General features: G+C 42.0%; 59 protein-coding genes, 1 rRNA gene and 1 riboswitch (1 of these 61 running past the window's edge). Of the genes, 57 read left to right on the forward strand and 3 right to left on the reverse strand.

Annotated elements, in window-relative coordinates; translation table 11 throughout:
- Both rrf and H9647_RS22680 read left to right on the forward strand, forming a co-directional pair.
- Positions 1-75: ribosomal RNA gene (gene rrf, locus H9647_RS26375) — 5S ribosomal RNA — on the forward strand; the annotation flags it as partial.
- A 227-nt stretch (positions 76-302) separates the two neighbouring features.
- Positions 303-677 carry a hypothetical protein gene (locus tag H9647_RS22680; RefSeq protein ID WP_191804353.1) on the forward strand — a complete coding sequence of 125 codons (375 nt, stop codon included), beginning with the start codon at positions 303-305 and terminating at the stop codon, positions 675-677.
- A 104-nt stretch (positions 678-781) separates the two neighbouring features.
- On the opposite strand, the gene H9647_RS22685 is transcribed toward H9647_RS22680, so the two are convergent.
- Complete coding sequence (locus H9647_RS22685; protein ID WP_191804355.1) at positions 782-1,303, reverse strand: hypothetical protein; 522 nt, start codon at positions 1,301-1,303, stop codon at positions 782-784.
- Between the two features lie 257 nt (positions 1,304-1,560).
- On the opposite strand from H9647_RS22685, the gene H9647_RS22690 reads away from it, so the two are divergent.
- The 10 genes from H9647_RS22690 to rsmI all read left to right on the forward strand — a co-directional run bounded on the left by H9647_RS22690 (position 1,561) and on the right by rsmI (position 9,502).
- Positions 1,561-1,758: a sigma factor G inhibitor Gin gene (locus H9647_RS22690; protein ID WP_191804357.1), complete on the forward strand. Its 198-nt coding sequence runs from the start codon at positions 1,561-1,563 to the stop codon at positions 1,756-1,758.
- A gap of 187 nt (positions 1,759-1,945) precedes the next feature.
- The gene (locus H9647_RS22695; RefSeq protein WP_191804359.1) at positions 1,946-3,460 is read left to right on the forward strand and encodes an aminotransferase class I/II-fold pyridoxal phosphate-dependent enzyme; all 1,515 of its coding nucleotides are present in this window, start codon (positions 1,946-1,948) and stop codon (positions 3,458-3,460) included.
- Positions 3,461-3,615: 155 nt separating this feature from the next.
- Positions 3,616-4,251, forward strand: coding sequence for a dTMP kinase (tmk, locus tag H9647_RS22700; protein ID WP_191804361.1), 636 nt, complete (start codon positions 3,616-3,618; stop codon positions 4,249-4,251).
- A gap of 147 nt (positions 4,252-4,398) precedes the next feature.
- Entirely contained in the window at positions 4,399-4,728 is a 330-nt protein-coding gene (locus tag H9647_RS22705) for a cyclic-di-AMP receptor (RefSeq protein WP_191804363.1), read from the forward strand.
- Positions 4,729-4,779: 51 nt separating this feature from the next.
- Positions 4,780-5,223 carry a YaaR family protein gene (locus H9647_RS22710; RefSeq protein ID WP_191804365.1) on the forward strand — a complete coding sequence of 148 codons (444 nt, stop codon included), beginning with the start codon at positions 4,780-4,782 and terminating at the stop codon, positions 5,221-5,223.
- 229 nt (positions 5,224-5,452) lie between these two features.
- Positions 5,453-6,427 (forward strand): DNA polymerase III subunit delta', encoded by a 975-nt coding sequence (holB, locus tag H9647_RS22715; RefSeq protein ID WP_191804367.1) that lies wholly within the window; start codon positions 5,453-5,455, stop codon positions 6,425-6,427.
- 144 nt (positions 6,428-6,571) lie between these two features.
- The gene (locus H9647_RS22720) at positions 6,572-7,372 is read left to right on the forward strand and encodes a PSP1 domain-containing protein (RefSeq protein WP_160036692.1); all 801 of its coding nucleotides are present in this window, start codon (positions 6,572-6,574) and stop codon (positions 7,370-7,372) included.
- 29 nt (positions 7,373-7,401) lie between these two features.
- The gene (gene yabA / locus H9647_RS22725; RefSeq protein WP_191804369.1) at positions 7,402-7,770 is read left to right on the forward strand and encodes a DNA replication initiation control protein YabA; all 369 of its coding nucleotides are present in this window, start codon (positions 7,402-7,404) and stop codon (positions 7,768-7,770) included.
- A 77-nt stretch (positions 7,771-7,847) separates the two neighbouring features.
- Entirely contained in the window at positions 7,848-8,618 is a 771-nt protein-coding gene (locus tag H9647_RS22730) for a tRNA1(Val) (adenine(37)-N6)-methyltransferase (protein ID WP_191804371.1), read from the forward strand.
- A complete protein-coding gene (rsmI, locus tag H9647_RS22735; protein ID WP_191804372.1) occupies positions 8,615-9,502 on the forward strand; it encodes a 16S rRNA (cytidine(1402)-2'-O)-methyltransferase in 888 nt (295 codons plus the stop codon). The genes H9647_RS22730 and rsmI overlap by 4 nt, the downstream gene beginning before the upstream one ends.
- A 199-nt stretch (positions 9,503-9,701) precedes the next feature.
- Here rsmI and H9647_RS22740 read toward each other — a convergent pair whose 3' ends face one another.
- On the reverse strand, positions 9,702-9,956 hold the full coding sequence (locus H9647_RS22740; protein WP_047914173.1) for an AbrB/MazE/SpoVT family DNA-binding domain-containing protein: 255 nt from the start codon (positions 9,954-9,956) through the stop codon (positions 9,702-9,704).
- A 349-nt stretch (positions 9,957-10,305) separates the two neighbouring features.
- On the opposite strand from H9647_RS22740, the gene H9647_RS22745 reads away from it, so the two are divergent.
- The 13 genes from H9647_RS22745 to H9647_RS22805 all read left to right on the forward strand — a co-directional run bounded on the left by H9647_RS22745 (position 10,306) and on the right by H9647_RS22805 (position 22,977).
- Positions 10,306-11,586 carry an HD domain-containing protein gene (locus H9647_RS22745; protein WP_191804374.1) on the forward strand — a complete coding sequence of 427 codons (1,281 nt, stop codon included), beginning with the start codon at positions 10,306-10,308 and terminating at the stop codon, positions 11,584-11,586.
- Between the two features lie 59 nt (positions 11,587-11,645).
- Positions 11,646-12,410, forward strand: a complete 765-nt coding sequence (locus tag H9647_RS22750; protein WP_191804376.1) for a TatD family hydrolase — start codon at positions 11,646-11,648, stop codon at positions 12,408-12,410.
- 189 nt (positions 12,411-12,599) lie between these two features.
- A riboswitch (cyclic di-AMP (ydaO/yuaA leader) is annotated at positions 12,600-12,816 on the forward strand.
- A 270-nt stretch (positions 12,817-13,086) separates the two neighbouring features.
- Positions 13,087-14,289: a ubiquitin-like domain-containing protein gene (locus H9647_RS22755; protein ID WP_191804378.1), complete on the forward strand. Its 1,203-nt coding sequence runs from the start codon at positions 13,087-13,089 to the stop codon at positions 14,287-14,289.
- A 166-nt stretch (positions 14,290-14,455) separates the two neighbouring features.
- Positions 14,456-15,001, forward strand: a complete 546-nt coding sequence (rnmV, locus tag H9647_RS22760; protein WP_191804380.1) for a ribonuclease M5 — start codon at positions 14,456-14,458, stop codon at positions 14,999-15,001.
- A 13-nt stretch (positions 15,002-15,014) separates the two neighbouring features.
- On the forward strand, positions 15,015-15,896 hold the full coding sequence (gene rsmA, locus H9647_RS22765; protein WP_191804383.1) for a 16S rRNA (adenine(1518)-N(6)/adenine(1519)-N(6))-dimethyltransferase RsmA: 882 nt from the start codon (positions 15,015-15,017) through the stop codon (positions 15,894-15,896).
- Between the two features lie 101 nt (positions 15,897-15,997).
- Positions 15,998-16,906: a sporulation peptidase YabG gene (gene yabG, locus H9647_RS22770; protein ID WP_191804452.1), complete on the forward strand. Its 909-nt coding sequence runs from the start codon at positions 15,998-16,000 to the stop codon at positions 16,904-16,906.
- Positions 16,907-17,157: 251 nt separating this feature from the next.
- Positions 17,158-17,436: a biofilm formation stimulator Veg gene (gene veg, locus H9647_RS22775; protein ID WP_160036682.1), complete on the forward strand. Its 279-nt coding sequence runs from the start codon at positions 17,158-17,160 to the stop codon at positions 17,434-17,436.
- A 259-nt stretch (positions 17,437-17,695) separates the two neighbouring features.
- Positions 17,696-17,872, forward strand: coding sequence for a small, acid-soluble spore protein, alpha/beta type (locus H9647_RS22780; RefSeq protein ID WP_105406382.1), 177 nt, complete (start codon positions 17,696-17,698; stop codon positions 17,870-17,872).
- A 174-nt stretch (positions 17,873-18,046) separates the two neighbouring features.
- Complete coding sequence (gene ispE, locus H9647_RS22785; protein ID WP_191804385.1) at positions 18,047-18,901, forward strand: 4-(cytidine 5'-diphospho)-2-C-methyl-D-erythritol kinase; 855 nt, start codon at positions 18,047-18,049, stop codon at positions 18,899-18,901.
- A 115-nt stretch (positions 18,902-19,016) separates the two neighbouring features.
- Entirely contained in the window at positions 19,017-19,850 is an 834-nt protein-coding gene (purR, locus tag H9647_RS22790; protein ID WP_191804454.1) for a pur operon repressor, read from the forward strand.
- Positions 19,851-20,021: 171 nt separating this feature from the next.
- Positions 20,022-20,306, forward strand: coding sequence for a septation regulator SpoVG (gene spoVG, locus H9647_RS22795; RefSeq protein ID WP_047914164.1), 285 nt, complete (start codon positions 20,022-20,024; stop codon positions 20,304-20,306).
- A gap of 231 nt (positions 20,307-20,537) precedes the next feature.
- The gene (gene glmU, locus H9647_RS22800) at positions 20,538-21,935 is read left to right on the forward strand and encodes a bifunctional UDP-N-acetylglucosamine diphosphorylase/glucosamine-1-phosphate N-acetyltransferase GlmU (RefSeq protein ID WP_318245361.1); all 1,398 of its coding nucleotides are present in this window, start codon (positions 20,538-20,540) and stop codon (positions 21,933-21,935) included.
- Positions 21,936-22,023: 88 nt separating this feature from the next.
- Positions 22,024-22,977 (forward strand): ribose-phosphate diphosphokinase, encoded by a 954-nt coding sequence (locus H9647_RS22805; protein WP_160036678.1) that lies wholly within the window; start codon positions 22,024-22,026, stop codon positions 22,975-22,977.
- 87 nt (positions 22,978-23,064) lie between these two features.
- Here the strand turns inward: H9647_RS22805 and H9647_RS22810 are convergent, their stop codons facing one another.
- A complete protein-coding gene (locus tag H9647_RS22810) occupies positions 23,065-23,265 on the reverse strand; it encodes a hypothetical protein (RefSeq protein ID WP_191804389.1) in 201 nt (66 codons plus the stop codon).
- Positions 23,266-23,428: 163 nt separating this feature from the next.
- On the opposite strand from H9647_RS22810, the gene pth reads away from it, so the two are divergent.
- The 32 genes from pth to folK form a co-directional block, all read left to right on the forward strand.
- A complete protein-coding gene (pth, locus tag H9647_RS22815) occupies positions 23,429-23,989 on the forward strand; it encodes an aminoacyl-tRNA hydrolase (protein WP_191804391.1) in 561 nt (186 codons plus the stop codon).
- A gap of 85 nt (positions 23,990-24,074) precedes the next feature.
- A complete protein-coding gene (locus tag H9647_RS22820) occupies positions 24,075-24,305 on the forward strand; it encodes an anti-sigma-F factor Fin (protein WP_191804393.1) in 231 nt (76 codons plus the stop codon).
- A gap of 258 nt (positions 24,306-24,563) precedes the next feature.
- Entirely contained in the window at positions 24,564-28,088 is a 3,525-nt protein-coding gene (mfd, locus tag H9647_RS22825; RefSeq protein ID WP_191804395.1) for a transcription-repair coupling factor, read from the forward strand.
- Entirely contained in the window at positions 28,075-29,214 is a 1,140-nt protein-coding gene (locus tag H9647_RS22830; protein WP_191804396.1) for a peptidylprolyl isomerase, read from the forward strand. Before mfd ends, H9647_RS22830 begins: the two co-directional genes overlap by 14 nt.
- 278 nt (positions 29,215-29,492) lie before the next feature.
- Entirely contained in the window at positions 29,493-30,035 is a 543-nt protein-coding gene (gene spoVT, locus H9647_RS22835; protein WP_191804398.1) for a stage V sporulation protein T, read from the forward strand.
- 124 nt (positions 30,036-30,159) lie between these two features.
- Positions 30,160-31,824, forward strand: coding sequence for a putative polysaccharide biosynthesis protein (locus H9647_RS22840; protein WP_191804400.1), 1,665 nt, complete (start codon positions 30,160-30,162; stop codon positions 31,822-31,824).
- 101 nt (positions 31,825-31,925) lie between these two features.
- Positions 31,926-33,425 (forward strand): bifunctional methyltransferase/pyrophosphohydrolase YabN, encoded by a 1,500-nt coding sequence (locus tag H9647_RS22845; protein ID WP_191804402.1) that lies wholly within the window; start codon positions 31,926-31,928, stop codon positions 33,423-33,425.
- Between the two features lie 280 nt (positions 33,426-33,705).
- Positions 33,706-33,978 carry an HU family DNA-binding protein gene (locus H9647_RS22850; RefSeq protein ID WP_160036669.1) on the forward strand — a complete coding sequence of 91 codons (273 nt, stop codon included), beginning with the start codon at positions 33,706-33,708 and terminating at the stop codon, positions 33,976-33,978.
- The gene (locus H9647_RS22855; RefSeq protein WP_160036668.1) at positions 33,978-34,262 is read left to right on the forward strand and encodes an RNA-binding S4 domain-containing protein; all 285 of its coding nucleotides are present in this window, start codon (positions 33,978-33,980) and stop codon (positions 34,260-34,262) included. The genes H9647_RS22850 and H9647_RS22855 overlap by 1 nt, the downstream gene beginning before the upstream one ends.
- 134 nt (positions 34,263-34,396) lie before the next feature.
- On the forward strand, positions 34,397-34,681 hold the full coding sequence (gene yabP / locus H9647_RS22860; protein WP_191804404.1) for a sporulation protein YabP: 285 nt from the start codon (positions 34,397-34,399) through the stop codon (positions 34,679-34,681).
- Positions 34,678-35,247, forward strand: coding sequence for a spore cortex biosynthesis protein YabQ (yabQ, locus tag H9647_RS22865; protein ID WP_191804406.1), 570 nt, complete (start codon positions 34,678-34,680; stop codon positions 35,245-35,247). Before yabP ends, yabQ begins: the two co-directional genes overlap by 4 nt.
- A gap of 61 nt (positions 35,248-35,308) precedes the next feature.
- Positions 35,309-35,653: an FtsB family cell division protein gene (locus tag H9647_RS22870; protein WP_191804408.1), complete on the forward strand. Its 345-nt coding sequence runs from the start codon at positions 35,309-35,311 to the stop codon at positions 35,651-35,653.
- 181 nt (positions 35,654-35,834) lie between these two features.
- A complete protein-coding gene (locus H9647_RS22875) occupies positions 35,835-36,365 on the forward strand; it encodes a S1 domain-containing RNA-binding protein (protein ID WP_191804410.1) in 531 nt (176 codons plus the stop codon).
- A gap of 363 nt (positions 36,366-36,728) precedes the next feature.
- The gene (gene spoIIE / locus H9647_RS22880; RefSeq protein ID WP_191804456.1) at positions 36,729-39,236 is read left to right on the forward strand and encodes a stage II sporulation protein E; all 2,508 of its coding nucleotides are present in this window, start codon (positions 36,729-36,731) and stop codon (positions 39,234-39,236) included.
- A gap of 95 nt (positions 39,237-39,331) precedes the next feature.
- The gene (locus tag H9647_RS22885; protein WP_191804413.1) at positions 39,332-40,084 is read left to right on the forward strand and encodes a vWA domain-containing protein; all 753 of its coding nucleotides are present in this window, start codon (positions 39,332-39,334) and stop codon (positions 40,082-40,084) included.
- Positions 40,062-41,009: a serine/threonine protein kinase gene (locus H9647_RS22890; RefSeq protein WP_191804458.1), complete on the forward strand. Its 948-nt coding sequence runs from the start codon at positions 40,062-40,064 to the stop codon at positions 41,007-41,009. Before H9647_RS22885 ends, H9647_RS22890 begins: the two co-directional genes overlap by 23 nt.
- A gap of 49 nt (positions 41,010-41,058) precedes the next feature.
- Positions 41,059-42,471, forward strand: a complete 1,413-nt coding sequence (gene tilS / locus H9647_RS22895) for a tRNA lysidine(34) synthetase TilS (protein WP_191804415.1) — start codon at positions 41,059-41,061, stop codon at positions 42,469-42,471.
- A gap of 76 nt (positions 42,472-42,547) precedes the next feature.
- Positions 42,548-43,087 (forward strand): hypoxanthine phosphoribosyltransferase, encoded by a 540-nt coding sequence (gene hpt, locus H9647_RS22900; RefSeq protein ID WP_191804417.1) that lies wholly within the window; start codon positions 42,548-42,550, stop codon positions 43,085-43,087.
- Positions 43,088-43,187: 100 nt separating this feature from the next.
- The gene (gene ftsH, locus H9647_RS22905; RefSeq protein WP_191804419.1) at positions 43,188-45,224 is read left to right on the forward strand and encodes an ATP-dependent zinc metalloprotease FtsH; all 2,037 of its coding nucleotides are present in this window, start codon (positions 43,188-43,190) and stop codon (positions 45,222-45,224) included.
- 238 nt (positions 45,225-45,462) lie between these two features.
- Positions 45,463-46,401: a quinolinate synthase NadA gene (gene nadA / locus H9647_RS22910; protein ID WP_191804421.1), complete on the forward strand. Its 939-nt coding sequence runs from the start codon at positions 45,463-45,465 to the stop codon at positions 46,399-46,401.
- Positions 46,402-46,498: 97 nt separating this feature from the next.
- Positions 46,499-48,118, forward strand: a complete 1,620-nt coding sequence (nadB, locus tag H9647_RS22915) for an L-aspartate oxidase (protein ID WP_191804423.1) — start codon at positions 46,499-46,501, stop codon at positions 48,116-48,118.
- On the forward strand, positions 48,108-48,974 hold the full coding sequence (gene nadC, locus H9647_RS22920) for a carboxylating nicotinate-nucleotide diphosphorylase (protein WP_191804425.1): 867 nt from the start codon (positions 48,108-48,110) through the stop codon (positions 48,972-48,974). Before nadB ends, nadC begins: the two co-directional genes overlap by 11 nt.
- Positions 48,975-48,980: 6 nt before the next feature.
- On the forward strand, positions 48,981-49,748 hold the full coding sequence (locus tag H9647_RS22925; protein ID WP_191804427.1) for a type III pantothenate kinase: 768 nt from the start codon (positions 48,981-48,983) through the stop codon (positions 49,746-49,748).
- A gap of 183 nt (positions 49,749-49,931) precedes the next feature.
- Positions 49,932-50,816 (forward strand): Hsp33 family molecular chaperone HslO, encoded by an 885-nt coding sequence (gene hslO, locus H9647_RS22930; protein WP_318245362.1) that lies wholly within the window; start codon positions 49,932-49,934, stop codon positions 50,814-50,816.
- A 26-nt stretch (positions 50,817-50,842) separates the two neighbouring features.
- A complete protein-coding gene (locus H9647_RS22935) occupies positions 50,843-51,787 on the forward strand; it encodes a peptidyl-prolyl cis-trans isomerase (RefSeq protein WP_191804429.1) in 945 nt (314 codons plus the stop codon).
- A gap of 192 nt (positions 51,788-51,979) precedes the next feature.
- Complete coding sequence (cysK, locus tag H9647_RS22940; protein WP_191804431.1) at positions 51,980-52,918, forward strand: cysteine synthase A; 939 nt, start codon at positions 51,980-51,982, stop codon at positions 52,916-52,918.
- Positions 52,919-53,097: 179 nt separating this feature from the next.
- Positions 53,098-54,696 carry an anthranilate synthase component I family protein gene (locus H9647_RS22945; RefSeq protein ID WP_191804433.1) on the forward strand — a complete coding sequence of 533 codons (1,599 nt, stop codon included), beginning with the start codon at positions 53,098-53,100 and terminating at the stop codon, positions 54,694-54,696.
- Positions 54,697-54,710: 14 nt separating this feature from the next.
- The gene (pabA, locus tag H9647_RS22950; protein WP_191804435.1) at positions 54,711-55,286 is read left to right on the forward strand and encodes an aminodeoxychorismate/anthranilate synthase component II; all 576 of its coding nucleotides are present in this window, start codon (positions 54,711-54,713) and stop codon (positions 55,284-55,286) included.
- Between the two features lies 1 nt (position 55,287).
- Positions 55,288-56,187 carry an aminotransferase class IV gene (locus H9647_RS22955; protein ID WP_191804461.1) on the forward strand — a complete coding sequence of 300 codons (900 nt, stop codon included), beginning with the start codon at positions 55,288-55,290 and terminating at the stop codon, positions 56,185-56,187.
- A complete protein-coding gene (gene folP, locus H9647_RS22960) occupies positions 56,174-57,028 on the forward strand; it encodes a dihydropteroate synthase (protein WP_191804437.1) in 855 nt (284 codons plus the stop codon). The genes H9647_RS22955 and folP overlap by 14 nt, the downstream gene beginning before the upstream one ends.
- A gap of 2 nt (positions 57,029-57,030) precedes the next feature.
- Positions 57,031-57,399 carry a dihydroneopterin aldolase gene (gene folB / locus H9647_RS22965; RefSeq protein WP_191804439.1) on the forward strand — a complete coding sequence of 123 codons (369 nt, stop codon included), beginning with the start codon at positions 57,031-57,033 and terminating at the stop codon, positions 57,397-57,399.
- 6 nt (positions 57,400-57,405) lie between these two features.
- Positions 57,406-57,671, forward strand: partial view of a 2-amino-4-hydroxy-6-hydroxymethyldihydropteridine diphosphokinase gene (gene folK, locus H9647_RS22970; RefSeq protein ID WP_191804441.1) — the 5' end (the start) only. 280 nt of this gene lie beyond the right edge of the window; only the first 266 of its 546 coding nucleotides appear in the window; it begins with the start codon at positions 57,406-57,408; its stop codon lies off the right edge, out of view.

The raw sequence follows: 57,671 nt of genomic DNA on the forward strand, positions 1-57,671 counted from the left end.
AACACGACCGTTAAGCCCTCCAGCGCCGATGGTACTTGGACCGCAGGGTCCTGGGAGAGTAGGACGTCGCCAAGCAAAGAACCACTGTCGATCAATCGATGGTGGTTTTTATTTTTTTAAAAGACTGTATTGAAAGAAGGTAGTAACATTTTTGTTACGGAATTACCCTTTTAAAAAGTTATAATAACTACGGGTTATAAAATAAAAGGGGTGGTATCATTTTCGCAACAAAGGGAGAATATCGGCTGCGATACAAAAAACTTTGTCTCTATTGTCTGCTGTGCCTGAGTTTGTTGATGACAATGGGATGCAGCCAGAAAACTTCTTGGGAGTCATATGAGGAAGCAGCTAATGTTAAAAGTTTTCCTGTCCCAGAAGAAGCTAATCGAATGGATCGTGCAACAACTAATCCGGAAATGGATTACATACAATATTCGCTGCCAGGCGTGAGTAAGAACGATCAATTACCGGATAAATATATAAATGAAATTATAGAGTGGGGTTGGACTGAGGACGTAGCTAGTGAACAATCTAATACTTCTGAGCCAGCACCGCGCATCTTTGTAAAAGATACAACCAGAGTACATTTATCTTTGCATAATGGTTATTTAACAGTTCTTGTGCCAACACAAGATGCATCACTAATTAAACCCAAAATCGTAGATACCAATAATTAAGACCTTTCGCTTAGGAAAGGTCTTTTTTTTATTCATTATATTTATTATGTAACTATCATGTAGTGATTGTTATTTAGGGTATATTTTATGTTACCGCGATGTTCTTACTGTATGTAGTATGAGATATCTTGATTTGTTATTTTAATAAGGCCGTCTTTTCTTTCACGGATTAACCAGGTTATGCAGTAGAGCCTAGGTAGCAGCAACCAGAAGTGCCAAAATAATAAGTTAATGGAGAAAGCAATTGGGGCAGCTATGATAAAGATGAAGATGAGGATCAGGCTGATCCAAGTAATATGCAGGTGTATTTTTGAAAAGAATCGATAACTGACATATTGTTCTGGGATCATTCCCATCCACGGCAGCTGCCATGCGAACTTCCACTTCTGTAAGTATCTTTTACTGAGGAGAAGGACAGAGCGGGATATAACGTAATGAGACCAAACAATCGTAATAAATGATAATACATAGCAAAGTACTCCGAACCATGTGAAGAAGAGAAGACTAATGAACAGCATAATGATGGCCAAGCTTACATAACTCCAGATGACTGGGCGTGATATGTAGCTTTTGCGTAGAAGACGATAATGATAGTATGTAGCTTCTTCTCCGATGACTTCGGACATTCTATTAAATCCTCCCTTACCTATGAACTTATTGACTAACTATATTCTAGAGAATTGTTGGAACCTCTTTCATATATTTTATATCGGATAATGATATGGATAAATTTAAATGTTGTAAAGAAATAGGTACAGACACCCATTCTATATAGGATGAATAGCATAACCTATGATAAAGAAATGGTGTTTGACTATGAAAAGGTTTAAAATAGTAGAAACTGTACCATACTAATAGGAAAAGAAACAAAGGTGGGATAGTTATGGATGCACAGCAAATTCAGCCTAAGCACAAATGTATTGTCTGTGAGCAGTCTAAAGAAGAAGGTATTTTTATTGTTTCTGAATTTATTTGTACAGATTGTGAGACCGAAATCGTGCACACGGACGCTCAAGATGCAAAATATCCTTTTTTTATTCATCAATTAAAGCAAATATGGTTACAACAAAATAATGCATAATATATAATGCTCTTCTCCATTAACTTTTAGTAAAGGCCTGAGAAGGCCTTTTTTATTTATCTTTCTGGTTATGCATTATCTATTTCTTATTTCATTTATTAACTTTTTCATCTAGAGTCGATGCTATTTTAATTTGAATACAATACAATATAGTTGTATCTATGAAAAGATCGGAAGGATTAATGAAATGGACAATCATCAATTAAATAAAGATAAAGCTCCCTTATATGAGGCTTTAATTCAGTATAGAAATTCAAAAAAACATACATATCATGTACCTGGTCATAAAAATGGACAGGTCTATTCATATCTTGAACAGGACACATTGCTTAAAGAAGTAATGAAAATAGACGCTACAGAGATTACAGGTCTAGATGATCTTCATCAACCGGAATCGGTTATCGAGGAAGCACAGCAGTTAGCAGCGGATTGTTTTGGTGCAGAGGAAAGCTTCTTTCTTGTAGGAGGAAGCACCTCAGGTAATATTGCGCTGCTTATTACGGTATGCACTGAACCAGGGGATCTTATACTCGTGCAGCGTAATGTTCATAAATCAGTAATTCATGGTCTGATGCTCGCTGGTGCGCATGCAGTGTTTCTAGCTCCTGAGATAGATCCATCAAGTGGCCTTGCTACAGCTCCAGTACAATCAACGATTGAGGAAGCATTGCAGGCTTATCCGAATGCAAAAGGCGTATTTATTACCATGCCTAATTATTATGGGATGGGGTTCGATTTATCTAATATTGCAGCAACTTGCCATAAGGCCGGTGTACCGCTTCTCGTGGATGAAGCACACGGTGCACATTATGGACAGCATCCTGTGTTGCCTGGGTCTGCCTTAACCGCAGGAGCCGATGGAGTGGTGCAATCCACTCATAAGATGCTATCAGCCATGACAATGGGTGCTATGCTTCATGTACAGGGAAACCTGCTGGACCGTGAGCTGCTGAAGCAACGTTTATCTATGATTCAGAGTTCGAGTCCATCCTATCCCATTATGGCCTCTCTTGATCTTGCACGTTTACATCTGCACAAGCATGGTGAGAAGGCCTTCTCTACTGGTCTAGCAGCTGTACACATGGTAAGAAGAGGTATTGAAGACTTACCGCGTTTTGGTTTATTGGATCCTTCGGGAGTGGTGGAAGCATATACGGTTCAGGACCCGTTTAAACTCGTCATATATGATAAAGAGAAGCTGTTAAAAGGATATGAATTGCAGGATAAGCTGGAAGAGCAAGGCTGTGTGCCTGAAATGAGTGACGAGACTTACGTTGTACTTCTCTTTAGTCTAGGTTCCTCGGAGGAGGACGCTAGGCACCTTTTGAAGGCCTTAGTGCATATATCATTAGAAGAGGGCCTTGAAGAAATAAAACAACATCATAAGTCCGAGAATACAGCTCCACATCATGTTTCCACGTGGAACATTTTGCATTCTTCTGTCTATTCTTGTCCTGTTCCTTTTCATTTAGGTAAAATAAAGAAAGAACAGAAAGAGAAAATTAGTATTACAAAAGCATCTAACCGAATTAGTGCCGAGATGGTTATTCCCTATCCTCCAGGTATTCCTATATTGTATCCTGGAGAAGAAATTAGTGAGAATATGAAAAATCATCTGATACAGCTACGGGATTCGGGAGCAAAAATTCAAGGTACTGCAGATTCCAGCTTAGAAACCATCTGGGTTATGGTAGAAGAGTGATTTTTCTTACGGTATACAGGTCCAAATCGCCATTTGTAAAAATGATCGTATGGACATAAGCTTTTCCTATTGTTATTATGAATGGTTCTCAACCATCTATGAACTAATAAATTACGTACTTATTGATAAAAAATAAAGTCTAGGGGAGAGAAACATTGTCTAAAGGAATATTTATAACGCTTGAGGGTGGCGAAGGATCAGGTAAAACTACAATGATTGCACGTCTATCTAATTATTTAGAAGAAAGAAACATTTCTTATCTAGTAACTCGGGAGCCCGGAGGTATTGAAATAGCCGAAAAAATCAGGTCTATTATTTTAGATCCTGAACATACAGCTATGGATGCGAGAACAGAAGCTCTTCTATATGCAGCGGCACGCAGACAGCATCTTGTCGAAAAAGTAATTCCAGCGCTTGAAGAAGGGCTTATTGTATTATGTGATCGATTTGTTGATAGTAGTCTGGCATACCAGGGGTACGCAAGAGGGATTGGGGTAGAGGAGATCCGTTCCATTAATCTTTTTGCGACGGAAGATATTACTCCGAATGTTACAATTTATTTTGATGTTGACCCAGAGATTGGATTTGCACGAATAGCAGCCAACCAAGAAAGAGAAGTTAATCGTTTGGATTTGGAAAACCGTTTATTTCACGATAAGGTGAGAGCAGGTTACCTCAAATTAGTAGAGAATGAGCCGGAGAGAATAAAGATGATAGATGCTTCGTTGTCACCTGATGAAGTATTTTGTAGTCTAATTGCAAACCTTGAATGTGTATTAAAGGATATTTAGGGGTATATGTCTAATAAAGACTTAAACAGAGCAAGTTTGTTCTCTGCTAATAAGGAAAGTTGTTCAAGCATTGGTGTAATAGATTAGATATGAAATGACGAATTACATTTTGGGTGTTATTTATTTCTACTTAGGAGGCGTTTTTCGATGAAACTTATCGTAGCCATTATTCAAGATAAAGATAGTAACCGTCTTTCCAGCGCACTAGTGAAGGCTAACTTTCGCGCAACGAAGCTTGCCAGTACAGGTGGTTTTCTAAAAGCGGGAAATACAACATTTATGATCGGGGTAGACGATGGTCAGGTAGAAGCCGTGATGAATGTTATTCGTAGCAGTTGTAAAGTGAGAGAACAACTTGTGACCCCTGTGACACCTATGAGCGGAACAACGGATTCCTATTTGCCTCTTCCTGTGGAAGTGCAAGTGGGCGGAGCTACCGTGTTTGTGTTACCAGTCGATCGTTTCGAACATTTCTAATAGAAGAAATAAATACCCTAAGTTTGTTTTAAGAAGAAAGCAGGGATACGTGTGAAAATCAACCCAGGATTTCGGCCGCTGCAGAATGGAATAAGCCCATCTGATTCAGGTGCCAAACCTGTACAGAATAAGGAATTTACCGGCATGATGCAGCAACAGGGAGAGAGAGCATCGAATGAGGAGCTAACTCGCCGATTGAACGAAATTCAACTTCAGGGGGACCGGCTTGCACGTTCCATGACGATTCGTGAGTTAAAAGCATATAAGCAACTCGTTAAACGATTTTTAGAGGATACGGTAAGACAAGGCGTAAGCATGAAAGAATCTAGAGGTTGGGATCGTAGAGGACGCGGGAAACGTTATCTGCTTCTAGATGAGGTAGATGAGGTTTTGCTCAAAATGGCTGAAGAGATGCTTCAAACAGAGCAAGGGAAGATGGAACTCCTTCAAAAAATTGGTGAGATTCGCGGAATGCTTATTAATCTCAGCTTTTAGATAAATGCAGTGAAAGACAAGTGCACTCTAGCTTGTCTTTTTTTATATATACGGCCCCTTGTTAACTGGTAATTAATTTTATTATCATCCTGAAATTTATATTACCAGTTAACATGATATAATAGATATAGATGATGATTTGTAATTCTTTTTTATGAAGAATTGATTTATATAGGATTGTCATACAAACATAATTCATGCGGCAATACAGCATGGGGAGGATCATCTCATGTCTTTTCGTGATATTATGGGCCAGGAAACAGCAAAACAAATGCTGCAAAGCGGACTCCGGCAACAATCAACCAGTCATGCCTACTTATTCAGTGGTCCTTCGGGCAGCGGGCAGCGCCAAATGGCTACTGCATTAGCCCAAGCGATCTATTGTACTCGGCAGCAGGATGATGCGTGTGGAGAATGTCTGGAATGTCGTAAGGTGGAACACGGGAACCATCCGGATCTACATTATATAGAGCCTGAAGGGGCCAGCCTTAAGATTGATCAGATTCGTGAGTTGCAGAAAATTTTCAATTACCGGTCCGAGAACAACAATCGTAAAATTTACATTATAGATCAGGCAGATAAGATGACGACACAGGCTGCAAACAGCTTGCTAAAGTTTCTTGAAGAACCACAGGTACCCGCTGTAGGGATCTTAATAACAAGTAACAAAGGTGCTATGCTTCCAACGATTCTATCCAGGACACAAGAGGTTCCCTTTAAGGCACTTAGTCCGGAGCGAATCGAAGAGGTGTTTGTAAAAGAAGGATATTCACCTGCGCTTGTAAGAACTGCCGCATTTTTAACCTCAGGGTTAGAGTCATGCAAGAGTCTGCTTGACCAGAATTGGTTTGCAGAAATTAGAAATGTAATGTTACAATTAGGAGGAGAGTCACTGACGAGAGGCAGTATGTCGCTAGTTTCTGCACAACAGAAACTTTTCAAGACAGGACTTTCTGAACATCTTGAACTGATGTTTGATATGTTCCATTTGTGGTTCAAGGACATGCTTTATGTAACTTACGGCAAGCAAGAGAACGTTATTTTTATAGATCAACTTAGCGCCATTTCTACGATAGCAAGAAGTCGTTCGACAGAGCAGTGGGTGTCTTATATGGATTTAGCTGCAGAATGTAGAAAAAAATTGCGTTCGAATATGAATGGACAGCTATGTGTGGAGCAATTTTTGATTGGACTTGCATCATAACTTTTAAGAGGGTCTAGTCAGCAATAAATATATTGTTTTTTTATTCTTTACCCTAGCAATGTCTTAACATATTACGCTTTGATTGCGGTCTTTCATTTAAAGGCTTCAATAGAGGTTTTATTGGTATACAAGGGGGTTAATTTTTTGTATAGTGTAGTCGGTGTCCGTTTCAAAAAAGCGGGCAAAATTTATTACTTTGATCCCCTCGATCTTCCTATTGAAAAGGATTCTAGCGTTATTGTAGAGACCGCTCGCGGGATTGAGTACGGCAAAGTAGTTATAGGTAAGAAGGAAGTCGGGGAATCTGACGTCGTATTGCCTCTCAAAAAGGTTATTCGTATTGCAGGTGAAGCGGATGCCAAAGTGGTGGAAGAGAATAAGCTCGCAGCAAAGGACGCGTTTGGAACCTGTTTAAATAAAATCAGAGACCATGGCCTCAAAATGAAGCTGGTTGATGTCGAATTTACTTTTGATCGTAATAAGATCATATTTTACTTTACGGCAGAAGGCCGTGTAGATTTTAGAGAACTGGTAAAAGATTTGGCAAGTATTTTCCGTACTCGAATTGAATTGCGCCAGATTGGTGTGCGTGACGAGGCGAAAATGCTTGGAGGAATAGGTCCTTGTGGACGAGTACTATGCTGTTCCTCATGGCTCGGGGATTTTGAACCCGTATCCATCAAAATGGCGAAGGATCAGAGCCTCTCGCTCAATCCAACCAAAATATCAGGTCTTTGCGGAAGACTTATGTGTTGCTTGAAATTTGAGCATGATAACTATGAGAGTGTTAAAGAAGAGATGCCAGCAGTAGGAAAACTTGTGGTTACCTCACTTGGTGAAGGTAAGGTCGTTGGAATACATGCAGGTAATCGAACCATTCATGTTCAGTTGTTTGAGATAAATAAAGTGAAAGAACTTTCAATGGATGACGTTGTCATCAAGTAAACCATTATGTTTGCTTTCGGGGTGGGATTTTGGAGAAGAAAACAGTTTTTGCACACATTCTTGAAATGGAAACACAAATGGGACAAATGAGCAGTGATCTGGGAGAGCTGAAAATGATCGTTAAGGAATTGCTCGAAGAAAACCAGCGTATCACACTAGAGAACGAGCAACTTCGTAAGGTGTTAAAGCGTGGGGCTTCTGCCGAGAAGGCGACTCCTACACCTAAGACTCCTGTAACTCAGACTCATGTCCTTGAGCCAGAAGAAGATGTTGTTGGTGAAGGTCATGACAACTTGGCTCGACTGTATTATGAAGGTTTTCATATTTGTAATGTCTATTATGGTCATTTACGAACGGAAGGCGATTGTCTGTTCTGTCTGTCATTTTTGAATAAGTAATGAGCCGTAGGGGTTCCCTACGGTTTTTTTTTAGGGATCAGAAACGATATTAAGGGTAAGGCAGGGAAGAGATAAAAATGAAAAGTAACGAAATTTTTCTACACCCTTCTGAAAGATTAGATGATCTTCTTACGCATGATCTACAGATCATTCAGAGCGATGAGGTTTTTAGTTTTTCCATGGATGCAGTCCTCTTAGCAAGGTTTGCAGGGATGCCGAAAAGAGGGAAGATTCTAGATATATGCACAGGTAACGGAGTTATTCCTATTCTGTTAACCACTCGAACAAAAGCTTCTATTGATGCAGTCGAGATTCAGCCCAGATTAGCAGAAATGGCAAGACGAAGTGTGCAATTAAATGAGCTGGATGAGCAGATCAAAATTTACGAGGGGGATGTGCGGAATTTTGCTGAACAGATTGGTTATGGGAAGTATGATGCAATCACAGTGAATCCACCTTATATGCCTCTAAATGGAAGTGACATCAAGCTGAGTATACATCAAGCTACAGCGAGACATGAATTAAACGGAACGCTGGAAGATATTATAAAGGCTTGCATGCACCTTGTGCGTACAGGCGGCAAAGTCTCTATGGTTCATAAACCACAGCGTATCGGAGAGATCATTACGCTTATGCGGAAATACCGATTAGAACCTAAACGTATTCGTATGGTTCACCCTAGGATTGATAAAGAGGCAAACATGGTGCTAATTGAAGCTTTACGTGATGGAAAACCGGATGTAAGAATGCTCCCGCCTCTAATTGTCTATAACGAAGAGGGACAATACTGTGAGGAGATTATGAACATCTATTATGGTGAGCACAATCTAGAGGAGGAGAATAAATGAAATTTCAGGTACAAAAAAGTTTTGATAGTCAGATACAGACAGGAACACTCTATTTAGTTGCTACACCCATAGGTAATTTAAATGATATGACTTATCGTGCGGTTCAAACATTGAAAGATTGCGACATTATTGCTGCAGAGGACACAAGGATGACAAGAAAATTACTTAGTCATTTTGAGATTAGTCCCGAGCTTTTATTTAGTTATCATGAACATAATAAGGCTGCAAGTGGTCCTGAGCTGATACGTTATATAATAGAAGGAAAAAATTTGGCCCTCGTTAGTGATGCAGGAATGCCCGCTATTTCAGACCCTGGTTCTGACCTAGTTGCGCTGGCAATTGAAGCAGATATTCCGGTCGTTACTGTACCGGGTGCTAATGCAGCTTTATCTGCTCTCATTGCATCAGGTTTACCTACAGAAAGATTTACGTTCATTGGCTTCTTACCGCGAGATAAAAAGGATATGCAAAAGGTTCTAGAAGCGGTAGGTTACTCCCAAGGAACGTTAATCTTCTATGAATCTCCGCACCGTGTACTGAAAACATTAACAATAATACTTGAGAGTTATGGCAATCGAAATGTGGTTCTAGCTAGAGAGTTGACAAAACGACATGAGGAATATGTAAGAGGAAGCGTACAGGATTGTATCGATTGGCTTGAGGAGAATCCACCGATTGGAGAGTACTGTGTCATTGTGGAAGGAATGAGTGCCGAGGAAGAACATACGCTACAGAATGAATGGTGGCAAAACCTAGAGTTAGGTCAGCATGTAGAGCATTATGAAAACGAAGGATTATCCCGAAAGGATGCAATGAAAAAAACAGCGTCTGATCGTGGATTATCAAAAAGAGATATCTACAATGCCTTATTAAAAGAAGAATAAATGGACTGCCAGAGATCAAAAAATGCCTTCACCGGTTACATAGTAACCGAGGAAGGCATTAAGGATTATAAAAAGGTTAGAGATAACCGTAGTTAAGACTAAAATCAAAAAAAGAAAAGCACTATATATAAAATAGAGAAATCTATAATTTAATTTAAAATGATAGCTTTTCTATAGCATCTTTTATAACCAATATTCCTTAATTTGTCACAGGTGCAGGGATTTCAGAAATACATTCGTGACATACAATTTTTCCTTTGAAGTAGGTTACGTTCTCTGCATTACCACAGAAGATACAAGCAGGCTCATATTTTTTGAGCATGATGCGCTCTCCGTCAACATAAATTTCCAGAGCATCTTTTTCTCCGATGCCTAGTGTACGACGCAGCTCGATAGGGATAACCACCCGTCCTAGTTCATCAACTTTTCTTACAATACCTGTAGATTTCATCATAAATTTGTTGCTCCTCTCGCCATCACTTATAATTGCATTATTCGACATTATTTTATCTTTTATGCTAATCATCATACCAACCATTCCCAAATCAGTCAACATTAAAAATGACTTATTAGATTAATATTTAATGAGCTTCTATTAAAAGGACTGGTTTATCTATGATTTTCACTGTCGCTTTTATTATTATAACGCTTGTCGATTTGGAAATCAAAACTATAGCCTGATTCGACACAAAATGTCGTAAAATGTCGAAAAAAATAATAAATAGTTGACTAAAAGTCGAAATTGTTGTAAGGATTGCGCGCAATTGAATTTTAATTCATTATCTTGAGGAGGATTGAGACATATGCAACTAAAACTAACTGAAGAAAAGGTTTTTAAAGATCCAGTTCATAATTATGTGCATGTTAAAGATCCGATTATCTGGCAGCTAATCAATACCCCAGAATTTCAACGTCTTCGTCGAATTAGACAGCTAGGAACTTCCTATCTGACTTTTCATGGAGCTGAACATAGCCGTTTCTCCCATTCGCTCGGTGTTTATGAAATCACGAGAAAAATTATTTCGCAATTTGAGCGAAGTGGTTATACCGACTGGCCGACAGAAGAGAAACTTGTCGCACTTTGTGCGGCTTTGTTGCATGATGTGGGTCATGGGCCTTTTTCACATTCTATAGAAGAAGCATTTGATATGAACCATGAAGAGTGGACATGTAAGATTATTATGGGAGATACGGAGATCGGGGCAATTCTAAGAACGGTTGCACCTGATTTTCCAGAGAAGATAGCTTCTGTCATTGAAAAGACCTACGATAAACCGATTGTAGTAAATCTTGTGTCGAGTCCACTGGATGCGGATCGTATGGATTATTTATTACGAGATGCTTATTACACGGGGGTAAACTATGGCACGATTGACCTCGATCGAATCTTAAGAATGTTGCGTCCGTATCATGGCAGGGTTGTCGTAAAGGATTCAGGAATGCATGCCGTAGAAGATTATCTAATGGCTCGTTATCAAATGTATTGGCAAGTATATTTTCATCCTGTAACCCGCAGTTCAGAAATTATTCTTCGTCAAATCTTTAGAAGAGCAAAGGAGCTTGTTCAAAGCGAATATTCATTCGGTTTTATGTTACCCTCACTCCTTTCCCTCATTAAAGGGAATATTACGGTACAAGAATATCTTCGTATTGATGAGTCCATCATACAAACTGCATTTAATCAGTGGACTGAAGAAAAGGATGAATTGCTACGGGAATTATGTACCCGATTTTTAGATCGAAAACTGTATAAATATGTAGAAGTAGATCTTATGTCAGCTGATGAAATCACGGAAATGACAAATGCTTTTCGAGAAGCGGGCCTTAATCCAGAGTACGACCTGGAAATTGATTTTCCATCTGATCTGCCGTATGATGTGTTTCGTCCGGACGATGAGGATAGCCAAAAACAAATCATCATTATCGATAAACAGGAACGACTACGCGATATCTCAGAAGTATCTGAAATCGTTCGGTCCATCAGTGGAATTCAGCGTGGCAAGTATCATTTATATTTTCCACAAGAAAAAGTGAGGACAGTTCTTGGACAACTTCCCCCTCAAATCGCAAAAATATTTTCATAAGCATGTAATGTTTTTTAGAATAGATCCTTTTATTTATAGCAAGAGAGGAGCACAAAACGATGTTATTTGACACACATACGCATTTAGATGCAGCAGAATTTGACAACGATCGAGAAGAAGTGATCCAGCGTGCTCTCGATGCGGGAGTAACTCGAATGGTAAATATAGGTTTTAACCGCGAAACGATACCGACAACCATGGAACTTGTCGAAAAGTACGATTTCATCTATGGAGCTGTTGGCTGGCATCCGGTAGATGCCATTACGATGAAGGATGGAGACCTGGAGTGGATCGCTTCTTTGTGTGAGCATGAGAAAGTGGTAGCAATCGGGGAGATTGGACTCGACTACCACTGGGATACTTCTCCAAAAGAAATTCAGCACACGGTTTTACGTCGTCAAATTGGACTTGCTAGAGAAATCGGTATGCCGATTGTTATCCATAATCGAGACGCTCATGAGGATATAGTTAAAATCCTGCGCGAAGAAAAAGCACATGAAGTCGGCGGGATCATGCACTCTTTTTCAGGAAGCTGGGAAACGGCACAAATGTGTCTTGATATGGGATTCCATCTTTCGTTTGGGGGCCCTATTACTTTTAAGAATGCGAAACAGCCGAAAGAGGTACTTGCCAAGGTACCTATGGATCGATTGTTGATTGAGACGGACTCTCCATACCTGACACCACATCCATATCGCGGAAAGCGAAATGAAACGGCACACGTGGCGCTCGTAGCAGAAGCTGCAGCAGCTTTAAAAGGGGTATCTGTAGAGGAAATCGCGCAGATTACGACTCGAAATGCACTGGAACTATTTGGGATATAGTTCATATTTGGAGCAAAACAGATGAAATAGTGAGTAAACAAGAGCGATTCATCTTTTTGGAAGGATTTTCACGTGTTTATTACAAACTTTTAACCATTTATTTAGAAAAACGTAGTTGAATACGGCTTTACAACATGCATACAAACAGGATATCATCGTTTCAGTGAAATGTTGAAATATTCACTTCGTGTGTTATTCTCGCTGAATCCTTCAAAAACAGAAGAACGGGGGAACCGATAAGGTGGTCTTGCAAGCTGTTAGCTTTATACTTTAGGCCATCATATTTGATTTCATTTTGAGTCTTGGGGTGAAGGAAAAGGCACTAGCCATGAGCTAATGACCTGATCCAGGGCGACTCTTGCGTCCCAATCCGACAGCTAACTCCGTAAGCGTATAAAGAGGCAAACTCGTGTATGATGTTTCCGGTTATTTTTATGAACTTATCCGGAAGCCATTAGAGAGCTCCTCAAAAACTCTCTACTGGCTTTTTGTTTTAGGAGAATAAAAGTTACAACCTCGTCATACTGTTGGTTAACAGGAGGAAACATCATGCCGCGAAGAGTGGCACATGGTGCAGAAGCAGAGTGATCTGATTCTGTATACAAATGTTATAGTCGCGTCAAAATACTATCATGCATTACTCTTGACGGCGGGACTACGAAGGAGGACGGAGTAAGTGGGAAATTTCCAACCAGAGGAGACCCATGAGTCACCATCATCCAGCAAGTCTTACGCGTTGCGATGGAAGCATGAGAATCTGCGTCAAATGATACTAGTCGCAATCTTCTCAATCGCACTGTTAGTTATGGTCTCTCTTATTGTTTACAGTCAGGGAGGCAAAGAAATTTCACTAGTCGTGGATGGCAAGGTCCAAACGCTGGAAACTCGTGAGGGTATGCTTAATGAAGTGCTGGATGAGCATGCAATCACAGTAAGCCCCCATGATGAGATTTCGATGCCGCTGAATGGAGCAATCGAAGATGGAGATCAAGTTACCATTAAACGAGCTGTTGCAGTGAACGTAACAGCGGATGGAAAAACGGAACAAATTTATACGACAAAGGATACAGTCCAAGAAGCGCTTGAAAATGAGGGCGTGAAGGTATCAGAAGATGATAAAGTATATCCTTCTGTGGACACCGCGGTGAAAGCAGATCTTAATATTAAAATTGTCCGGGTAGCGAAACAAACGGCAAAACAAGAAGTTGCGATTCCTTATAAAGTAATCAAAACTGCTGACCCTAGCTTGTACAAAGGGGATAACCGCGTAATACAAAATGGGCAAGAAGGTGTGATGGTTCAAACCATCGAGAAAGTGTTCCAGGACGGGGAGCTAGTATCCAAGAAAATGACGGATAAGACAGTTTCGAAGAATCGTGTTGATAAAGTCATTGCTGTCGGAACCAAGAAAAAGCCAGAGCCTAAACCTGAACCTAAGCCCGAGACACTTGTGGCAGCAGCAAGTACATCAAGTACAAGTAACAAATCTTTATCGGATAAAGTGAAGAAGGTATCTTCCTCTTCTTCAAGCAGTGATACAATAACGAAAGACGGCGTTTCTTTCAAAGCGAAAAAAGTACTTAATAATGTGTCTATGACAGCTTATTCTTCGGAAGAAGAAGGCATAGGAACAAAAACAGCATCCGGTACTCGTGTACAGGAGGGTCGTACAATTGCTGTAGATCCAAATGTGATTCCACTTGGATGGTGGGTATACATTGAAGGCGTTGGCTTCCGCCGTGCTGAAGATACGGGCGGTGCTATTAAGGGAAATAAAATAGACGTTTATTATGACAGTCTGGATCAAGCCTTGACTTTTGGCCGTAAAAAGGGAAAAACCGTGTATGTTATCGGTCCTGTGAAGCCAGAATTGAACTAAAATATAATTTACAATGCATCGCTAATGCTATAGTATTAACAACATGATTCGGTGATGCTATATAAGGTAAACGAAAGTTTAGACCACAGGTCTATCGTTTGCCTCTTACATGCAGAAGAGGAAATTTTCCTCTTCTCTTTTTGTTTAGAAAGGAAGACAAGCGGTCATGATTAAAGAAATTATTGTCGTTGAAGGCAGAGATGATACAGTAGCAATTAAACGGGCTGTAGATGCAGATACCATTGAAACGGGAGGCTCTGCTATTAATGCTCAAATTTTGAGAAAAATCGAACTTGCCCAGCAGAGAAGGGGTGTAATTGTACTTACAGATCCTGATCATGCAGGAGAACGTATTCGTAAAATAATAGCGAATAAAGTTCCCGGGGTAAGTCATGCTTTTATAAAAGAAAAAGATGCAACTCGTAAAGGCGATATTGGCGTTGAGAACGCTTCGCCAGAAGCGATTCGCGAGGCGTTATCCCGAGCTCATACGGCGTATGAGGCAGCTAAGCCGCTTATTGACTGGCAGGACTTAATCGAAGCAGGACTTATTGTGCACCCAGATGCTGCTTCTCGGCGTATGGAGCTTGGTAACATCTTGGGAATTGGTTATTGTAATGGAAAACAGCTATATAAAAGATTGACGATGTTTCAGATTAGTCGTGAAGAGTTTGTAAATGCACTTGAGCAAATTGAACAAAAAGGATTGTGAGAACGTGAAGGGTATGGATGAAATTGCAACACCAAGGCGGACAAAAGAGATTATTGCAAGACACGGATTTTCTTTCAAGAAAAGCTTGGGACAAAACTTTCTTATTGATCAGAACATCCTCCACAAAATTGTAGATGCTGCAAATCTGGATGAAAACAAAGGTGCGCTGGAGATTGGACCAGGTATTGGGGCACTGACTGAAAAACTGGCTCAGGCAGCTAAGAAAGTAACCGCAGTGGAAATTGATCAGCGCCTGATTCCAATTTTGGGAGAAGTACTTGAACCTTATCCTAATATATATTTACATCATGGAGATGTTCTTAAAACAGATTTACCTGCATTATTTCAAGAAAATTTTAGTGATGTCGATACAGTCAGCGTCGTCGCTAATCTCCCATATTACGTGACAACTCCTATTCTGATGAAGCTGCTCGAAGAGAAGCTACCAATCGACAACATTGTGGTTATGATTCAGAAAGAGGTAGCAGAGAGAATGGCTGCATCTCCAGGGACAAAAGATTACGGTACCCTTAGTATTGCTGTGCAGTATTATAGTGAGCCAAAGCTAGTGTGCATCGTACCGCATACGGTCTTTATACCTCAGCCTAATGTAGAGTCTGCCGTTATCCGATTGAAGGTAAGGGAAAAGCCGCCTGTTGAGGTGATAAGTGAAAAACACTTCTTCGAAGTGGTCCATGCTTCTTTTGCTCAACGCCGGAAGACGATAGCAAACAACTTGAAAAGTCGTTTCTTTACAAAAGAAAACAAAGATGAACTAGAACCGCTTCTGCTTAAGGCAGGTATTGAACCGACTAGACGCGGGGAAACACTTAGTATCGAGGAGTATGCTCGTTTGAGTGCTGTTTTGCTGGAAGCAGGCATAGGTACGGAGTAAACTACAATTTTGGTCCAAAGATCTAAGAATTCATATTTTTTATCACCTACGAACCAAAGCAGGGGGATGCCCATACCATAGGGTTAGAGGTGATAATGTTGATGAATTTAGGAGACTTGGTCATTCGGAAGTCGTACGGTGGTGACGTTACTTTCCGAGTAGAGGGTCTCCAGGAGGATAAAGCGGTGATTAAAGGAACCGAATTCAGGCTTCTTGCCGATTCCCCCCTGGATGATCTGGTGAAAGTGCCATACGAACCAGAGACAAAAAAAACAAGGTTGGCTCATATTAAAGCCAATGAATCGTATTCGCTGCTTCAGCAGCATCGCAAGGAACAAGCGCAGCGTAATCAGGCAGGGCTTATTGATGATTGGAACCATACAGCAGTAAAGGCAGAAACCCCTTCTTATTTTGAGATGCCAGGTAAGGTATTGCATTTGGATGGAGATCCTAATTACTTAAAGAAAAGCATGGCGTTATACGAAAGGCTGCGTGTACCCGCTGAAGGACATTTCGTACATGAAGGATCTATGGCAGAAACCCTTTACCGATTGCTGCCGCGTTCCCGTCCAGACATTGTTGTTATTACAGGGCATGATGGGGTTTTGAAGAGTAGACAGCCGTATGATCTGTACAACATCAATCACTATAAAAATTCAGCTAATTTTATTGCTGCTATACAAGTAGCAAGACAATATGAGTGGCATCTTGATGCACTCACTATTGTGGCGGGAGCATGTCAGTCTCATTTTGAGGCGCTGATCCGAGCAGGTGCTAATTTTGCGAGTTCGCCGAGTAGGGTACTTATTCATGCTCTTGATCCGGTATACGTCGCGGCTAAGGCTGCTTTTACTTCTGTCAAAGATACAATGAATATGAATGACATCGTTCATCATACAATAACAGGAAGTGAAGGAATAGGTGGCCTTGAATCCAAAGGAAGTTACCGAATCGGCCTGCCTCCATTACAAGATTTAACGACTTTAAAGGTTACGCCGGCTGCAATTTAAAAAGCGGTGAATGTCTTTTTAAAACTTTCTTGAGAACAGATTCCTTAAAGGAATCTGTTTTTTTATTTCATATAACAACACACTAATAAAACGTGCAATTTTTTTTCATAAAAATGATTTAAAAAAACTTAGATTCCGCTAAAAAATTCGTTGACAACTTATTTTTGATACTGCTATAATTATTTATTTAATTTGACAATACATAGGAAACGTTGTATAATGGACAAGAGGAAAGAGGTGGTCGTTACACGATGGCTAAAAATACGCTATTGGATATTAAACGAAGTCTCGACGCTCACGTTGGTCAGAAGATCTTGCTTCGTGCGAACGGCGGACGCCGTAAGACAATTGAGCGAACCGGTGTACTCGAAGAAACGTACCCTTCTGTTTTTATTGTCAAGCTAGATCAAGAACAACAAACGTTTAAACGAGTGTCTTACAGTTACGCCGATATATTAACTGAATCTGTACAAGTTTCAATTTTTGATCCTGAGCAGGTTGCAAGTGAAATATCGTATACCGAAGTGTAGGCATGATTTTTGTAAGGTGGTCTTATCCTGGTCAGCAGGGTGAGGCCATTTTTTTGTATTTGGAGAGCTTTTAGGAGTTCGTCTCGTTTTTATAGCGCGGATCGTTTAATTTATTTGGCAGTAAAACAAAACCTTACTATTGGCTTTAATCGTATCAAGTAGCAAAAGATAGCGATAAGTGTTAATGCATATTGTTTCTTTACTACAGAGATACTAATGGTGCAGGAAATTATCAGTCCCCTTATAAGGAGGAACCAACATGAGCCGCAGAAGACGTAGTGTGATGTCAGAGGAACTTAAGAATGAGCTTGCAAAAGACTTAGGCTTTTATGATACCGTTCAGCAGGAAGGCTGGGGAGGCATTAAGGCCAAGGATGCAGGCAATATGGTAAAGCGGGCCATTCAGCTCGCTGAACAGGCTGCGAGAAAGTCCTAGAAGGAACATAGCATTAGACTCCCTGAATGTAGGGGGTCTTTTCTCTATATTTTAACCCTATTGATTACTAAGCAGGTATAAGTTGGTCTATGAACGGCAGAATGACTTGACAGCGTCATTTTGATATAATATGTTAAGTTGTCTTGAGGGAAAAGCTAAGGGTGGGTGAACGCCTTGAAAATTTACGAAAAAGCTCCTGCAAAAATTAATTTGATGCTGGATGTATTACATAAAAGAAACGATGGGTATCATGAAGTTGAGATGATTATGACAATGGTCGATCTTGCTGACCGAATCGAGATGGCAGAAATGCCTCGCGACACCATCATGATTTCCAGCCAGGCGGGATATATCCCCCTTGATGAGAAGAATCTAGCCTTTCAGGCTGCCAGGCTAATAAAAGAGCGATATAACGTCAAGAAAGGCGTCTATATTCATTTAGATAAAAAAATCCCAGTTGCTGCAGGACTTGCAGGGGGAAGCAGTGATGCTGCTGCAACACTGCGAGGACTAAATAAACTTTGGGGTCTCGGTATTTCTGATGAAGAACTTAGACTTCTAGGCGCAGAGCTTGGGTCTGATGTCCCTTTCTGTATAACAGGAGGAACGGCCCTTGCTACAGGAAGAGGAGAAAAGCTCTCGATGATGCCAAATCCTCCTCAATGTTGGGTAATCCTTGCGAAACCGCCTATTAATGTATCGACGGCTGAGGTCTATGGACGTGTACGAAGTGATCGTATTACACATCATCCTTCGGCCAAAAGAATGGAAGAGGCAATTCGCAATCAGTCCTTTGCAGGGGTTTGCCAGGAACTTGGTAATGTTTTAGAAGACGTTACTCTAAAACTTCATCCTGAAGTAGGTCAATTGAAGGAAGCTATGCTGCGGCTTGGCGCTGATGGTGTATTGATGTCAGGCAGTGGACCTACTGTATTTGGACTGGTCTCCAAAGAATCGAAAGTACCAAGAATTTACAACGGACTGCGTGGTTTCTGTAAAGAAGTTTATGCAGTGAGATTACTAACTTAGAATAAATTTTCCAAATATAGTGCTATTTTTATTTGTTGCATTGTACAAATACGTACAAAATGATATATTTATTAGCAAATATTCGGATTTGGAAGTAGATCGTGAGGAATCGTCTGTGAAGAAATTAAAACGTAGTGCACGTTTGGTTGAAATGACACAATACTTGTTGTCTAGACCACATACCTTAATCCCGCTTACTACTTTTGCAGAACGATATGGAGCTGCGAAGTCATCCATAAGCGAAGATTTAGCTATTATTAAGGAAGTATTTGAAGAAGAAGGCATGGGAGATTTGCAGACTCTTGCAGGTGCTGCCGGCGGCGTAAAATTTATGCCGAAAATGTCTCAAGAACGAGCTTTCTCTTTTATTAAGCAGTTGTGCGGAAAGTTAGAACAGCCTGATCGAATTTTACCGGGCGGATATTTATATATGTCTGATTTGCTGGGACAACCGTCTATTGTTAATGAGATTGGGAAGATTCTAGCCACTGCTTTCTCGGGCCTCGAAATTGATGCAGTCATGACGGTAGAAACAAAGGGAATTCCTTTGGCTTATGCGGTAGGCTCCCAGTTGAATCTACCTGTTGTTCTTGTTAGACGAGATCATCAGGTGACTGAGGGCTCAGCTGTAAGCATTAACTATGTATCAGGTTCTCATAAAAGCCTTCATACGATGTCTCTTTCAAGAAGAGCACTGCCTGAAAAATCTCGTGTGCTTATTGTAGATGATTTTATGAAAGCAGGAGGAACCGTCCAGGGGATGATTGATCTTCTAGGGGAATTTAATGCTGAAGTTGCAGGTGTAGGTGTATTGGTTGAATCAGGAACGGTTGATTCTGATGAACGTCTGCTTCATGATTATATTTCTCTAGCAACCTTGACTGCTGTTGATGCGAAAACGAAGCAGATTACAGTGAAGCCTGGAAATTACTTTGATTCTCTTTTATAGTGTGCTGATTTTTGGTGAGTTTACACTAATTTTGTCGAAAATGTACTAAATCAGCTCAATAACAAAAAAATTCCTAAAATTAGGACATTTTGTATCAGTAAAAAGAAGGAAATCTTGCATGTTGTGTGGAATTATACACCAAGTTCCGATGGAAAAAGGTGGTGAACACACATGCAGATTACAGATGTCAGACTCCGCCGCGTTAATTCTGAGGGGAGAATGAAGGCAATAGCTTCCATTACTATTGATAATGAATTTGTCGTTCATGACATTCGAGTTATTGATGGCAACAATGGAATGTTCGTTGCTATGCCAAGTAAGCGGACTCCAGATGGAGAATTCCGTGACATCGCCCATCCGATTTCTTCGGGGACTCGTGAGAAGATTCAGGCTGCTGTATTGGCCGAATACGAACGCGCTGCAACTGAAGAAGAGGTTATTGAAGAAGGCGCATAATAACATTATTGGGGTTCGAAAGAAAAGAGAGTCATTCTATGGCTCTCTTTTCTTTTTTTCAATAATGAAGTATATTCTTTAATGAGTAAGATTGAGCGTAGTTACATCCCTTCCTGAAGTTAAGGATTAGGGTATAATTGTTTGCGCCCAATTCACTGTTGAATAGTCCTGAGATCCTTTTTGGAATTAGAGTGGATAACATTACAATTACAGCGTAGGAGGTCGGGATTGTTGAAAAGAATGGCTATTATTCTTGCCGCAGGGCAAGGAAAACGTATGAAGTCAAAGTTATATAAAGTACTCCATCCTGTATGTGGCAAACCGATGGTTGGTCATGTTTTGGATACAGTAGGACAAGCAGGAGTAACACGTAACATTGTTGTTGTAGGTCATGGTGCTGAAGCTGTAAAATCATATCTTGGTTCAGCAGCTGATTATGTATTGCAGGAACAACAGCTCGGTACAGGTCATGCGGTTAAGATGGCTAAGGATATGCTTGGCAAAGAAGAGGGAACCACAATTGTAATCTGTGGAGATACTCCTTTGGTAACAAAAGAAACATTAGAAGGCTTGATGGAGCTACATGAGTCCCGTGGGGCTGCGGCAACTGTGCTGACAGCACATATGGATAATCCAGCTGGCTATGGACGTGTGATTCGCAGCAACGAAGGATCTGTAACTAAAATTGTAGAACAAAAAGATTGCAGTCCAGAAGAAGATGCTGTACAAGAAATTAATACAGGTACGTATTGTTTCGATAATGCTAAGCTGTTTGCAGCTTTGGATAAAGTAACAAATAAAAATGCACAACAGGAATATTACCTTACAGATGTTATTGGTATCTTCCGTGAAGCAGGAGAAACCATTGAAGCATACATGACACAAGATGTTGCAGAATCCATTGGTGTAAATGATCGTGTAGCTCTATCTGAGGCAGAAGGTTTTATGAGACAACGTCTCGTGCGGAAACATATGCTGAACGGAGTAACAATTATCGATCCTTCATCTACGTATATTGGCGCTGATGTTACGATTGGTTCTGATACTGTTCTTTATCCGGGTACCATGCTTAAAGGCAACACGGTAATTGGTGAGGGTTCCGTAATTGGGCCGAATACCGATATTGAAGACAGTATAATCGGCGATAACGTCACCGTTAAACATTCTGTACTTAGTAAAGCAGAAGTGGGGAACGGTTCTTCCGTGGGTCCATTCGCATATTTACGCCCAGCATCCAAACTTGGTGAAGGTGTTAAGATCGGTGATTTTGTAGAGATCAAAAATGCTACCATTGATAATGGCTCAAAAGTATCACATTTGAGTTATATTGGAGATGCTACCGTCGGCAAAAATGTAAATATCGGCTGCGGAGCAATAACTGTGAACTACGATGGTTATAATAAGTCTGTTACAGAAATTGAAGATGACGCTTTTGTAGGAAGTAATGTGAATCTAATTGCACCTGTTAAAGTAGGCAAAGGCGCTTATGTCGTTGCAGGGTCAACGATTACGCACTCTGTATCAGATAATGATCTTGCTATTGCGAGAGTCCGTCAAGAAAACAAGCCGGGATACGCAGATAAGATTCGTGCCCGTGCCAAAGCTAAGAAAAACAACAAAAATTCATAATGAAATGCTGTTCTATACGAATAGCGCCGACTTTTATGAGCAGAACTAAAATCGATTCCAATGAACCAGCACGGAGGTTTTTTATTTTATGACTTATTTTGATTCCAAACTAAAAATATTTACTTGTAACTCAAACCCGAAACTCGCACATCAAATTGCCGACTACATCGGTATTCCAATGGGTGAGTCTCATACAACAAGTTTTAGCGATGGTGAGATTCAAGTAAAACTGTCAGAGAGTGTACGTGGCAGCCATGTGTATATTGTACAATCCACTTGCTTGCCGGTTAACGACAACTTGATGGAAATGCTTGTTATGATTGATGCTTTGAAGCGTGCTTCTGCTAAAACAATTAACGTAGTTATCCCGTATTATGGTTATGCAAGACAAGATCGTAAAGCACGCTCCAGAGATCCAATTACGGCTAAACTCGTAGCAAACTTGATTGAAAAAGCAGGAGCAACACGTGTTATTGCTATGGACTTGCATGCAATGCAGATTCAAGGATTTTTTGATATCCCTGTAGATCATATGCTTGCAGTTCCAATTATTGCACAATACTTCCGCTCGAAGCAGATTGAGAATCCGGTCGTTGTATCTCCGGACCATGGCGGCGTTGTACGCGCAAGAAAATTGGCTGACTTCCTGAATGCGCCACTTGCTATTATTGACAAACGCAGACCTGAACCAAATGTAAGTGAAGTTATGAATATCATCGGTAACATTGAAGGTAAAACAGCAATTCTGATTGATGATATTATCGATACGGCAGGTACGATCGTTCTTGGTGCGAATGCATTGATGGAAGGCGGAGCTAAAGAAGTATACGCTTGCTGTACCCATCCAGTTCTTTCTGGACCTGCAATGGAACGGTTGGAGAACTCACCGCTTAAGGAAGTAGTAGTGACGGATACCATTCCGATTACTCATCCAAATCCAACAAATAAGCTGAATGTGCTTTCTGTAGCACCGCTACTGGGCGAAGCTATTATTCGGGTTCATGAGGAATTGTCGATTAGTAAATTGTTTGAAATTGAATAGTTCTGCATAGTTAACATGAAAGAGGGGTTACACTGTCTTGGATAAGACGATGTAACCCCTGTCGGCGTATGAACTGATTTAAGTGCCTTAATACCCTGGCCTTGAAATAAATTGGTGGCAGGAACGGTTAAATAAAGCACCACCAACTTCTACAAAATGTTCATTGTAATGAGTGATGTAACCAATATCAATGTGTCTGTCTCGGTCATACACTTGTACCGGTATGGCCTGTTCCATATGGTGCTGAAACTGGGACAGCTGCGTTAAACGTTCTATATCGTGGCGCATAACCGGGTCACCCTTTCATTGGTTGCTTATTACTCGCTTCCCGCTGTATACAATTGTTTTTATTGTAAAGTGAAAAAGATCGTAAGTCCATATTAGCGGACCGAGCGATGTCTTTTTTGATATTTAGTTCGTTATTCATCTATAAAGAAAGGAGGAGCAAATCGTGAAATGGATTGTAGGACTTGGGAATCCAGGTTCTGAATATGCTAAGACAAGACATAATGTTGGGTTTATGGCGCTCGATGCCTTAGCAGACCGTCATCATATATCTATTAATCAGAGCAAGTGTAAGGCGCTTATTGGAGAGGGAATAATTCAGGGAGAAAAAGCAGTCCTGATCAAGCCCATGACCTTTATGAATCTGTCTGGAGAAACGGTCCGAGCTTATATGGATTATTATAAAGTTGCGCTGGAAGATTTAATTGTGGTCTACGATGACATGGATACAGAGGTTGGAAAAATAAGACTTAGATATCAAGGAAGTGCGGGCGGACACAATGGTATTAAATCCATCATCCAGCATACTGGGACTCAGCAGTTCAATCGAATTCGCATGGGTGTCTCAAGACCCGAACCGGGGCATGCAATAGTTGATTATGTCCTATCCAATTTTCCAAAGAAGGAAAAAGAGGCGCTGACTTCCATGATTGAAAGTACTTGTGATGCCTTAGAGTATGCAATGAAGGATACGTTTGAGAGAACGATGGCTAAATTCAATGGCTGATTTTCAATTCCACTCTGACAAATGGGCTAAACTGGCAGTCTCCTGGGAAGACTAAAGATATTAATCTTCTTCAGGAGGCATATCTATGCAAATCCATTATGTTTGTCGCCACTGCCGTTCAGCTATAGGAAGTATTGAAGCCGATCATGCGACAGAGGTCCGGTTAGGCCTGCATTTCTTGACCCCCTCAGAGCGGCAAGATATAATAGCCTATAATTCAAAAGGTGAGATGATTGTCAGTATCACCTGCAGCTATTGTACGGAAGCAATTATGGACCATCCGGAGCTTAGCCTGATTGCAAGTCCTTTGCAATAAGCTTCGTTATCTAACATAAGATTCAATGAGCTTTATGGGATGATTGGTTCCATTCCCTCTAGCCTTGGCTGTAAGTGCTGAGGCTTTTTTTTCAGTTACAGAGCAGTAAATAAGCCGCATGATCTGACTTTACCTATGGTAAGGCCAGATAAAAAGGATTATGATGAGATAACCAGTATCCAAATGTTTACATTTAAAATGCTGACTATCGTTTATAAATAGCAGATAGATTAGAAAGTGATAAGAGAGGTGCCCCTTTTGCTACAAGCACTTATTGATGCCTATTCCAAAGATTCTGATTTTGAATCGATTGCTTCCGGCGTTAAGTCGGGAATGAAGGAGCAGTTGATCTCCGGTTTGACGGGGTCGGCTCGTCAAATCATGATAGCCGCCCTACACAAGCAACTAGATCGACCAATGCTCGTCGTGACACATAATATGTTTGCGGCTCAAAAAGTGGCAGACGATTTGCAGGAAGCGCTTTCTGCCGATCAAGTCCTTTTATACCCTGCAAACGAATTAATTGCTGCTGAGGCAGCTATATCCAGTCCAGAAACCCTCGCACAGCGTATTGATGTACTCCTCAAGTGTGCAAAAGGATTTCGTGGTATTGTAGTTATTCCTTTATCAGGTGCTCGGCGCTATTTACCTTCTCCTGAGATCATTGCAAATGCCGAAATTACATTACAGCAGGGCGGAACGCTTGAGCTGGAATCCTTTCTTCGAGGTATGGTGGAGTTAGGATATGAACGTGTAGAGCGCGTAGAAACACAAGGTGAGATGAGTGTCCGTGGAGGTATCATCGACTTCTTCCCTGTGACTTCTGGGCTTGCTTACCGTGTGGAATTATTTGACGATGAGATTGATTCGATTCGTACTTTTGATCCGATAGATCAACGTTCTATAGATAAGACCGATCAGGTGGTCATTACTCCCTGCAAGGAATTAATTGCAAACGAAGCTAAAATGAAACAAGCCGCAGATCGAGCGGCCATTTTGCTTGAGGAGCAAATAGAAAAGACAACAGATCGGCAAGCGAAACTTCGACTGCGGGATGAGATTCATCGTGAAATTGAACTCCTGCGCGAGCATATGTATTTTCCGGAAATATATAAATATGTAACAGAGTTATACCCTGAGAAACAAACCATATATGACTATATGCCGCAGGATACGGTCCTGATTTTCGATGAGCCGGCAAGGCTTCTGGAGACGGGAAAACAACTTGAGCGGGATGAGTCTGAATGGAGCATGCATTTACTTCAAAATGGGAAAACGTTGCCACAGCTTACTCTTTCCCTTGATCATGAAGAAGTTTTGTATAAACGTCCATTCCAGACGTTATTTATTTCTGTTTTCCTTAGACAGGTTCCACATACATTACCTCAGAACATTCTGAACATGGTTAGCCGCAGTATGCAGGACTTCCATGGCCAGATGAATGTGCTTAAGGCGGAAATGGAACGCTGGCAAAAAGCAGGTGTACAGGTTCTTATGCTGGCAAGCAGTGAAGAGCGACTGGATCGAATGCGCCGTGTATTACAGGATTACGATATACATGAGCCGACTATGATGATTGGTAATTTACAGAGTGGTTTTGAGATGCCCTCTATTAATTTAGCAGTAATTACGGAAGGCGAGATGTTCTCCCAAAAACAGCGTAAAGTACGTAAACCTATACGTAATGTAGATAATGCAGAACGAATTAAGAGTTACAGTGAGCTTAAAGTTGGGGATTATGTTGTCCATCAGAACCACGGTATCGGTAAATATATGGGAATCGGCACATTAGAGGTAGCCGGAATTCATAAGGATTATATGCATATCCTATATGCTGGTGGTGATAAGCTGTCTGTTCCTATTGAACAGATTGACCTCATCCAGAAGTATGTGGGATCAGAAGAGAAAGAGCCGAAGATCTATAAACTCGGTGGTAATGACTGGACACGGGTTAAGAATAAAGTTCGGAGTTCCGTTCAGGATATAGCAGATGATTTAATTAAACTGTATGCAGCTCGCCAATCTTCACCTGGATATGCTTTTGAGAAAGATACAGCGGAACAGCAGGAATTTGAAGATTTATTTCCATATGACGAGACACGGGATCAGGAAAGAGCAATTGAAGAAATCAAGAAAGATATGGAACAAAGTCGACCTATGGATCGTTTACTCTGCGGGGATGTAGGATACGGCAAAACCGAAGTAGCGATTCGAGCTGCATTCAAAGCAGCAATCGAAGGGAAGCAAGTCGCAGTACTTGTTCCTACAACGATTCTTGCACAGCAACATTATGAAACATTCCGTGAGCGTTTTTCTGGATATCCATTTAACGTGAGTGTTCTGAGCCGTTTCCGTTCTCGTAAGGAGCAAAATGAAACGACGAAGGGAATCAAGGAAGGAACTATTGATATTGTAATTGGTACGCATCGTTTATTATCTCAAGATCTTGTCTTTAAAGATTTAGGACTGCTGATTGTAGATGAAGAACAACGTTTCGGGGTTACTCATAAGGAAAAACTGAAGAAGCTGAAGACGAATGTCGATGTGTTAACACTGACTGCAACGCCAATTCCTCGGACCCTTCATATGTCTATGCTCGGTGTACGTGATTTGTCGGTTATTGAAACACCTCCAGAAAATCGATTCCCCGTGCAGACCTACGTGGTGGAGCACAGTCAGACGCTAGTTCGGGAAGCAATAGAGCGGGAACTGGCAAGAGGCGGGCAAGTGTACTACCTGTATAACCGTGTTCAGGGAATTCAGGAGATGGCTGCAGAAATTTCCGATCTTGTCCCTGGGGCAAGAGTCGGTGTTGGACATGGACAAATGACAGAGTCTGAACTTGAAAAGACCATTCTTGATTTTCTGGATGGGGAGTTTGACGTGCTTGTCAGCACGAGTATTATTGAAACTGGGGTTGATATCCCGAACGTAAATACTTTGATTGTACATGATGCAGATAAGATGGGGCTTTCCCAGCTGTATCAGCTACGTGGACGAGTTGGACGTTCCAACCGAATTGCGTATGCCTATTTTACGTATCAAAGGGATAAAGTGCTGACAGAAGTAGCAGAGAAAAGGCTTCAATCCATTAAGGAATTTACGGAGCTTGGTTCCGGTTTCAAAATTGCAATGAGGGACCTAACGATACGGGGTGCTGGAAACTTGCTTGGAGCAGAGCAACACGGATTTATAGCCTCCGTCGGTTTTGACCTCTACTCACAGATGCTTGCAGAAGAGATTAATAAACGTAAAGTAACGATGCTTGGTGAGGAAGCTCCACAAGAGCCAAGCTGGACAACAGCGATTGATCTTGGGATCGATGCTTACTTGCCGTCAGATTATATCTATGATAGCATTCAAAAAATTGAGATTTATAAAAAAGTTGCTGTTCTTGCTTCCTTTGATGATACGATGGAATTGGAAGATGAACTAGTGGATCGTTTTGGTGATTTACCGGAGGCAGTTACGAACTTGCTCACTGTAGCGAGACTTAAAATTTATGGTAAAACCTACGGTATTGAGTCCATCGTACAGCGTGGCGATGACATAACTCTGAAGTTCTATGAGGGTCAAGAAAAATCTGTAAATGGTGCGAAACTTGTCCAGATTGGAAATCAGTTTGAAAGACGTGTACAATTTGAACAAGGACAAAGTATGTCTATTCATGTAAAAGGTAAAGGACTCAGCGATTTGGAGCTACTTCAATTGCTAGAGAAATTCCTTGCAGCCATGAAGGATGCTTTTAAATCAAAGGGGGAACTTCAAGATGTTGCGAAGTAATAAAAAATCCTGGAAGACGATTGCGGTAACAATGGTCGGCGTATTATCGATATCTCTTCTGGCTGCTTGTGGAAATGGCGATGATCAAAATGCAGCAAGCGATGATAACAGCGCGATTATCGTTAAATATGATGGCGGTGAAATTACAGAAAATGAATTTAACACCGAGATGAAAATTATGAAGTTCATGAGTCCTCAGTATGCACAGCTCATGGAAATGGATGAGTTCCGTGAATACCTAGTAGAGCAGCAAGTAACTTATGAGTACTTGAGTAATCAAGCTTCTGACGAATCCAAGAAAGAAGGAGAAGAAGAAGCTGATAATCAGCTTGCTCAGATGAAAACACAAGTTGGAGATGAGCAGTGGAAAGTAATGCTTGAAGAGTATGACCTCACAGAAGCAGATATTAAAAACTATATGGCTCGTGTTTTGACCATTGTGAAGGATAAATCACCAAAAGTAACGGAAGAAGAATTGAAAGCACAATATGATGCTGACCCGGAACAATTTATTACAGCTACCGTTCGTCACGTTCTGATCAGCTTCCAAGATCCTGAAACACAAGAGGATCGTGCGGAAGGTGAAGCACTGAAAATTGCAAAAGAAGCAAAAGCAAAACTGGACAAAGGGGAGGACTTCGCTACTGTAGTGAAGGAATATTCCGAAGATCCAGGTTCTGTTGAAAATGGCGGTTTGTATGAAGATACTCCTATTGTTTCTTGGGTTGAAGCTTTCAAAGAGGCAGCTAAAACTTTAGAAATCAACAAGATCAGTGATCCTGTTGAAACAGATTATGGATATCACATTATCAAAGTAGAGAAACGTACAGAACCAACATTTGAAGAATTAACACAAGAACAAAAAGATACGCTTGCTAATACCATTGTAAATACACAAATCCAAACCTTCATGGAAAAAGAGCTCGACGGAATTATGGAAGGTGAAATCAAACTTCCTGCAAATCCTGCAGCTGAAACAGAAGGAACTGATACTGAGGGAACAGGAACCGAAGGTACAGAGACAGAACCTACAGAAGGAACGGAAGGTACGGACAAAGAAACAACAGATACCGAAGGAACCGATGCAGGTACTGAAAGTACAGATACAACAACCGATAGTAAATAATCGGATCGGACAAGCAGGACAGCATAGAGTTTAATTCATTAGACGCGGGTAACCGCGTCTTTTTGTTATAACAAAACCTTCTGAGAAGTTTTTTTCTTTTTATACAGGAAAATTTTTAGCTAAGTTTATTGAACGATATTAAAAGGTCCATGTATAAGGAAATGGGAACAGATGAATACTATGGTCTAGATATCACACTAAACTAACTACCTTAATCCCTCCGTTATAAAAAGGACAGTAGTTGAAAAATCTTCTCGAGAAAGTGGGGCAACATGTAAATGAAAGCTACTGGTATCGTCCGCCGTATTGATGACCTCGGTCGTGTCGTAATTCCTAAAGAAATTCGTCGTACTTTACGAATTCGTGAAGGTGATCCACTTGAAATTTTTGTGGATCGCGATGGCGAGGTTATTCTGAAAAAGTATTCACCTATTGGTGAATTGGGTGATTTTGCAAAGGAATATGCGGAATCTTTGTTTGAAAGTACTGGACATGTAACGCTTATTACTGACCGTGATACGATTATTACGGTAGCTGGCGGATCTAAAAAAGAATACCTGGAGAAACAAATCGGAAATTTGGTTGAGCACTCCATGGATAACCGCAAAACTTTGCTTGAGAACAGCAGTGGATCTTATGAAATAGCTAAAGATCATATCGAAACTTTATCATCCTTTGTTGTAGCACCGATTATATCTGGAGGAGATCCTATCGGTTCCGTGATACTGTACAACAAGGATGAATCTACAAAAATGTCTCAACTTGAAGTGAAAATGTCTGAAACCGCAGCTGCGTTCCTTGGCAAGCAAATGGAGCAGTAAAGAACAATAAACTCCCGCCTGTAAGAGGGCAGGAGTTTTTTGCTTTTACATAAAGAGGTATAATAGGTTTCGTATTGCAAAGGAACATAGCGTCCTACCCTAAAGAAGAAGTAGGTAAGCCTATATGAAATCAATGGAAACCAGTACAAAAATGCTTCACGGAGCATTTATACTCAGCGTAGCAGCACTATTATCAAAAATGATTGGAACACTGCAGAAGATTCCACTGCAAAATATAGCGGGTGATAGTGTATTTGGTATTTATAATACGGTTTATCCTTTTTATATGATGTTCATTACATTGGCAACAGCTGGCTTCCCTATAGCGGTATCTAAACTGGTTGCTGAAGCAAACGCTAGGGGAGACCGAACCGAAGGAGAGCGGGTTCTTAAAGTAACTTCTGTGCTCCTAGCTGTACTTGGAGGACTGCTCAGCCTGCTCATGTATCAATTTGCTCCTCAGATTAGCCGTTTCATCGATAATGAAGAGGTAGTTCTCTCTATTCGTACTGCTTCTCTAGCATTTTTATTTGTGCCTGTCATGACAGGCCTTAGGGGATACTTTCAGGGCCTGCAGGATATGTTGCCTACGGCTGTTTCTCAAATTACAGAACAGACGGTCCGTGTGACCGTCATGCTTGTATTGTTATTTATACTGATTGATCGAGATGCAGCAGCAGAAACGATTGCAGCAGGGGCTATGTTAGGATCTGCCGCGGGTGGAGCCGCCGCACTGCTCTTAATGTGGTTTTTCTGGTTAAGAAGGGGAAAGAGGCGAGCTGTTCATGCTGAACAGCTACGTCTTGAAGAAAATGTACTTATTAGTGAGAAGGGCCTGAAGTCTGAGCGAAAGTCTACATCTACTCTTCTGATTAGTGTGCTTCGTTATGCTATTCCCGTTGCACTTGGTTCGGTTGTCGTCCCATTGATGAATATGGTTGATACTTTCACTGTTCCGCGCCTGCTAAAGCAGGAAGGGATGGCTGATATAGAAACGATGAGACTTTTCGGGATCTATAATCGAGGGATTCCTCTTGTACAGCTAGTGACCATGCTAGCAACGACTTTGTCCGTGTTATTCATTCCTGCTATTGCTGAGGCGAAGGTACGAAATGATCAAAAGACAATCCATAGGCAAAGCAGCCTTGCCCTCAAGTGGTTTTGGCTCATTGGTCTGGCTGCTGCTGCAGGTATGGCAGTGCTAGCTGGACCCATCAACCAGATGCTTTATATCACGACCGAAGGGACAATTACGATGCGTATCTTGGCACTCACTGCGGCCGGAAGCGCGGTCAGCGTCATTGCTGCAGCCTTACTTCAGGGGTATGGTGCAGTTAAAGCACCGGCCCTTATTATGCTGACTGCCGCGGTTGTCAAAACACTGCTAAATGAGCTGCTATTGCCGTATTTCGGTATCAACGGAGCAGCATGGTCCTCGGCAGCAGCTTATGCACTGGCTGCTTTGTTGAACGTATTGCTGCTCGCTCGCATGCTGAGGTTACGTGTATCCTTAGCTGCTGGCTTACTAAAACCATTCCTCATTATCGCTGCTATGTCGCTGACGGCAGCAGGGATGGCATGGGGTACTGAAGTTATAATTGGTGCTTTTGAAATTGGTTTAGGCAACCGAATTACTGCACTTGTGCAAAGTCTACTCGGTATTACTGCGGGCGTAATTGTATTCATGATTGGTACAATCCGCATGAAGTTGATAACAGAAGAAGAAATCGCTATGCTTCCCAAGGGAGAGAAGCTGTTGAAGCTGCTTCACAAATTAAGATTAATATAAGCGTGGGCAATGAGTGCTCTGTTTTTTTGGCATAATGTAAAAGCATGATATAGTTACAGTTAACAAGGTTTATTTAAAAGGCATTTATTTGGAGGGGTAACATGAGCGCAGCAATCACAGTTGTTGGTCTAGGTTCTGGCGGGGAAGATCAGCTGACTTTAGGCATTTTGAAAAGGTTACAAAAAGCGAGTACGATCTATGTTCGAACGCTTGATCATCCGGTATGCAAAGATTTAGAAAATCTTCATTTATCTTTGACTTCGTTCGATAATATATATGAAGCAAAAGATTCTTTCCCAGAAGTATATGATAGTATTGCAAACGAGCTTATTCAGCTTGCTAAGCAAGGCGCTGCAGGTGAAGAGATCGTGTATGCTGTACCCGGACATCCTATGGTAGCAGAGGCAACGGTAGGACTGCTAAAAGAGCGCTGCTTAGAACAAGGGATCGATCTCACTATACTCGGAGGAGAAAGCTTCCTGGATGAGGCATTTATAAGACTAGGATTTGATCCTATCGAAGGATTCCAATTGCTTGATGCGGGTATGATTGATAGCTCGATGCTCCAGCCTAAACTACATACGTTAATTGGACAGGTATATGATGTATTCACTGCATCTGACGTTAAACTTAGTTTGATGGAGGTGTATCCAGATGACACGAAAGTTATTGTTGGACACGCACTCGGTATTGAAGGACAGGAAGTTATTCAGGAAGTCGAGCTATATGAGCTGGATCGCGTAGAAGGATACGGCAATTTATCACTTATTTATGTACCAAAGAGTGACAATGAGCAGCTCACCAGACGTACGTTTGGCCGTCTTCATGAAATTGTAGAAATTTTGCGAAGTCCGGAAGGATGTCCTTGGGACCGTGAACAGACTCATGCTTCCATCCGCAAGAATCTGATTGAGGAAACTTATGAAGTCTTGGAGACGATCGATGATGATGATCCTGATCATATGAAAGAAGAACTTGGCGACTTGCTACTTCAAATTATGCTGCACGCTCAGATGGAAGAAGAGCTGGGTACATTTGACGTCTATGACGTCATTCAAGGTCTGAATGACAAGCTCATCTTTAGACACCCGCATGTTTTCGGAGACAACAAGGCAGAAGATGCTGGAGAAGCGCTAGCTAACTGGGAAGCGATGAAAGCAGAAGAGAAGAAGCTCAAAGGACAAGCGAACGAGGGAACTTCTATACTTGATGGTGTTCCTAGAGATCTTCCAGCGTTAATGAAAGCTTACAAACTTCAAAAGAAAGCATCGAAGGTCGGTTTTGACTGGGATCAAGTAGAAGATGTGTTTGTTAAGGTTGAGGAAGAACTCGGTGAGCTAAAAGAGGCAATTAAGTTGAATTATGCCGCAGAAGAACAGATGCTGGAGCTCGGTGATGTATTGTTCGCCACTGCTAACATTTCTAGATTTATTGGGGTCGATCCAGAGGAAGCACTTGCTGCTACAAACCGTAAATTCACCCGTAGATTCAAGTACATTGAAGCTCGTCTTGCTGAACAAGGGAAAACCGTTGAAGACAGCACACTTGAAGAGATGGAAGCTTGCTGGCAGGAAGCGAAGCAGGCACTCAAAGATTACTAACATTAGAAATGGGATTGAAAGTCATAAATAGCGGGTATTTGAGTAGTAGGAGAACTACTGCCGCGATTAGCTGGGCTTGGTTTGACAACGACACCTAAAATGTCGTATTCTTTACCAAACTTGAAACCACTGCGTGTCTCACATTAAAAAAAGAGGCATTGTGGCAGGATTTTCAAAGACTAAGCAAGAATAGAAGTGTAGTAACAGCACGTGATACTAAGAAGCGTTTTTACGCAGGAAGTGCACGTCGTATTTTCTTTAATTTGGGAGGCCTTTAACAATGAATAAAACAGATTTGGTAAACAATATTTCAGAAAAAAGTGGACTTACAAAAAAAGATGTAGAAGCAGTTCTTAATGGTTTCCTTGGTGAAATTACAGATGCCCTTGCAAATGGCGACAAAGTACAACTCATTGGCTTTGGCACTTTCGAAACTCGCAGACGTTCCGGACGTACAGGACGTAACCCACAAACAGGAAACACAATTGAAATTCCAGAATCTAATGTTCCTGCATTTAAGGCAGGAAATAAACTTAAAGAAGCTGTAAAATAATGAGAGTAGATAAATTCCTTAAAGTTTCGAGACTGATTAAACGCCGTACGGTGGCTAAGGATGTCTCCGAACAGGGGAGAGTCCTGATCAATGGACGAGAGGCAAAGCCAAGTAGTGCTGTCAAAGTCGGTGATGAAATTACCGTACAATTCGGACAGAAGCTTGTAACCGTTCGGGTGGAACGTTTGGCAGAAAGCACGCGTAAAGAAGAGGCTTCCAGTCTGTTCACCGTGGTGAAAGAAGAGCCTATTGCCAGAGATAACGGGTTGGACTTTTTAAGTTAACCTTTGTTTTACAGTAACAAGCGTGCTAATCCTGATTATGAGGGAGAAGCACGCTTTTTTTATTTCCTTCTGCCACTGTTCTAATCCTTCTTAACCTCCCATAAGCTAGGTGTAAGAAGGGAGGGGTACATGCCATGATAGACCATGTGAAACCGAAACAGCACAGTTTAACCATGCAGAACCGGAAGCAACTTGATATTACAGGTGTTTTGAATGTGGAGAGCTTCGATAATGAGGAATTCTTACTCAAGACAGAGCTCGGTCACCTAACCATTAGAGGGCAAAATTTACATATTAAAAACCTCAGTCTCGAAGAGGGACTCTTATCGATTGAAGGTCATGTAAGTTTCCTTGCCTATTTAGATCCCGGTTCAAGTTCCAAATCCGGAAAAGGAATTCTCGGCAAGTTGTTCAAATGAATCCGGAAATTCAGTGGATCACATTAGGATGGATGCTCTTCTCCGGAGCGGCACTGGGAATGGTCTATGACAGTTACCGGGTCCTGTCTCTCTCGTTCCGGTTTCCGAGATGGAGTATCCATACAATCGATTTGGTATATTGGATCGCAGCAGCTGTGTTTGTATTTAACATGCTGTATGCCAGTAACCATGGAGAGTTACGATTTTATGTCTTTTTGGGGCTTTTTTTAGGGGTTTGGGTCTATTTTTTGGTTTTAAGTGTTTTGACTCAAAAATTTGTGGTAATGTTAATTGGAATTATAAAGAAGTTCTGTTATATACTTTACCGTGCGCTTTACGTCATCTTAGTCATTCCTATAAAGGGTATACTTCGGCTATTACGGATTTTGTTTGGTTTTTTTATGGCGCTTCTCCTTTTTCTGATCAGAATGGTTTATTACATAATTAGACCGTTTCTTAAACTTCTTTATTTGCCGATAAGACCCTTGATCAGTAAATGGCAGACTCCAAGCTGGATGGCACGTATGTTCAATCGGGTTAAAGAATGGTGGAACTACTGGTTCTGATCTTATTCACAAAACGAGCTGGTTAGCTCAAATTCCTACCTATCATGAAGGAGGTACGCGTATGAAATCATCGTCTGGGCGCATTGTTCATAATTCAAAACAAGCTGGACCTCAGAAAACCAAAGTAACAGGAGCTCGGAGGCGAATCATGCTATGGCTTGCCTTTATGATCTGTTTCACAGGATGGGCAGGATACACATTCTTTAATCAGTCTACTCAAATGGCGGACAAGAGTGCCAAGCTGCAAGAGATAAAGGCGACACAGATCGAAACAGATCAAGCGCTTGAAGAGCTGAAGCAGGAAGTAAGCCGACTTCAAGATCCTGAATATATTGGGCAAATTGCACGAAAAAAATATGGAATGTATTTACCTGGGGAGACACCAATCTACCCAGTTGATGAATAATATAGCAATAGAACTTGAATTCTGTTTTCTATCTGGAATTATGTTCAAATTTAACCGAAATTAGGAGTGTTAACAGGCGTTCGTTCGGTTGACCTTGGTTTAATCCATAAGGTATAATTAATTTACCGCAACAGATTTAAAAATCGGGTTGTATATTTTTAAGGGAGGATCATTTTATTCTATGGCAATTGAAGTGGGCACCAAATTAGAGGGCAAAGTGACAGGCATCACGCATTTCGGAGCATTTGTGGATCTGTCTGGAGGTGTCACGGGTCTCGTTCACATCTCGGAAATCGCTGACAATTATGTCAAAGACGTCAACGATCATTTGAAAGTTAATGATACGGTAACTGTTAAGGTTATCAATGTTGACAAGGACGGAAAAATTGGACTTTCAATTAAGCAGGCGGTTGACCGTCCAGCGGGTGAAGTACAACAGCAGGCTCGTCCACCAAGAACACCAAGACCGGAACGTACCGGAGGAGATAGAGAACGATTTAGCGGCGGCACTGGTAGCAGTGGCGGCGGTAGCTATAACAATCGTGAACGGGGAGGGCGTCCTTATAAACCTTCTGCCGGCAAGCCTTCGTTTGGCAAGCCTTCATTTGAGGATAAAGTGTCACGCTTTCTAAAAGACAGTGAAGAGCGGATTTCGTCGTTGAAGAAGAACACCGAAGGTAAACGCGGAGGTCGCGGCGCAAAACGCGTGTAAGTCACCAACCTGATCTTGCATATATAAGTACTTGAATAGAGAGAACCGCAGACTTTAGAGTCTGCGGTTTTTTTTGTCGCATCTGAAGAATCGTCCGACATCTTTCAAGCTAGTTCCAGTATTCTCATTCCATATCGCTAGAATTTTATGATTAAGAAAGGGATGCCTTGGCAAGTGCTGAAATTGTCATAACTCTCTATAAGCCTATATGGGCTGTCCTTTTTATTCATAATTCTGTTATTTCGCAGACCCCCTATTTTTGTCGGAAATTTCTTTTTGTGACATCTTAGTTTCTGACAAACTTTCACAGAACAAGCTGACTATAATGGGAAACATCAAATCAAACGTTGGGGAGCGAAGCGAATCATGGACAAATGGAATGTGATACCTTTTCCGGGAATCAAGGCAGGAAAACGGGGAAAAGAGCTGCGTGCCGATGTAAGCATGAGAATGAAGACGTGGATAGGATCCTTGCGAGCCGTACAAGTCATATCCGAGAAGAAATGGATGATACTGCTGACGGTGATGGGTTTTTTGCTAGGAAAGGCTATGATATTAGACGAACTTTCTCCTTTTGCCATAGCCTATTTTGCCGTTATTTTATTCTTGAGAAGGGATTTCTTAATTCCCGTGGGAGCCGCAATTCTCGCCGGCAGTTTCTTCTCGCCTTATCCAACATTCTTCATAATCGCTGCCGAACTAGGTATCTTCTATCTGCTGTACAAAGGACTATCCTCTTTTGGAAAAACCGAATTATCTTATGCGCCTGTCATGGTTTTTACCTCGGCTTTCATGGTGAATTTGTTTACCGTCCTGATCGGACCCTCATTCACATGGTACGCGGTCCTAATGATGACCATCGACGCGGTGCTGAGTTTTGTACTCACCATGGTGTTCATACAGGCGATACCGATCTTTACTTATCGGAAAAAGAATGTAAACCTCCGCAGCGAGGAGATCCTGTGTCTTATTATTTTACTGGCATCCGTCATGACAGGAGCCGTTGGCTTTACGGTTTATCATTTATCAGCTGAAAATGTACTATCGAGATATCTATTGCTTCTCTTCGCCATTGTAGGCGGGGCACCGCTTGGCGCGTCAGTAGGTGTAATTACGGGACTGATCTTAAGTCTTGCGAATATGTCAGCCATCTATCAGATGAGCTTGCTTGCTTTTGCAGGGATGCTGGCCGGAATGATGAAGGAAGGAAAAAAACTGGGTGTATCTCTGGGGATGCTACTTGGATCATCCATCTTAGCCATCTATTTAGGTGGAACAGGAGATGTAATCACATCGACCTATGAGAGCTGTGCTGCAATTCTTCTCTTTTTGTTGACACCTAAAAGCATGTTACACGTTATTTCTAAATATGTACCTGGGACGCAAGATCATAGCTATTCTCAGCATGAATACGCCAAACGGATCAGGGACTTAACTGCTGAGCGGGTAAACCGCTTTTCACAAGTGTTTAAGCAGCTATCTAAGAGTTTTGATCAGATGTCAGGGGTTAATGAGATGGGACAAGGACAGCAGGATATGGAACATTTCATGAATGCAGTCGCGGAAGGAACCTGTACATCTTGTTTCAAACAAGAGCAGTGCTGGGATGGCAAGTTCTATCAGACCTATAAGTATATGACAGAAATGATGACTTCAATTGAAGAAAATCCAGATTTTCAGGCGAAGGACATTCCAGCATCCTGGACAAAAAGTTGTGCGAAGACGGGGGCTGTACTTGATGTGATGAAGCGTCAGTACGGGCTATACCAAGATAATATGCAATGGAAACGCCAAATATACGACAGTAGAATGTTAGTAGCAGAACAATTATCCGGTGTGTCTCAGGTAATGGAGGACCTGGCACGGGAAATACAGCGGGAAACAAAGGTAATGCACAAGCAAGAGGAACAGATTAGATCAGCGTTGGAGCAGCTTGGTCTGTCCATCCATAGCATCGACATTATTAACCTGGACGCAGGTAAAGTCGAGATTGAGATTGTACATGCCTATACGAAAGGGTTTGATGAATGCCGAAAAATTATTGCCCCGCTTTTATCTGATATTATCGGTGAGCATATTGCGGTTGTAGAAGAAACGATGACTCTTCCGAAGCAGGGGCTTGCCACTGTAACTTTCGGATCAGCCAAGACATATGAAGTCACAACAGGCGTAGCTGGAGCAGCCAAGGGTGGAGGCCTTCTTTCGGGCGATAGCTTCAGTACAGTTGAACTTGGCAATGGTACCTTTGTGGTCGCACTCAGTGATGGTATGGGGAATGGAGAACGAGCAAGGCTTGAGAGTAGTACCGCTTTAGGTATCTTAGAACAGCTGCTACAATCGGGGATGGATGCGAAACTTGCTATCAAATCAGTTAATTCTATATTGATGCTTCGATCTACAGAAGAATTTTTTGCAACTGTGGATATGGCGTTGATTGATCAATATTCAGCGCAGACCACCTTTATGAAGATTGGATCTACTCCCAGCTTTATTAAAAGAGGAGAAGAGGTAATTCCGATATCTGCAAGCAATCTTCCCGTTGGCATTATTAAAGATATTGAAGTTGATCTAGTCACTACACAGCTGCTCCCAGGTGATATTGTCATTATGATGACAGACGGTATATATGATGCACCAGGGTACGCCGTGAATAAAGAAATGTGGATGAAACGAATGATTCAGGAGATGGATAGTGAAGATCCGCAAGAAATTGCCGATATCTTATTAGAGCGAGTCATTCGTTATCAGCAAAATAAGATTCATGATGACATGACGGTTGTCGTGGGCAAAGTGGATCATTTTAGCCCTGAATGGGCCACACTGCGTATCCCGGGTATTGATCGGATGGAGCGGCCTAGGACAGTCAGCTGACGGTGAATATTTATTATAGAAGTAAAGTCCTCGTTTGAACCTGATCCATTATGGAAATAATAGGGATAAGTTCGAAGCCAAAGGGGATGAGAAAGATGAAACAAATTTTACTCATAACAGACGGATGCTCTAACGTTGGGTCAAATCCAGTACTTGCTGCTGCAAATGCCTTGGAGGAAGGCATTACGGTGAATGTAGTGGGCGTGGTGGATTATGGAACTATTGGTGACCTTGGGGGACAAGAGATTGAAGCGATTGCCAAAGCAGGAGGTGGAATAAGCCGGATTGTAGGTACACCTGTATTAGCAAAAACCATGCAGATGATGACGCGAAAAACGGTGGTTCAGACCATAGAACTAGCGGTTAATAAAGAGCTTAAACAAATTCTGGGCAAAAGTGCGGGTGGTATTGCTGAACTCCCTTTGCATCAGCGCGCAGAGGTGGTTCAAGTGCTGGATCATTTGACAGAAACAACACCGCTTCAAGTAGCTTTACTTATTGATGCAAGTGCTAGTATGAAGCCAAAACTGGCTGCTGTAGAAGAAGGAATTCGAGATTTGATGCTGAGCCTTCAAGCGCGTGAAGGAAGAAGTCAGATTTCTGTATTTCATTTTCCCGGGAGACAAGGCAGTGAAAATGCGGTCCTTGATATCAACTGGACAAGCGACATGGACGAACTTCGATCCGTTTTTACTAAGCTGGATATGAGAGGTGCAACACCTACTGGACCCGCAATATTAAAGGTGATTGATTATTATCGTTATGGTACACTAAACGAGAATGACCTGCATTATCGCGATTACGGAGCAAAAGAAGGGATGCATGGTGACTATGCCGCTGGATCCTGATCTTACTCCTGGAACTGTAGTTACCGGCAAATGGAAGAATAATAAATATATTATTCAGAGAGTGCTGGGTAAGGGAGCAAATGGGATCGTTTATTTGGTTCAGCGTGAACCGGGTGGAGGCCGGTATGCGCTCAAGATGGGTTTTAATCCGCTTGATTTGCAGTCGGAGATTAATGTTCTTACTTCATTAGCGAAGAAGGATCACCTTGCAGGTGGGAACGGATTCTCTTCCTATTTAAAAGAAGTGGATAATTACCAAGCTGGCGATAGTGAGATTTCTTTTTATGTCATGACCTATGTCAGAGGTGAGCCGCTTCATTTATTTATCCGTAAAAATGGACCAGACTGGACGATGCTTGTCGGGCTTAGGCTTTTAAAAAAGCTCGCTGAGCTGCACCGGTTAGGATATATATTCTGTGATTTGAAGCCACAAAATGTACTTGTTTCTTCGTATGGTGAGGTGGAACTCATTGATTATGGAGGAGCGAGTCCTGTAGGACGCAGCGTAAAGCAGTTCACAGAATGGTATGATAGAGGGTACTGGAATGCAGGCAGCCGTGTCGCAGATCAGAAATATGATGTGTTTTCCTTTGCTCTTCTTCTAATTCATCTTCTGGAGGGAGAAGAACTGAGAAGAATCACAGGGGACAGTCTTCCTCAACTAAGAGGAATACCCTTACTTTTAACTGTCATTCAAAAGAGCGAACGGCTAGCGCCTTATAGAAGTTGGCTTCAAAAAGCAATACAGGGTTATTATGACGATGCAGAGGATGCTTTTTACTCGTGGAAAAAGCATGTTTACAGATTAAAGAGCGGACCTAAGAACGCTTCATCAGAATCAACCCCAACCCCAGGATGGTTAATTCCATCTTTTGCGTTATCAGCTCTAATTATGGCTGGGGCAGTAATGCTGATGCTTCGCTAAAATTAGAGGTTACATACCTGAAATATCTGAGTTAGAAAAGAGGAACATCATGGAAGGACCGAAACTTGAACCTACGGTAATGCAGATTGCTGCTACAGCAGAGGAGTATCATTTGTGGAAACCGGGTCACCGGATTGTAGTCGCAGTATCCGGTGGGGCGGATTCTGTGGCTCTTTTACATATTCTACATCAAATATCTCTCTATCGTACACCGCTCACACTGATCTGTGCCCATGTACATCATGGGTTTCGCGCAGAGTCGGATGCTGAAGCTGAGCTGGTACAAAAATACGCCGAATCGCTGAACATTCCTTTTGAAATGGTTCATCTAAATATGCCGAAGTATTTAGAGGAGACTGGGCGGAATTCACAGGATGCGGCTCGTGAAAGAAGGTATGCTTTTCTTCACGAAGTTGCAGTGAAATACAAGGCTAACAGCATTGCTCTGGCACATCATGCCGACGATCAGGCTGAGACGGTTATGCTACATATGCTGCGCGGAAGTGGTGCTTCGGGACTTTCGGGTATGAAAATCAAACGAACTGAAAAAAACGTGGAACTTATTAGGCCATGTTTACGTATTACCAAGACGGACTTGGAAAAGCTCTGTGAAAAAGAAGGGCTTCCTTATCTTATTGATAGTAGTAATATGAATCGTAAGTATCTTAGAAATGCGATCCGACTGGATGTGCTTCCTTTTTTGGGGCAATATAATGGGCAGTTAAAGGAATCACTTTATCGGATGGCCGAAGTTATAAGCACAGAAGATGACTATATGGAAGCTGTAGCAGAGCAAACCTTTGCTGATATGGTTTTGAAGTCAGGTGATCGACTAACCTTTTCTGTGCCTGCGTTTAAGGGGCTACATGTCGCTTTACAACGAAGGCTCATTAAATTAATATTAAATTATCTGCCTTCAAACGATGATTTTGCTACTTTTTCAAGAATTGAATCCATACGTAAGGGAGTGGTTCAGACCGAACCAACGACATGGATTCTTGATATAGGTCAAGGGATCGTTTGTATGCGGGAATATAACAGTATCATTTTTACTGCCCGGAAGTCTGTATCTGAGCATTACAGTTATCAGTTGCATTCTCCAGAGGGAGATACGTTTCTCTTTCTTGAAGAGATTGAAAGAACCATCCACTTGGTTCATTTAAAGGGGATGCGTAAGCCGATATCTGCTAATGAAGCACAGTTTGATTTAAGCAAACTTCATTGGCCGCTTACCGTAAGAGCGCGATTGCCTGGAGATACCATGAAAGTGATGGGATTAAACGGAAGTAAAAAGGTGAAAGATATTTTTATCGACGCCAAAATTCCGCCGTCACTGCGTTCTCGTATTCCCTTAGTGTGTGATGTTGAAGGAAACATCATCTGGATTCCGGGCGTAAGACGCTCCATTCATGCTCCCGTAACCGATCAATCTGCACAGGTCATTCAAATGTGGATCGAGTAGCTATTAACGCGCAGGTAGTTGACAGTAATGGTGCAGATAAGACTTTCATAGTATAACTTTAGGGGGTTCACTAACGTTGCAGAACGATATTCAAGAAATTTTAATTAGTGAAGAAGAAATTCAAGGTAAAATCAAGGAACTAGGCGAAGTATTAAGCAAGGAATTCGCTGATCGTAATCCTTTAGTCATTTGTGTACTTAAAGGTGCGTTTATATTTATGGCTGATTTGGTTAAAAACATAACAGTGCCTCTTGAAATGGACTTTATGGCTGTATCAAGTTACGGTGCTTCTACCAAGTCTTCCGGTGTAGTCAAGATCATCAAGGATTTAGATCAAACTGTTGAGGGACGCGATGTTCTTATTGTAGAAGATATCATCGATAGTGGGCTTACACTCAGCCATCTGATTGAACTTCTGCAAAACAGAGGTGCTAAATCAACTACGGTGGTTACCTTGTTTGATAAACCATCTGGCCGTTCTGTTAATCTTGAAGCAGATTACACAGGATTTGTTCTACCAGATGCATTTGTAGTTGGCTACGGTTTGGATTATGCTGAACATTACCGGAACCTGCCTTATATCGGAATTCTGAAACCGGAGATTTACACTAGCTAAAATCCCGGCAGAAAAATGATAGAATCGCGTTTGCCCATTTGTTGAGAAGGGCAGAATGGCTATGGTAAAATAACTAAAGTGTCTCGAGAGGAGGTAGGGGATGAATCGGTTCATCCGGAATTCTAGTTTTTATCTAATTTTATTTTTGGTTGTAGTCGGCATCTACCAGGTTATTAATGGTGGAAGTGAAGCAGCTGATACCCCTAAATACAACGAGTTTCGTCAGGAATTATCTGCAAATAACGTAGAGAATTTGAGTATTCAGTTTGATGGATATGCCTACCAGGTAACGGGAGAGTATGTGACCCCACCTGCTGAAAAAGCCAAAAACTTTATTACCTACATTCCTGCTACTGATGCTGCAGTCCAAGAAATTGCGGATGCAAGTGAAGCGAACGGAATAGCAATGGAAACGAAACCGATGAAGGGTGACAGTATTTGGCTGACACTACTAACGTCGTTTATACCTCTTATCTTGATGTTTGTCCTCTTCTTCTTCCTGTTTAATCAGGCGCAAGGCGGCGGCGGAAAAGTGATGAACTTTGGTAAGAGCCGTGCACGTTTATATAACGAAGAGAAGAAAAAGATTACTTTCGAAGATGTTGCAGGAGCAGACGAAGAGAAGCAAGAGCTTATCGAAGTTGTTGAGTTCCTAAAAGATCCTCGTAAATTCGCTGCAGTGGGTGCTAGAATTCCAAAAGGGGTTCTACTGAATGGTCCTCCGGGAACAGGTAAAACACTCCTTGCACGAGCTGTCGCTGGGGAAGCGGGCGTACCGTTCTTCAGTATCTCGGGTTCTGACTTCGTCGAAATGTTTGTCGGTGTCGGTGCATCCCGTGTGCGTGACTTGTTCGAAAATGCGAAGAAAAATGCTCCATGTATCATCTTTATTGATGAGATTGATGCTGTTGGTCGTCAGCGTGGTGCTGGACTCGGCGGTGGACATGATGAGCGTGAACAGACACTAAACCAATTGCTCGTAGAGATGGATGGATTCGGAGCAAACGAAGGTATTATTATCATTGCTGCAACGAACCGTCAAGATATTCTTGACCCTGCACTTCTTCGTCCAGGACGTTTTGACCGTCAAATTACAGTTGACCGTCCTGATGTAAGAGGCCGTGAAGCTGTTCTTAAAGTACATGCTCGTAACAAACCTCTTACAAAAGACGTGAAGATGGATGTAATAGCGAAACGTACAACTGGCTTTACTGGTGCAGATCTTGAGAACTTACTCAATGAAGCAGCCCTTCTTGCTGCCAGACGTAATCGTAAAGATATCTCCATGCGTGAGATGGATGAAGCGATTGACCGTGTAATTGTTGGTACAGAGAAGAAAAGCCGCGTAGTTAGCGACCGTGAAAAACGGATCGTTGCTTTCCATGAAGCTGGTCACACGATTGTAGGTTACTTCTTGGAGCATGCTGATATGGTCCACAAAGTTACAATCGTACCTCGTGGTCGTGCAGGCGGATACGTAATTATGATGCCAAAAGAAGATCGTATGCTCGCAACGAAGCAAGAATTGCTTGATAAAGTAACGGGATTACTAGGTGGTCGTGTATCCGAGGAACTGTTTATCGGTGAAATTGGTACAGGTGCCTATAGTGACTTCCAACAAGCAACAAGTATCGTTCGTAGCATGGTGATGGAATATGGTATGAGTGAAAAACTCGGACCATTGCAGTTTGGTAATGCTCAAGGGCAAGTCTTCTTGGGTCGTGACTTCGGTCATGAGCCGAACTACAGTGATTCCATTGCATATGAGATTGATAAAGAAATGCACCGTATGGTTACAGAATGCTATGAGAAAGCAAAAGATTTGCTGACCAAGTATTCTAAAGAAGTTCATCTTATTGCGGAAACACTACTCGAAAGAGAAACTCTTGATCTTGAAGATATCAAGCAGTTGATCGAAAACGGAGTGATTACCGAAAAAGAAGAAGGAAATACGGGAGGATCCTCTGAAGGCGGAGAACCTATTATCGACAATGTTGGTGATGTGAAAGTTCGCATTCAAGGAAAAGATAACAACGGTGGAACACCGGCAGAAGAAATTCCAAACCATGTTCCTAATCAGCCGGATTCGGAATCTACCCCTCCAATTGATCCAGATAAGAATAAACCTACTTCATAAGGTTGCTATAAACGAAAAACCGGAGAACAGCTTATGTTCTCCGGTTTTTTGTTGTATTACGATGGTTTAGCTCAAATTGCGTCCATTTTGTGAATTGACAGGTAAGGGTGTGCCGTGTAAATTAGTTGTAAACAAAAGGAAGTTCTGTAATAGACTTTGTGAATCGATTAACAAGCGCGATCATACACTGCAAAGTGAACGTATTATTTCGCTATTCCATAAAAGGAGAGGGTCAACAGTGGAGGTTCAGGCACTAGAACGGAAGGCCGAGATGAATCGTGAGTTGAAAGAGAGACTAAAGGTACTAAAGAAGGAACGGAATGCGATTATACTTGCTCATTATTATCAGCGAGATGAAATTCAGGAAGTAGCAGACTTTCGTGGAGACTCTTTTCTGCTAGCTCAGAAGGCAGCAGAAACCGATGCCGAAGTCATTGTTTTTTGTGGTGTTCATTTTATGGGGGAAAGTGCTAAAATTTTGGCTCCAAACAAAAAAGTAATCATTCCCGATGAACGTGCGGGTTGTCCCATGGCGGATATGGTCAACGTAGAAGGACTTCGCAAGTTAAAGGAGCAGCATCCAAATGCAAAAGTGGTTACATACATTAACTCTTCTGCTGAGATTAAAGCTGAGACAGATATATGCTGTACTTCTGCTAACGCGGTAAAAGTAATTCAATCACTTGATGCGGAAGAAATAATATGGGTTCCTGATAAAAATCTCGGACATTATGTTCAGCAGCATACCGATAAGAAAATGATCATATGGGAAGGGTACTGCAATACACATGACATGCTGACGATAAAAGATGTGGTGGAAATTCGTGCTAAATATCCTGATGCAGAATTCGTTGTTCATCCGGAATGTCGCCCAGAAGTGGTTGAGATGGGTGATTTCGTGGGCAGTACTACAGCAATTCTTGAATACTGTAAAAAGTCGGACCGCAAACAATTTATTGTCGGTACGGAAGACGGTACAGGATATCAACTTCGAGTAGACAGTCCAGACAAAACCTTTCACTTTGCGACCAAATTTCTTGTTTGCCCAAATATGAAAGTGAATAACCTTAAGAAACTGGTAAAAGCGCTGGAGACAATGAAGCCGGAAATTTATGTGCCTCCTGCTGTTGCCGATCGTGCACGTTTATCCCTAGAGCGCATGTTACAAGTGAAATAAGATGAAGGGGGAAGCTTTCACAGAGGAAGGTAAGCCCCCTTTTCTATATATGCATGATTACGTGAGCTACTTTATAGGAGACAGGTGAGGATGCCCCATGATTCCTTCTTACTTAATTGATTTGGATATAGCGGCTTTACCTCAAATGGAGACAGATCTGCTTGTTATCGGTACAGGTATAGCAGGATTGTTTACAGCAATCGAGGCAAGTAGGGATCGGCAAGTTCTCTTGATCACGAAAAGAACGTTGCTAGAGAGTAATACGAGATATGCCCAAGGTGGAATTGCAGCGGTTACTGCAGAGGATGATTCACCTGCCTATCATATGCAGGATACGCTCACCGCAGGAGCAGGGCTGTGCCGGGAAGAGGCTGTGAAAGTGCTTGTTAGCGAGGGGCCTCAAAGAGTCAAAGAATTAATTGGTTTAGGGACCACCTTTGATATAGAGAATGGGGAACTCGCGTTAACACAGGAAGGAGCTCACAGTCATCGCCGGATTTTACATGCGAATGGAGATGCAACGGGATACGAGATTGTAAGAGCATTAGCCAAGCAAGTTGCTTCTCATACATCTATTAAGGTATGGGATGAACATTTTGTTATTGATCTTGTAACAGAATCCGGTGAGTGCAGAGGGGCTATTGTACAGGGTGCTGATGGTGAACGAATCTATGTAAAGGCAGATGCAGTTGTACTCTGCTCTGGAGGAGCCGGCCAACTATATCGATATACCACAAACCCGGAAGTGGCTACTGCAGATGGTATAGCTATGGCTTACCGAGCAGGGGCTGAAATACGAGACATGGAATTCATTCAATTTCATCCAACTTCGCTTTGTTATCCAGGGGCTCCTCGTTTTTTAATATCTGAGGCTGTACGCGGAGAAGGAGCAGTGCTCCGTAATATCCGGGGTGAACGGTTTATGCATAAATACCATCCACAGCTCGAGCTCGCTCCGCGTGATATTGTGGCAAGAGCGATCGTTAGTGAGATGGAACTCACGAATGCAACCCAGGTATATCTTGATATCACTCATGAGACCCTTGACCGGATCAAGCTTCGTTTTCCGACAATCTATGAGACCTGTATGAACTATGGGTTGGATATGGCTTCTGATTGGATTCCTGTAGCACCTGCTGCTCACTATATGATGGGCGGAGTGAAAACAGATTTACAAGGAGAAAGCAGCATTCATCGTCTTTTTGCCTGCGGAGAGGTGTCATCTACCGGTGTCCATGGAGCAAATCGACTAGCCAGTAATTCTTTATCGGAAGCCATCGTTTTCGGAAAAAGAATTGTAGATCGCATACGCCAGCTTACTCCTTTAAAGGAATCCATTCCTTTCGTTCCTTCCCTTAAAAGAAAGGAAACTTCCATAGAAGTGGGTTCGATTCATGCTAGAAGACTTGCCCTACAGAAAACAATGGTACGGGACGTAGGACTTCGACGCTCGGAGCCAGGTTTATTACGAGCCAAGTCGGTACTCGAGAAGGAACTAGCTATATTTAATACCAGCCTTACTACACAAGAAGAATATGAGTTTGCCAATCTACTTACGTGCGCCATACTGGTTACCGAGGGAGCACTTCACCGCAAAGAGAGCAGAGGAGCTCATTATCGGGAGGATTATCCCGATTGTAACGATCTTTTGTGGCAGAAGCATACGGTGCAGCAGCGTGAACGTAAAATTGCGGAGGAAGTTAGTCATGCTACTTAATGGATATAATGAGGTACTAACACAATCAATTAAAAGTTGGCTCGGAGAAGATGTTGGTTCCGGAGATATCACAACCTTGGCTACCATTCCCGAGGGTCATCAGTCCAAAGCTGTAATTCATGCAAAAGAAGGCGGGGTTATTGCTGGACTCTCTATTGCAGAACTTGTTTTTCATATCGTTGATCCTTCACTTGAATTTCGTGCAGAAGTAAAGGATGGAGACTTAGCAGTAAAGGGGACAATACTCTGTGTAGTAGAGGGAAGTACGCATAGCTTACTGACAGGCGAGAGGCTGGCCTTAAATTTACTGCAGCGGCTCTCAGGTATTGCGACCAGAACTCGTACTTATGTAGATGTGATTGCAGATCTTCCGGTACGGCTAGTTGATACACGAAAGACAACACCAGGTCATCGTCAACTTGAAAAATATGCAGTACGGGTCGGTGGAGGATATAATCACCGGTTCGGACTGTATGATGCAGTTATGATTAAAGATAACCACATTAAGGGTTCTGGAGGAATAACACAAGCTATTGAACGAGCAAGAGCAGGTATTCCGCACACCATGACAATTGAAGTGGAGACAGAGAACCTATTCCAAGTAAAAGAGGCAATTGAGGCAGGAGCAGATATCATTATGCTCGACAATATGAGTGAAGAGATGATGCGTGAGGCAGTTAGGCATATCCGTGAGGCAGCCCCTCGTGTTAAAATAGAAGCTTCGGGCAATGTTTCTCTTGCCACAATCCGTGGTATAGCTGAGACCGGAGTGGATATTATCTCCGTAGGAAGACTGACTTACTCCTTTGAAAGCCTAGATATCAGTCTTGATTTAAACGAAAAGAAAGGAGGATAATCCTCTTTGATCCTTGTAGTAGATGTAGGTAATAGTAATATTGTGCTTGGTATATACAAGCATCGTGAGCTTCTTCATCATTTTCGTATCAGCACCTCCAGACAGTCAACTGTAGATGAGTACGGTATTCTTACTCATAGCTTTTTTCAGATGTCGGGTATATCAACTTCAGAAATCGAAGGAATTATCATCTCTTCTGTTGTACCGCCGCTGGTGAATGTGCTGGAGGAAATGTGTATTAAATATGTTGGGAAGAAACCGCTTATTGTCGGTCCTGGCATCAAGACAGGGTTGAATCTTCGTTATGAGAATCCTCGTGAGGTAGGAGCAGACCGGATTGTGAATGCAGTAGCTGCGATTGAACAGTTTAACTGCCCTCTAGTAGTGGTTGATTTCGGTACCGCAACGACCTTTGACTGTATAGATGGAGAGGGTAACTACCTGGGTGGAGCCATTGTACCGGGCATCGGGATTTCTACCGAGGCATTGTATCAACGAGCTTCCAAATTGCCGCGTATTGAACTCGAAAAACCGAAGAAAGTAATCGGACGGAATACCATCCATGCTATGCAAGCTGGCATTATTTTTGGTTACGCAGGACAGGTTGATGGAATCGTGGAGCGAATTAAGGAAGAAATGCAAGCTACACCAAAAGTAATCGCTACGGGCGGGCTGGCAGAACTTATTGCAAGCGAGACAAAAACCATTGAAGTGGTAAGTCCAATGTTGACTCTTGAGGGTCTGCGAATTATATATGAGCGCAATAAGGGGTAACCTTACTGAATAAAAGATAATGGAAAAAGGGACAGGCAGTCACCTTTATTCCGTTATCTTTTTCGATTACAATAAAGAGAGTGCCGACTTAGACGAAATTTAAATTTGCACAATCTTCATAAGGAAGCAGTCTGGCTTGCCTTGTGATTTACAAATAGGACGACACAGAAGGAGCATAACAGAATGGAAAAGATGAAAGATAGATTGGTTCGTGGTACCGCTTTAGGTGGACGTGTTCGCGCGTTTTCTATCCGTACAACGAACTTGGTAGAAGAATTGAGAAGAAGACATGATACATTCCCTACAACAACAGCTGCAATGGGGCGGACAGTTACGGCTACTGCCATCATGGGTGCTATGTTAAAAGGAGAAGAAAAACTGACCATTCAAGTAAATGGGGATGGACCTGTTGGTCAGATTGTAGCCGATGCGAATGCTAAAGGTGAAGTGAGAGGATACGTTAAGAATCCGCATGTCCACTTACCAAGCAATAGTAAGGGCAAACTCGATGTAGCGGGAGCTGTAGGTACTTCCGGGTTTATTCATATAACGAAGGATCTTGGGCTCAAAGAACCGTACCGTGGAAGTACTCCAATCATCTCAGGTGAATTGGGTGAAGACTTTACGTATTATTTTGCTAAATCAGAACAAACGCCTTCCGCAGTAGGTCTAGGTGTCTTAGTTGATACCGATAATTCTGTTCTAGTAGCTGGAGGATTTATTATTCAGCTCTTGCCTGGACTGAGTGATAAGGAAATTTCGGCGATTGAGGATGCTATCAGTAATATGCCGCCGGTAACCACTCTCCTGGACCAAGGGCTTGATGTGGAAGAGATGCTCCGCAAGATTCTACCAGATGTTGTAATCCATGAAAGCATGGATATCGTTTTCCAATGTCAGTGTAATCGTAAACGTGTAGAGCAAACATTGATCTCGCTTGGAGAATCAGAACTTACTGATTTAATTGAAGAAGAAGGCCGAGCTGAAGTTGTGTGTCAGTTCTGTAATGAAGCATATGAATTTACGAAAAGTGACCTGGAAACCATTCTTGAGCAAGCGAGAAGCTAAAACCGTTATGGGGTAGATGAGATGGGATGACGAAACAAGAAAAAGGACTTTGGGTGACTGTCGTGGTGCTGAGCGTAGGTGTTATTTTTATGGGGACGTTTATTCTTCGCGGAATGAATGATTCAAGTACAAATACAGACCTAAGTGCTTCAGATTTGAAAGAGCCGGTTGCAAGTATTGCAGGGCAAATGATTTCAGAGAAGCAATGGGTAGATGCACTTAAGACACGTTATGGCAACAAAGTTTTAATGGAAATGCTTAATCGTCAGGCTGTTCTCGCTGAAGCTAAGTTACAAGGGCTGACTGTAACCGAGTCTCAAGTTGATAAAGAATTGCAATCTTCAATGGAGGGCTATTCCTCAGAACAAGCTTTTTATGATGAGATGTGGAATCAATTTGGGATGAGCTTAGAAGAATTGAGGGCAGAGGCAACCTATCAAGTTTTGCTTGAAGAAATTGCAACGAAAGACATTACAGTCAGTGAAGAAGCAGTACAAGAGTACTATGAGGAACATGAAGCAGATTATAAACCCATCCGTCTGTTTGATATTTCTATGATTCAAGTGGATGATCTTGGTTCAGCAAATCACGTTCTTGAACGGATTGAAGCGGGTGAATCATTTGGGGAAGTTGCAGAGAGTGAGTCAACGGATGAATACAGTCGTGAATCCAAAGGGAGACTTGGGCTCATTGAAGAGAATGATCCTTTTCAACCTGAGGAAATGATGACGCTCGCGGAAGAAATCCAAATCGGCGATGTTGCCGGTCCTGTTCAAGTGGATGAACATTATATTATAGTTCGTTTAAACGATATCGAAGAGAAACAAGGTATGACTTATGAAGAGGCAATGGAAGATATTCGAATGATGCTTGCCTTGAATGATTCCATTCCATTGTCAGAATTAGAAAAGCAGCTTCGCAGTAAATATGGAGCTGACATAAGAGTAAAACTGGAGAGACCTGCTTCCTAAGGGAAAGGGTCTCTTTTTCTGTTCTATTTTTTCTAACAATATTGACAATATGGAACAAGGTTGATAATATTAAAGTTATAAATACCTACTGATTTAGTCGGAAATACAATACAACTAGAATACACAGTGGCATATGAAATAGAAAAAGCAATCATTCATTCAACTTCATTTAATCCAAGGAGGGCAATTATCATGGCTAAGGTTGTCAATAATGTTACAGAACTTATCGGTGGAACGCCGCTTGTTCGTTTGAATCGTGTTGTACCTAAAGGTAGTGCAGAAGTATATGTGAAACTTGAATACCAAAACCCTGGGTCTAGTGTGAAAGATCGGATCGCGATCAGTATCATAGAGGATGCAGAGCAGTCTGGGCGTATTAAACCAGGTGACACGATTGTAGAAGCAACCAGTGGTAATACAGGAATTGGGCTGGCCATGGTAGCAGCAGCTAAAGGATATCGTTCGATTATTGTTATGCCTGAGACGATGAGCTTAGAGCGCCGTAATTTGCTTCGTGCATATGGTGCAGAGCTTGTGCTTACTCCTGGATCAGAGGGAATGAATGGTGCGGTTAAGAAAGCAGAAGCGATCGTAGAAGAAAATTCAGGTTACTTCATGGCAGAACAATTTAAGAACCAATCTAATGTTAGAATCCACCGTGAAACTACGGGTCCTGAGATCGTAGAAGCAATTCAGTCCGTGGGCGGTTCTTTGGATGCATTTGTAGCTGGAATTGGTACAGGTGGTACGATTACAGGTGCAGGTGAAGTACTCAAAGAGTCTTTCCCAGACATTAAAATTTATGCAGTGGAACCGGCAGCTTCACCAATTCTGGCAGGCGGGGCTCCAGGTCCTCATAAAATTCAAGGGATCGGTGCAAACTTTGTTCCTGAGATTCTAAATCAGGACGTTTATGATGAAATCATTCATATTGAGAATGAGGATGCATTTGAAACCGCTCGCCAAGTAGCCAAAGAAGAGGGAATCCTCGCTGGTATCTCTTCTGGAGCAGCCATTCGTGCTGCGCTGAAAGTGGCAAAAGAGCTGGGTGAAGGTAAACGTGTCGTTGCGATCGTTCCAAGTAATGGGGAACGTTACCTCAGCACACCTCTTTATAATTTTGAAGGTTAAGACTGACGAGTAGAATACTCGAATTCAATCTTTACTTCTATATTAATAACAAATTATATAACCCTGTGCCGCAACTCATTTGCAGGCACGGGGTTTTTTATCATCTGCTTTTAAAATGAAGAATGCTTTAGTATACTAACAGACAATAGACAAGGTCAGCCTGGAGGAAAGAAGCATACATGAATAAGGTAACTACAACCTACGATGATTGGAAAGCATGGAGCAAAGAGGATTGGACGGTGCTTCCCTATGTAACAAAAATCAAACTCAAGAAGTCACCAGCTCTTCGTTCCTGGAAGCCTGCATGGGAACAGGCTTCTCCCTATGCTTTTGTAATGGAAAGCGGAAAGGACGGGAAATATACCTATCTTGGTTTATGCCCGGTAGCGATCGTTACGGGGAAGGGTAAACAGGCAGAGGTGAAAATTCTCGATGATGCAGAAGGAGCCAACCAAAAGCATAGTTTTCATTCACAGGGGACGATGACAGGAGACCCCCTGCAAATAATCGAAGAGTGGATCGCCCCCTACCGCGCTCCTCGGATTCAAGGGATGCCGCCGTTTTCCGGCGGGGTTGTAGGTTACTTAAGTTATGATGTGGCTCGTTCCCTTGAGAATCTGCCTGAACTTGCTAAAGACGACCCAAGTCTCCCTGATTACATGTGGATGCGATTTGAGGAAGTGTGGACCATTGATCATGAAGAGAATGTGGTCTATTGTTCAGTTTACACGCTCTTAAACAAAGAAGTGCCGTTAGAGAAGCAGTTCAATCAAGCAGCTTTCAGGGCGGAGGCTATGCTTCGTAGCTTTGAGCATATGACGGAGACTGCAGAAACGCCTTATTATATTCGCGAGCAAGCACAGCGGATTCAGCGGCTGGAGCAGGCTAGTGTTGAGGGCGATGCACATATGGATGTGGCTCAGGGATGGGAATCTCCTTTTGATAAGGAAGCCTTTGAACTAGCCGTGAAAAAGGTGCAGGATTATATCGGGCAGGGAGATGTCTTTCAGGTTAATCTTTCATTAAGGCAGGATAAGGAGCTTCATACTTCTCCTGATGATGTGTATGAGTGGCTTCGTGTAATTAACCCTTCTCCTTATATGGGATACGTACAGACACCGGATTTTCAACTGGTAAGCGGTTCTCCAGAGCTGTTGATTAAACTCACGCAGGGTAAAGTCATCGCAAGACCCATTGCAGGAACAAGACGCAGGGGAGCGACCTCAGAAGAGGACAAGCGTATGGCGGAAGAACTGCTTCATACGGAAAAAGAGCGGGCTGAGCATATTATGCTCGTGGATCTTGAGCGCAATGATATCGGTAGAGTAGCCAGATATGGATCAGTGCGTGTTCCCGAACTTATGACCATCGAATACTATTCGCATGTAATGCATCTAGTTTCACAAGTAGAAGGTATTTTGGCTGAAGGTAAAAATGCCTTTGATGTGATTGCAGCTGCATTTCCAGGCGGGACCATTACAGGTGCTCCTAAGGTAAGGACGATGGAGATCATCGAGGAACTCGAGCCAGTGAGACGGGGACCCTATACAGGATCAATTGGCTGGATTTCCTACCAAGGGGATATGGAACTAAATATTATTATTCGTACCCTCGCCGTGAAAGATAACATCGGTTATATTCAGGCAGGAGCAGGAATTGTAATTGATTCAGATCCTTACCGGGAGTATAGAGAATCAAAGAACAAAGCAAGGGCAGTTATGAAGGCTGTACAGTATAGTGAAGAGGCTGCTACGCAGCGAAGCAGAGACGAGAACTAGAGGAGGTTTTTTATATGATTTTGGTTATTGATAACTATGATTCTTTTACGTATAACCTCGTGCAGTATCTAGGTGAGCTAGGTGAGAAAGTAGAGGTACGCCGGAATGATGAAATCGATATTCCAGGGATTGAAGCACTTGCCCCGGATCATATCTTAATTTCGCCAGGCCCATGTACACCAAATGAAGCAGGGATCAGTCTTGAGTTACTGCATCATTTCAAAGGTAAAATTCCAATGTTTGGGGTCTGCCTTGGACATCAAGCGATCGGACAGGCTTTTGGAGGAAACGTCGTTAGGGCAGAACGTTTGATGCATGGTAAAACATCACCTATTCATCATGGGGGAGCGTCTGTGTTTGAAGGAATTCCATCTCCTTTTACAGCTACGAGATACCATTCTCTACTCGTGGAGAGAGAGAGTCTTCCTGACTGCCTGGAGATTACGGCAGAGACGGAAGAAGGAGAGATTATGGGACTCAGACATAAAGAATATGCGATTGAGGGCGTACAATTTCATCCGGAATCTATCGTTACCGATTATGGTCATCATATGCTCCGCAACTTTCTACGTCAGAAAGCACATGTATAAGATGAAATACGTCATGATGAATGGGCAATTAATCGAGACAACGAAAGCCGCGATTCCTGTGATGGATCACGGCTTCTTGTACGGGATGGGTTTATTTGAGACTTTTCGAACCTATGGGGGCAAACCTTCTTTGCTGTCTCGTCATCTTCAAAGGCTTTCTCAAGGCTGTGAGGAATTAGGGATTCCTTTTCGTGCGGAAGAACATAAACTAGAGATGCTTATTCGCGAGCTGCTGGAAGTGAACGGGCTTAGTGACGGATATATTCGATACACGGTTTCGGCAGGCGAAGAAATTCTAGGTTTGCCTTCGGCAGACTATCGTGAGCCGAGTCACCTTATTTTTGCTAAAGAACTGCCTGTTCTAGATGAAGCTTGGTATATCAAAGGAAAACCTCTTCAATTGCTGAAGACGATGAGAAATACGCCCGAGGGTGAGATTCGATATAAATCTTTGCACTACATGAATAACATTCTTGCGAAGAGAGAGCTTATGCAGTATAAGCGGGCAGTACAGTCTCAAGCGGAAGGTTTAATGTTGACCAAAGAGGGGCATCTTGCTGAAGGGATTGTCAGTAATCTTTTTTTTATAACCAAAGGTGTTCTTTATACGCCCGAATTAAGCACAGGTATCTTGCCTGGCATTACAAGAGCGGTTGTTCTTGAAGCTGCGGGTGACCTAGGTATTCCGGTAGTAAAAGGATTATTCACAACTCAGCACCTATCTCAGGCGGATGAGATTTTTATGACCAGTTCCATACAAGAACTAATCCCAATAACAGCGCTGCTTGGTTTTCCGGAAGGGGAAGTGATTCAGGTTCAGGATGGAAAAATGGGACCGAATACACGCAGACTGCTGGATTTATACCGAAAGAAAGCAGGTAGAGAAGATGTTGAAACCTAAATTATATAAACGTACATATCAGCGCGGAGAAATGACGCTAAAGCTGGGTGACAGAACACTGATTATGGGGATTGTTAACGTAACTCCGGATTCATTCTCCGATGGGGGACAATACAATTCTGTAGATCGCGCAGTTGCTCATGCTATAGAACTCTACGAACAAGGAGCAGATATCATTGATATTGGCGGTGAATCTACTCGCCCAGGACACACTGTGATTTCGAGTGAAGAAGAAATTGCACGAGTAGTCCCTGTCATTGAATCTCTACATAAAGTAGCACCGCATATCCCAATCTCTATTGATACTTATAAAGCAGATGTAGCGAGAGCTGCTATAGATGCAGGAGCTCATATTATTAATGATGTTTGGGGTCTCAAAGCTGATCAGAATATGGCATCACTCGTGTACGAGAAGAGCTGTCCTGTTATCCTGATGCACAATCGTGAGAACACCGATTACGATAATTTTATTACCGACGCAGTCACTGATCTAAAAGAAAGCATAGAGATTGCTTTGCAAGCTGGCATTCATAAAGATCATATTATTCTTGACCCAGGTATCGGATTTGCGAAAAGCTATGAGCAAAACTTACAAATGATGATATCATTAGGTGCACTGGTGGAGCTTGGCTACCCTGTTCTGCTCGCTACCTCTCGCAAGCGGTTTATTCGGAATACACTGCAATTGCCAGTGAATGATCTAGTCGAGGGAACGGCAGCGACTGTGGCTTTTGGAATTGCTCAAGGAGCACAAATTGTACGAGTTCATGATGTAGCTCAAATCAAGCGTACAGTAGACATGTGTGATGCTATGCTGTACCAAGGAAGAGAGGAATTATAATAATGGATAAAATGAAACTTCACCGGATGGAATACTTTGGATATCACGGGGTATTTGAGGAAGAACGAAAACTTGGACAGCGATTCTATATTGATCTAGAGCTCGATATGGACTTACAAGAAGCTGGTATTCATGACGATCTTACCAAAACGATAAATTACGCAGAAATTCACGAACATGTGAAAAATATCGTTGAAAACAAGTCATTCCAATTAATTGAAGCTTTAGGTGAATATATTGCATCTTCCCTACTTGAGACTTATACTAGTGTGGATGCGCTTGTAGTCAAGGTAACGAAACCGCATCCTCCTTTCGATATTCATTTTGAAGGGGTTACAGTAGAACTTCATCGTACTAGGAAAGTAGGATAACGACTCATGAATGCACAGTCAACCTCTGATACGTCAGAGGCTTATATTGCTTTAGGGGCAAATTTAGGCGATCGGGAGCAGACGCTTATGTCTGCAATAATGATGCTGGACAAACAAGAAGATATTAAGGTTACTGCTTGTTCTGATTTATACGAAACAGATCCAGTAGGTTATACTGATCAGCCTGCTTTTATTAATATGGCTATTTCTGTGAATACTACACTGTCCCCTCAGGAACTGCTGGATCGTATGCTTGAGATCGAGAACCAGCT

The organism is Paenibacillus gallinarum (genome assembly GCF_014836635.1).
GTDB classification, from domain to species: Bacteria; Bacillota; Bacilli; order Paenibacillales; family Paenibacillaceae; genus Paenibacillus; species Paenibacillus gallinarum.

Coding starts and splice junctions, on each gene's coding strand:
- nadB (WP_191804423.1), top strand. CDS start 46,499: ATGATTCCTTCTTACTTAATTGATTTGGATATAGCGGCTTTACCTCAA.
- H9647_RS22680 (WP_191804353.1), top strand. CDS start 303: ATGGGATGCAGCCAGAAAACTTCTTGGGAGTCATATGAGGAAGCAGCT.
- H9647_RS22740 (WP_047914173.1), bottom strand. CDS start 9,956: ATGATGAAATCTACAGGTATTGTAAGAAAAGTTGATGAACTAGGACGG.
- H9647_RS22885 (WP_191804413.1), top strand. CDS start 39,332: ATGAAACAAATTTTACTCATAACAGACGGATGCTCTAACGTTGGGTCA.
- H9647_RS22745 (WP_191804374.1), top strand. CDS start 10,306: ATGCAACTAAAACTAACTGAAGAAAAGGTTTTTAAAGATCCAGTTCAT.
- H9647_RS22705 (WP_191804363.1), top strand. CDS start 4,399: ATGAAACTTATCGTAGCCATTATTCAAGATAAAGATAGTAACCGTCTT.
- rsmA (WP_191804383.1), top strand. CDS start 15,015: ATGGATGAAATTGCAACACCAAGGCGGACAAAAGAGATTATTGCAAGA.
- H9647_RS22850 (WP_160036669.1), top strand. CDS start 33,706: ATGAATAAAACAGATTTGGTAAACAATATTTCAGAAAAAAGTGGACTT.
- veg (WP_160036682.1), top strand. CDS start 17,158: ATGGCTAAAAATACGCTATTGGATATTAAACGAAGTCTCGACGCTCAC.
- pabA (WP_191804435.1), top strand. CDS start 54,711: ATGATTTTGGTTATTGATAACTATGATTCTTTTACGTATAACCTCGTG.
- rsmI (WP_191804372.1), top strand. CDS start 8,615: ATGAAATTTCAGGTACAAAAAAGTTTTGATAGTCAGATACAGACAGGA.
- spoVG (WP_047914164.1), top strand. CDS start 20,022: ATGCAGATTACAGATGTCAGACTCCGCCGCGTTAATTCTGAGGGGAGA.
- H9647_RS22855 (WP_160036668.1), top strand. CDS start 33,978: ATGAGAGTAGATAAATTCCTTAAAGTTTCGAGACTGATTAAACGCCGT.
- H9647_RS22870 (WP_191804408.1), top strand. CDS start 35,309: ATGAAATCATCGTCTGGGCGCATTGTTCATAATTCAAAACAAGCTGGA.
- H9647_RS22805 (WP_160036678.1), top strand. CDS start 22,024: ATGACTTATTTTGATTCCAAACTAAAAATATTTACTTGTAACTCAAAC.
- yabP (WP_191804404.1), top strand. CDS start 34,397: ATGATAGACCATGTGAAACCGAAACAGCACAGTTTAACCATGCAGAAC.
- tilS (WP_191804415.1), top strand. CDS start 41,059: ATGGAAGGACCGAAACTTGAACCTACGGTAATGCAGATTGCTGCTACA.
- spoVT (WP_191804398.1), top strand. CDS start 29,493: ATGAAAGCTACTGGTATCGTCCGCCGTATTGATGACCTCGGTCGTGTC.
- H9647_RS22820 (WP_191804393.1), top strand. CDS start 24,075: ATGCAAATCCATTATGTTTGTCGCCACTGCCGTTCAGCTATAGGAAGT.
- H9647_RS22955 (WP_191804461.1), top strand. CDS start 55,288: ATGAAATACGTCATGATGAATGGGCAATTAATCGAGACAACGAAAGCC.
- folB (WP_191804439.1), top strand. CDS start 57,031: ATGGATAAAATGAAACTTCACCGGATGGAATACTTTGGATATCACGGG.
- yabG (WP_191804452.1), top strand. CDS start 15,998: ATGAATTTAGGAGACTTGGTCATTCGGAAGTCGTACGGTGGTGACGTT.
- H9647_RS22830 (WP_191804396.1), top strand. CDS start 28,075: ATGTTGCGAAGTAATAAAAAATCCTGGAAGACGATTGCGGTAACAATG.
- hslO (WP_318245362.1), top strand. CDS start 49,932: ATGGAAAAGATGAAAGATAGATTGGTTCGTGGTACCGCTTTAGGTGGA.
- H9647_RS22730 (WP_191804371.1), top strand. CDS start 7,848: ATGAAAAGTAACGAAATTTTTCTACACCCTTCTGAAAGATTAGATGAT.
- holB (WP_191804367.1), top strand. CDS start 5,453: ATGTCTTTTCGTGATATTATGGGCCAGGAAACAGCAAAACAAATGCTG.
- H9647_RS22750 (WP_191804376.1), top strand. CDS start 11,646: ATGTTATTTGACACACATACGCATTTAGATGCAGCAGAATTTGACAAC.
- H9647_RS22845 (WP_191804402.1), top strand. CDS start 31,926: ATGAGCGCAGCAATCACAGTTGTTGGTCTAGGTTCTGGCGGGGAAGAT.
- H9647_RS22945 (WP_191804433.1), top strand. CDS start 53,098: ATGAATAAGGTAACTACAACCTACGATGATTGGAAAGCATGGAGCAAA.
- ftsH (WP_191804419.1), top strand. CDS start 43,188: ATGAATCGGTTCATCCGGAATTCTAGTTTTTATCTAATTTTATTTTTG.
- H9647_RS22840 (WP_191804400.1), top strand. CDS start 30,160: ATGAAATCAATGGAAACCAGTACAAAAATGCTTCACGGAGCATTTATA.
- H9647_RS22695 (WP_191804359.1), top strand. CDS start 1,946: ATGGACAATCATCAATTAAATAAAGATAAAGCTCCCTTATATGAGGCT.
- H9647_RS22810 (WP_191804389.1), bottom strand. CDS start 23,265: ATGCGCCACGATATAGAACGTTTAACGCAGCTGTCCCAGTTTCAGCAC.
- H9647_RS22685 (WP_191804355.1), bottom strand. CDS start 1,303: ATGTCCGAAGTCATCGGAGAAGAAGCTACATACTATCATTATCGTCTT.
- folP (WP_191804437.1), top strand. CDS start 56,174: ATGTTGAAACCTAAATTATATAAACGTACATATCAGCGCGGAGAAATG.
- cysK (WP_191804431.1), top strand. CDS start 51,980: ATGGCTAAGGTTGTCAATAATGTTACAGAACTTATCGGTGGAACGCCG.
- nadC (WP_191804425.1), top strand. CDS start 48,108: ATGCTACTTAATGGATATAATGAGGTACTAACACAATCAATTAAAAGT.
- rnmV (WP_191804380.1), top strand. CDS start 14,456: ATGATTAAAGAAATTATTGTCGTTGAAGGCAGAGATGATACAGTAGCA.
- H9647_RS22935 (WP_191804429.1), top strand. CDS start 50,843: ATGACGAAACAAGAAAAAGGACTTTGGGTGACTGTCGTGGTGCTGAGC.
- H9647_RS22875 (WP_191804410.1), top strand. CDS start 35,835: ATGGCAATTGAAGTGGGCACCAAATTAGAGGGCAAAGTGACAGGCATC.
- H9647_RS22780 (WP_105406382.1), top strand. CDS start 17,696: ATGAGCCGCAGAAGACGTAGTGTGATGTCAGAGGAACTTAAGAATGAG.
- H9647_RS22690 (WP_191804357.1), top strand. CDS start 1,561: ATGGATGCACAGCAAATTCAGCCTAAGCACAAATGTATTGTCTGTGAG.
- yabQ (WP_191804406.1), top strand. CDS start 34,678: ATGAATCCGGAAATTCAGTGGATCACATTAGGATGGATGCTCTTCTCC.